Genomic DNA, 57,671 nt, shown 5'->3' on the forward strand with positions numbered 1-57,671 from the left:
CATTTCACCCATTGGGTGACTCCTGTCTTTAGTCCGAAAACCTTGACACTACTACGTTTGAGCTAATTTTTGTAGATCTAACTGAGGAAAATAGGTTTAATCGGATGAGGATCTTGCCTTTCGTGACAGCCCGGCAGTAATGGCAAAAAACAGCGGCACGAAAAAAATAGCCAGAAACGTGGCTGCCAGCATGCCGCCGAATACGCCGGTTCCAATAGAATGGCGGCTGGCTGCGCCTGCGCCGGATGCCGTAACTAATGGCAATACGCCAAGAATGAATGCCATTGATGTCATGATGATCGGGCGGAAACGTAATCGTGCGGCTTCAAGTGCGGCCTGGGTGAGCGACAGTCCTTCCGTATATCGTTGACTGGCGAATTCTACAATTAGAATTGCGTTTTTTGCGGCCAAGCCGATTAAAGTAATCAACCCGATCTGAAAATAAATATCGTTGCTTAAATCTCGCATCCAGATTGCAAAAAGTGCGCCGAGGATACCGAACGGTACAATCAAAATAACAGCAAACGGTGTGGACCAGCTTTCATATTGCGCGGCCAGAACGAGAAAAACCATGAGCAAGGCAAATGCTAAAATCATGAATGTCTGACCACCTGCCTTGCTTTCCTGAAATGATATTCCGTCCCATTCCATAGTATAACCTTCCGGCTTGAGCATTTCCTCGGCCAATTGTTCCAATGCTTCCATAGCCTGACCGGAGCTATAACCGGGAGCAGGCGCACCCAGCACAAGTGCAGAGTTAAATCCATTAAAGTGTGTTACAGGATTGGGGCCGCTGTTAAAGTCGGTTGAAACGATTGTATCGAGCGGAATCATCGTCTGTTCCGAATCGTTTTGCACGCGAACGAATATTTTGCTGATATCTTCCGGACTGGATCGATATTCCGGCGGCGCTTCTGTTTGAACGCGGTAGACGCGGCCAAATTTGACAAAGTCGTTAATGTAAAGATTACCGAAATAAGCCTGCATCGTATCGAACACATCCGAAATTGGCACACCCAGGGATTTGGCGCGCTCACGATCTATATGTGCAAACAATCTCGGCGTATTGATTCTGAAATTGGTATTGGCGGCGGCAATTGCTGGATGCTCAGTTGCTCTGGCGGCGAACGACTGTGCTTTATCGGCAAATTCGGCAAAATCCCGGCCAGTTGGGTCCTGAAGTTGTAAAGAAAACCCTCCGGTGGCTCCAAGTCCGGATATGGCGGGCGCATTAAACGCCAGAATTAAAGCATCAGGAATCGTTGCGAATTCTTCAAATGCATCGGCAATAAGTGATTGCGCTTGTTGGCCGGGTTCTTTACGCTCATTCCAGAGTTGAAGCGGCACAAACATGGTTGCCTGATTGGTGCCGCGTGTATTGAAAACGAAATTTTGACCTACCAGCGCATCGGTTGAATGAACAGCGGGCTGCGCCTGAAAATATGCTTCAATTTTTGATACGACTTCCGTTGTTCTGGATTTTGAAGCGCCTTCCGGTAATTGAAAGATTGTAATGAAGTAGCCTTGATCCTCGTCGGGAAGAAAGCTTTTTGGAATTATTTTGAACATACCGATCATACTGATAATCAGTGCGACAAAAATTCCTAGTGCTATGAATTTTCTTTTCAAAATCCAGTCCACTGTATTTACATAGCGTAGTTGCGTCCAACCGAACGCGCTATTAAAAAGTTTCCAGAAACCTTTCGGTTCACCATGTTTGGATTTGAGCACCAAAGCGCAGAGCGCAGGACTCAGCGTCAGTGCAGTAAAACCCGAGATTGCAACGGAAACAGCTATAGTGATAGCGAACTGCTTGTACATTTGACCGGTAATGCCTTCAAGAAAAGCGACGGGGACGAACACCGCGGCAAGAACCAGTACCGATGCAATAATCGCACCCGTCACTTCGCCCAAAGCCTTAATTGCAGCGTCTTTAGGCGATAATCCGTTTTCCGTCATATTACGTTCAACGTTTTCTACCACAATAATTGCATCGTCCACGACAATGCCGATGGCAAGCACCATGCCAAACAATGTAAGTGTATTGATCGAAAAGCCGAGCGCATACATACCCGCCATCGTGCCGATCAACGATATAGGAATAGTTATCGCAGGTATCAATGTTGTGCGCCAACTTTGTAAAAACAGAAAAACGACCAGAATAACCAGAATCGCGGCTTCGATCAGTGTATGGAAAACTTCTTCAATGGAAACTTCAATAAATTGAGTTGTATCGTAGGGAACGTCAAATGACATGCCTGCCGGAAAGCTGTCCGACAATTTATCCATTTCAGCACGTACGCTTCTAACGGTGTTCAGTGCGTTTGCGCCTGGCGAGAGAAAAGTCAGTAAAAATGTGTTTGGCTTGCTGTTCCACCGGCCTTCAAGATCGTAAGACTGGGCGCCCAATTCGACTTTAGCAACATCGCGCATGCGAACCATTGAGCCGTCAGGGTATGCGCGAACAATCATGTTCTCAAACTCTTTCACATCACTCATACGGCCGCTGGTGATGACAGGAATTGTAAGCTCTGTTTTCTTTGTTGTCGGATCGCGCCCGATTCTGCCGGCAGGGAAATCCCGGTTTTGTTCGCGTACTACATTAGCGATTTCTGTAGGCGTGATATTAAGTTGAGCCATACGAACCGGATCAAGTATCAATCGCATGGCGTAATCTTGAGCGCCGTAAACGATTGCGTCACCCACACCGGGTAATCGTTTGATATTGTCAAGTACCTGGATCAGCGCATAGTTGGAGATATAAACCGGATCATGCCGGGGGTCGGTAGAGCTTAATGCAATCACAGCAAGCATATTGGGCGACATCTTTTTTACGGTTACACCTCGTCTGAGTACTTCTTCAGGCAGTTGCGGTTCCGCCAGCTTCTGACGGTTCTGCGTTTGCACCTGCGCGATATCGATATCCGTGCCGATCTCGAACGTCAAGCGCATCGTCATATGCCCGTCATTTGTGCTTGTAGAATCGTAATATAATAGATTGTCGATGCCGGGCAGTTGAATTTCAATCGGACGCGCCACAGACTCGGCAACTGTTTCTGCATTTGCACCCGGATAATCTGCTTCAATTTGTATCATTGGCGGGACAATATCGGGAAACTGTGCCACAGGGAGATTCAAAAAAGACACCAGACCGACAACGACGATGAGGATAGACAGAACGGATGCAAAAATGGGGCGATCTATAAAAAACCGTAAGTTCATGGCGTTCCTGGATTATCTCTATTGTTCTCAGATGCGTTTTTTGAAACGGGCGTCACTTCGATGCCAGGCTGAACCCGATGAAATCCGGCCACTATAACCTTTTCGCCTGACTCAAGTCCTCTTTCAATCAACCAGTCATTGTCGTGCCATGTAGTTGCATGCACTTGGCGTAATTCCACTTTATTTTTATCATCAACTATGTAGACAAATGAACCGTTCGCGCTGTGTTGCACCGCGCGTTGAGGAATCAGTATGGCATTGAGCCGGTGGTATCCCTTTAACCTGATAGTGACGAATTGCCCGGGAAGGAAATTTGACTGCCCCGGAGAGAAGTTCCCGGATGGATTGGGAAAAGTAAACCGGCCCTGGAGCGTACCGGTTTCGGCCCGGATCGTTACTGCCGTAAAGTCCAGTATGCCTTCTTCAGGATATACACTGCCGTCGGCAAAGGTCATGACACCGCGCAGCTGATATAAATCCGGTCTTTCAACCTTTTTCTCCGCAAGTTCTCTTCGTCTACGCAAGATGTAACTTTCCGGCACGTTAACGCTGACATACATTGGATCGAGCTGGTCGATAGTATTTAATAAAGTAGTCTGGGCGGAGATGAGCTGGCCTTCATAAAAATTGCTTCTTCCGATCCGTCCGCTTACCGTAGCGACAACGACGGTATTGTCCAGATCAAATTTTGCCTTGACTACGTCGTTTTGCGCAGCTTCGAGCGCAGCTTCAGCACTTAAAACGTCGGCAACAGCATCATCGACATCTTTCTGGCTTACCGCTTGCTCTTCCAATAGCGGCTTTACGCGGGCAAGATTCTGTTTAGTCTGTACTAAGCGTGCTTTGTGCAGTGCAACCTTGGCTTTCATGGCCTGATAGATTGCGTTAAAAGGAACCGGGTCGATCAAATACAGTTTGTCTCCTTTTTTGACATTCCGGCCTTCAGTGTAATATATCTTTTCTATTACACCGGAAACCTGGGCGCGTATTTCCACGGGGCGGAAAGCTTCCGCTCTGCCGATAAACACTGGCTCGTCCGGTATTGTCCGGCTGGAGACCGTGACAGTTTCCACCTCAGGAGGCGGCGGTGCAGAATCGGGAGGGGTATCCGGCGCGCAACCGGCAGACAGGGTTAAGGCAATTGCCACGGTTGCTACCCTGATCAGCGATTTCACGGCAGCATCTTGCAATCGTAATGGCTTCAGTAACTTTCGAGTGTTCATTATTATCAATTAATTTTTAAGAATAGCTTTGATATATCCGGTGAATTTCAAAGTTCAACTTTTATGATTACCCTTCTTCCATATCTTTGTATTGATATTCACGCTCCCATCCACCGCCCAGCGCTCTGTATAGTCTTACGATGGAAATCAGATGCAGGCGATGCGCTTCCGTATGTGAGAATTTTGCTTGGTACAAATTGCGTTTGGCAAGCAATACATCGACATAGCTGGTGATACCGCCTCTATAACGCAGATTGGCAACATGCAATGCCGATTGGAGTGCATCTACCTGCTGTTGCCTGGCTTTTCGTTGTTCGCTGGCCTTGCGGATTGCAACCAGCGCGTCTTCAACTTCCTTGAACGCGACCAAAATTGTCTGACGGTAATTTGCTATTGCCTGATTGGCCTGCGCTTCGGCTACGCGTTGTTCAAACCCGAGTATCGTCGCGTTAAACAGAGGAGCTGCAAGTCCAATGCCGCTTGCGCCATATTTGGTATCGGAGAAAGTTAACAGGTTGGAAAGCGATGGACTTGCAACACCGAGAAGCCCGGTAATTGAAAAACGCGGAAAACGCATTGCCTTTGTCATGCCTATTCGTGCTGTTGCTGCTGTTAACACTTGCTCTGCCTGTACAATATCGGGGCGGCGCTGTAAAAGCTCGGAAGGCAGTCCGGCAGGTATCTCGGGCGGGATATGTTGCTGAGCCAACGTGCGAAACCTAAGTATGGGAGAAGGGTTTTTACCCAGTAATACGTTCAGTTCATTTTCGGTTTGTACGATAAGACGCTCAAAATCGGCAACCAATGCAGCTGCGTTGGCGCGTTCAGCCTCGAATTGGTCGAGATCGATTCGGGGTATTAGGCCTGCTTTCAATTGTGCTCTCGATATGGCGACAGATTCTTCCCATGAAGCTAATGCCTGGAGAGCAATGCTGCGTTGTGTGTCGTATTGCAGCAGGTCAAAATATGCTTGCGCCACCGCGCTGACTAACATGATCAAGATCGCCCGGCGGTTTTCTTCCTGCGCGAATACTTCCGCACGCGCCGCTTCCGTGGATCTTCGAATTCTGCCCCAGACATCGATTTCCCAGCTCATTACGGCATTGCCGAAATAATTAAATGGCGTTGGAAAACCTGGGCGCGGGAATCCGCCAAGCTTGCCGAAAAAAGGCGCGTTACTTTCAACGTCTATCCTGGGTAGAAAATCCATACGGGCAATATGAACTCGCGCCTGATATTCCTCTATCATTGCAACAGCGCGTTTGAGATCTTGATTGTTGATTATTGCTTCGGTAATAAGCTGCTGCAGCGTTTCATCTTTGAGAAATTCCCACCAGGACTGTGACGCAACTGATTCACCGATGTCCTGATTCATTCTGAATTGGCTGCTTACCTCAATGGATGGACGTTTATAGTCCGGACCCATTGCACAGGCGGTCAATAATACATAGGAAAGTAAGGCGATTGCTCGTGCCCGGTATCGTTGGATAAAAAAATTCATGAACAAAAAATCATGTAATATTTGAAGTAAATAAGTAACCTTGTTAATTTAGAGTCAATACATGCTGGTTAACGCAATAGTTGCTCATGTTTGTTTTAATTCTATTCGAACTCTTATTGAAATTCGGTCGCGCGCACACCGCAATCAAGTCATTTACTATAGAATGAACAGCATGGCTCTATTGAGTTTGTCAAAAAAATACTGTGTGTATGTGCTCATAATTATACAGTTATGCATTTCATGTTATAGCAGATATTTTGTTACTGTGATATGCGTCCTGTTGTTAAATGGCTGCGCCAATCTGGGCTATTATGCGCAGGCGGTTAACGGCCATATGGATGTCATGCGGCGCGCCCAGCCGATCAGCGGCTTGATCGACAATCCCGGTGTCGACCCTGATTTGAAACGCATTCTCAGTCAGGCTGCGGCCATGCGAAAATTCGCCAGCGAGGCGCTTGAACTTCCAGATAACCAAAGCTATACCCGTTATGCGGATTTGAAAAGACCCTACGCAGTCTGGAATGTTGTCGCGGCGCCGGAATTTTCCATCCGGTTGAAACGATGGTGTTTTGTCAAAGCCGGCTGCGTAAGCTACCGCGGTTTTTTTTCCCAGGCCAGGGCCGAGCGCTATGCTGACCGGCTTCGAGCCAAAGGCTACGATGTACACGTTGGCGGCGTACCTGCATATTCCACGCTGGGATGGTTTAGCGACCCCGTATTGAATACGTTCATTCATTCCGAACTGGAGCTGGCGCGATTGATTTTTCATGAGCTGGCGCATCAGGTTGTTTATGTGCCGGGCGATACGGTTTTTAATGAGTCGTTCGCCACGCTGGTTGAACAAGAAGGTATCCGGCGCTGGCTGACGCATAAAGGCAAATCAGAACAGTATGCCGCGTACCACGCCCGGCGCGAAATGCAAACGACTTTCAATACCCTTGTCCTCGCTCACCGCAAGCGCCTGAAAGCATTGTTCGAAACGGATATCAGCGACGCCGGGAAACGTGCAGCCAAAGCATATGTATTCAATGATCTGCACGCGCAGTTTACGCTGTTGGCAAGCGCCCGGCCGGAATTCGGCCGTTATGAACGGTGGTTTGCAAAACCGCTCAACAACGCACGCCTGGCAACTGTATCGGTTTATACACAGTTGCTGCCGGCGTTTCGGGCGCTGCTTGCATTGCAGGATGGTGATATGGCGCGCTTCTATGCTGCTGTCCGGGTAATTGGCGAACTGCCCAGCGCCGCCGAACGTGCCGATGCCCTGCAAATGGCGCTTGATAAAAGCCGGCACAATGCGCTTGCAGGCATGATTACACAACAGCCGCAATGACCGGACCGGCAGATGCCCGAAACAAGCTTAGGAGTCGTTCATAAATAACTGTAGCACCTGGATCGCGTCTGGCGGGCACACTGCGGCGTTGTTCGTCGTCGCCATAGCCTGTGTGCTATGACTCATCCTCCCGCCTTGCATTGCATCCCGCCAGACGCGCCCAATTGTCACACTTATTTATTCGCTGCTCCTTAGCGTTGCCGCCGGTCTACGCTGTAAGTGCCGGCGCCATAAACGGCGAGCAGGATCAAACCGCCGGCAATTGCAATATTTTTCTGGAACATAATGAGCTGCATTTGATCGTCGAAGTTGTTGTGGAAAAGTATCGCGGTTGCGATGGCAAAAAGCGCCAGGATAAGCGATACCCATTGGGTTTTCCAGCCGGCGATCAGCGCCAGACCGCCGCCAAGTTCCAGTATGATGACCAGCGGCAGCAGTTCACCGGGAACGCCCATCGCATTCATATATCCCTGCGTGCCTTCATAGCCGCCGATTTTGTTGTAGCCGGCCAGAAAAAATATCTGGGCTAACAGGATACGTGCAATTAATTCACTGATTTGTTTCATTTGAAGCTCCTTTAAACCTGGAAATCGAACATTGGTGATGCAGAATATTATTACTGTAATATAATCCGGAATAAACAGGCGTTATTGCAAATTACTGTTCCTTATCTGACAACAATTGAATTCGTATGAACCGGTTTGAAAATATGCAAACATTTGTCCGGGTCGTTGATGCCGGCAGCATCAGCGGCGCAGCCGAGCGGCTGGGCGTGGCAAAGTCAGTGGTAAGCCGCCGCTTGAAGGAACTGGAAATGCATCTGGGCGCCGCGCTGTTTCATCGAACCACCCGGAAGATGAATTTAACCGAAACCGGCCGTACTTTTTTTCAGCAGACGGTGCGCATTCTCGACGATTTGCAGGAGGCTGAACTGACGGCCTCGCAAGCGCATGGTATGCTCAAAGGCAGTCTGCGCGTTGCGTTGCCGTTGAGCTTTGGTCTGATGCATATGGGACCGGCGATTGATGCGTTTTTGCAGGCGCATCCGCAGATTGAATTCGATCTCGATTTTAATGACCGTCAGGTTGATCTGGTGACTGAAGGGTTCGATCTGGCTATCCGTATCGCCAATCTTGCTGATTCCAGTCTGATGGCGCGCCGTCTTGCCGGCATTCGGGCAGTGATGTGCGCCAGTCCGGACTACCTGAAACGCAACGGGATTCCGCAGGCGGTGAGCGATCTGGCGCACCATCAGTGCCTGGCTTACAACCTGCTGCGCGACTTTAATCACTGGCATGTGCATGATACAAACGGCAACCCTGTCAGGGTTCGCATTCGGCCTTATTTAAAAGCGGGCAACGGCGAATTTCTCCGCGATGCTGCTGTCAGCGGGCTGGGCATTGCCTTGCTGCCGACTTTTATTGTATACCGGGAAGTTGAGCAAGGCGCCCTGGTGCCGGTTCTGACGGATTATCATTGTCCGCAGATAGCGGCTTATACCGTGTATCCGCAAACCCGCCACCTTTCACGTAGAGTCAGGGCATTTGTCGATTTTCTGGCCGAACGCTTTAACAAAACCCCGTACTGGGATAAGTGTTTACAGCAGGAAATATCTGAATGTTAGGAGGATGTTAACAATTCTTGTCGATTGGAAGACCTGTTATTCAAAACTTTCCAGCCGGAATTGAAATTGAGCCGGGTCGGTCAACGACAGTACCACGTTATTCAATAACGCGTTCTCATTGATAATAACCGATGGAATCACCAGCGTGCGGTTCTGGCCCGAAAATGCCGCCATATTTGCAGGCCCGGCTTCAAGCGGCGTCACACTGGCAGTATCCAGTTCGAACACGATATCCGGTTCCACTGCGATCAGCAGCAGGCGTACATCGTACATCTCGCCGTTACCGGTATCGACCGCAAACGTTAATGCATTCCCGTCAAACACTGCGGTTACATCATGCAAAGTCACAGAATTGACCAGCACGAAATTTTCCACTTGAACAGGTTCTGACACATCAAAATTAACCGTCGGCGTGCTCGACAGTGCGCCGCCGAAATTGACGCGTTGCAAGCCTGCTATCGTGTCGAAAAGAATCATGCCGTCATACAGAATTTTTGCAAACACCGTAAAGCCTCCATTCTGGGTATCCAAAAATGCCGGAGGGCCGGTATTGTCGTCAAGATTGATGAACCACTGGCTGGTGGCGCTGTTCGGATCGCTGCCCAGCTTGGCCATGGCGACCGTACCGCGTACATTGGAAAGGCCAAATTCGTTTACTACGGGATCGAACGTATTAACTTGTGTTACACCCGCACCGTTGCTGCCGCTGGTGACTTTGAATCCGCCACCCTGAATGACGAAGCCCGGCTCGCTGCGGTGAAAAATGCTTTGATCATAAGCGCCGCTGTCAATATAGCGGATAAAATTGGCCACCGTCAGGGGTGCCTGCCGTTCAAGCAGCTCCATGCAAAAGCCGCCTAGATTTGTGTTAAAACATGCGACAGGATTGGCTTGCGTTGCAGTCGAACATAACAGCAAGCCCAAGGCAACGATACTTTTTGGAAAATTTCGAATTGAGGCCATGACAGGTCGATGAATGATTAATGAATTGAAAACAATATTATACGGAACAGCTGTCATTTAGGTGAAAATACTGAACGCATGCGGTAAACGTGGTGCCGCCAGTCAGGATTGACTTGTATTTTTGGCAAGAATGCCGTCAAAGATGTTTATCCGTATATCGTATCCGCACCGGATCAAGCGAATCCGGCTGTGTAAATGCTTGTTGTACCTGCCATAGACGCATCGGCGAATACGTATGTATGGTATGTTTCAATAGCAACAGGCGTTAATCATAACGATGGCTGCGGCAAGTCTCCAACGGAGACTGTCAGTGGTCAGCGGCCGCCCAAATCCGCAAACACAGACGGAAAAAAATGACTGAGTTTAACCGCTACGCCGTCAATCAGTCGCGCTATCCAATATTCGTTCGCAAGACTCAGCCCCTTCCAGCAAGTCATCAACCACGCCCGGTTTTCGAACAATCGATCATTTATTCATAGCGTTGGTTTTTTTGTCACGCGCAATGAAAAACAAGCCGGTTCTATGAAGCGGGATGACAATTTTGTTTGCGCCAGCCGTTGATTCGAACCGAATCGAACCGTTTTGCGATGTCAGTCGTATAACCGATAAAGCCGGAACGTAATTGCGTGCTCCGCATGAGCAGACCGGTTTTTTCCGGCCGGATTGATTTCAGTCCCACGGGATTCAATACTATTAGTAAGGAGATTATGATGTCTACTATTGGCGATAATGCACGGTTGCTTTCAAACGACGTTCAGGCGAAATGGCTGATTGAAGATTTTCCGTTTCGTATTCAACTGGCCAGCGTTTTCCCTTTTTATCCGGTTGCCGGGGATGCGTTGCGTTACACCACAACGCCGGTGTTGCAGCCCGGCGTGACGATTGGATTTGAAGAGGGGATAGTCGAGGACACCAAAATGCCCAATGACGCATCCCGCGTCTTTTCATTCGCCGAGATTGCCACGCAGTTCCGGGTTTCATATAAAGCGCAGGATATTTTTTCATCGAATGTCAACGACCAGGTATCCGTACAAATGGCGCTGGCCATCCGGGAGCTGCTCTACAAGTTCTGGACGTTGTTCGAATCGGGCGATTCTGTCAATGCCGGAGAATTCGACGGTTTGCATAAACTGGCCGATCCGTCGCGGGTGCTGGATCTCGGTTTTCAACCGCTCACGCTGGAAGTACTGGAACAGGGCAAGGAGCTGGTACGCACCAACGATGGCCGCGGCACAGTGCTGTTTACCAACAGCACCGGTAAGCGCGCGATTCATGCGGCGCACTGGACGCGTGGACTGACCCCACAGTATACCGACATGATTTTTCCATGTCCGCGCAATGAAAATCAGGCGGAACAGGTTTTAACCTTTGACGGCGCACCGGTTTATGTCAACGACCTGAATCAGAATCTGGGCGGCAGCCCGGACGCGCCGGACGGTGAACCCGTACCGGAAAATCCCCTGGCGCCTGACAGCGCAGGAACAGGCACCAACATCTGGTTTTTTTCCATGGGCGAAAACAACCTGCACGGCATGACGCCCGCGGCGCTGGATACGGGACTGTTCGTGACACGTTCTACAATGCTGCCGGATGGGTCCACCCTGGTCTACCATGTGACAATGCCTGCCAGCATTGCGCTTGGCAGCGCCAGCAGCCTGGCCGTGATCAAGAACGCCGTAATTCCGGCACAGCGTAGCCCATTGATTGACTTTGATATCCGGGGAGCATAGCCATGGCCGAAAAATTTTTCACCGAAGCCGTTTCCGGTACCAGCGCACAGGATGCACCCGCGCCGGAACAACGGAAGCCAGCATTACAAACCAATCCGGACGCAGTCAGAACGCAGCTTCAGAGTGCGCCTGTACCGGTAAAATTCAAGCAGTCGGTGCAAGGCGTTATGCCCGCTGCGCGGTTGCCATTGGCTGAACCTGTGCATTCATGCACCGCCGATGGTTTCTGTTCGCACACACTGGGAACAATGGAGCGGGAATCCGCCGGTTTGTCCGCAGCATCAGGGAATACGAATATAATGCAGCCGTTTTATCTGACCGATGCGATGGTCAACCTGACCCAGCTTGAACACGCCGCCGCAGGACTACACTGGTTCGATGCGCGTCCGCTGTCGGCGCTGATCACCAACTCGTATTTTCTCGAGACCTGTTTTTTTCCGCCTGTCTATTGGTGTCTTTGTCCTTCAGATCCGTCTAAAAAGATTAGCAAAGAATGTAACGACCTGTGGCTTAAAGCGGTAAAAACGTTTAAAGACAAGGGCCATCTCACAGCAACCGAATACACCGAACTGTTGAAAAAATGTCCTGAATTTATGAAACTTTTTTATAAAGATACAAAGAATGAGAGTGATACAGTCTATCCAGTATTCAAATTAAAAACCACAGTTTTAGCTAACCTTGACGCTTTCGAGGAATGGAAGAAGAAAGCGGATGAAGAAGCCAAAAAGAAACAGAAGAAAATTGAAGATGCAGAAAAAAAAGAACAGGAAGCGTACGATAAAAGTCATGGAGGAAAGGGCCATTCTCCTTGCGAATGCTGGGAATTGGTTGGCTACGCTGCGTATACAAACGGAAATAGAATTCCGATAACAAGTAAGTTTTCTGACAAACCGACTAAAATACCTAAGGAAAACGTATGCTTAGTGTCAGGTCAGGGTAAAGAAGTAAAAGGAATGCATGAATTTAAGTCTATTTCCGGCCGCCCGAATTGTTGCACGTTTGAGTACTTATCAAAATATGTTCAAGTGGCGCATTCCTTACCGAAGGGGGGTAACATAAAACCGAAATATACTGGCATTGAGCATGGAAAGTATAAAAGTTACAATCAATATGCTGAATACGAATATTGGCTTACCTTGACTTCAACCCCGAATCACTATGGTTGGGAGTATATGAACATTATCAACAATTTCAAAGTCGGAAAAAAAAGACAAGCGGAAGTGACAGAATCAATAGAATCAAATCAGTTAAATAAAGGACTCGGAAAAATTGAAATGAATATTGACGGCGTAAACTGCCCTGCCAAAACGCTTTGGTATTTAGCTGAATAAATGCAAGCTGCTATCAGCTTTGAATCCTAAAAAGCGGCCCGGGTGATAGTATTCGGGCTGCTTTTTAGTTTTACTCTGCAATAAATTCCAACCCTTCAATTAACACCGCGGCGAAAACAAGCGGTTCTTTTCCAACAGATTGCAGCGCATGCACCGAGCCTGTGGGCCGGTGTATGCAATCGCCGGGGTGATAGACTGCGCCATTGACTTCTTTCATCTGACCTTGAAGCACGAACGACCATTCGTCGCCCAGATGCCGGTGAGCGGCGATCATTTTGCCGGGTTCGACGTAGACCAGCCCGCAATCGGCGTTTTCGGCAATCTGCGGCCCACCCTCAAAATGGTACAAATGTGTGCCGGGAAAAGCGTTGAATTGCCATGTTTCCGCTGACACATGATTCAGACTGGATAAATGTTTTTCGATGGCCGCCCGCTTCAAATCAAAAAAACCGCAAAGCCGTTCTACAAAACCGGCAAAGCGTGTTTCGTGCCGGACGGAATGCAGGATGCGCTCCCGCAGGTTTTGCGGCGGGGCCAGTGGCTGTTCCGCTTCGGCCAGTAACGTCAATGCACGCTCGATATCCCGCAATGCTGCCTTGTCCTGAGCGGATGAGTCGATTTCAGCCTGCAGCGTTTTTGCGGTTTTTTCATCGAGAATGCCTAATGCATACTCGATCAGTTTATTATCGCGGTCGGGCATGTGTTTTTTCTCCACTCGATTCCAATGCGCCGCGCAAATGCCGGATTGCGGCCGACAATCTGGATTTCACTGTACCGACCGGTATCTGGCATCGCTCGGCGATTTCCGAACATGTTAAACCTTCATAGTAACTCAGCACAATGACGGTGTACTGTGACTCGGGCAGTTGTTCGACAGCGGAACGCGCATACTGCCATTCGGCCAGTTGATCCGGTGCCGGTTCGGTTGTCTGAACCGCACCGGATTCATCATATGCATCTGCCGAAAAAATTTTTTGCGTACGCGCAAGTTGACGCAACCGATCAACCGCGCGGCTACGCACCCGCATCAGAATCCAGGTGCGCGCCGAACTGCGCGAGGCATCAAAATCCGCGGCTTTGTTCCAGATTTCCAGAAACACATCATGAATCAGATCCTCGGCGTCTTTTCGTGATTTCAAAATCCTGGTTGCAACAGCGAACATGTGCATCACATGACGCTCGTACAATTGTGCCAGCGCATGGTGCTGCTGCTGTGCGATCTGCCGTATTAATTGCGTATCGATATCCACAATGCTTCCCGCTATCGTGTGAATGTGGCGTGTTAGGAGCCGTTCATAAATAACTGTAACACCTGGATCGCATCTGGCGGGCACACTGCGGCGTTGTTCGTCGCCGCCATAACCTTGTGCTACGACTCATCCTCCCGCATTGCATTGCATCCCGCCAGACGCGCCCAATTGTCACACTTATTTATTCGCGGCTCCTTAGTGTTTTATCCACTTCATTTTACAACCGATTTGCGGAACACGGCGAAGTTTTTGCCAATACCCCGAAACAGCAGCTTTTGCCGCCTTTAACGATGCATGTTTTATGCGTAATATCCGCATTCAGCAAGGAAGTCAGCAAGCTTAAATCCAATGCGCAAACCTTGTGGCATTGTTCGGCTATCCGATGATAAACACAGTTGTTGGCCGTGATTTCAGCATAAAATTCAGAATTGCGTGTTACATCAGTGTCATAACCGAGTTCCCGCAGTATGGCCGCCACTTCATTTACTTTGTCGGTTTGTGCCTGATGCCTGTCGACCCGGCCTGTAAATTCCAGAGCGAATTGTCTGCCCAGTTCTGTCAGGCAGGACTCCAGTTCTTTCTCTCCCAGGTTTTTTTTGAGCCAGGCAAGCAACGTGCTGGCCAGCAATGCATAGTGCCTTGGAAAAAGTTCCAGTCCATTGGGTGTCAATGTATAAACTTTGCCGGGCCTGCCGCCGGTACTGTGCAACAATGCGCTTTGGATAAAACCGCTGGCGCTCAGACTGGATAGGTGTTGATTAATCGCGTTACGGGAAATTTCGAGCAGGCCGGCCAGTTCATCGATCGTCAGTCCGTTGCGGTGATGCAGCAGAACTGTCAGCAGCGCTTGCTGGCGTTGCCCTAGATGCAAAATTGCAGACATAAGATACTGTCACTATATTGAATAGTTAATCAATTATTAATTTAATGTAAGGCCACCCGGCTTATAACATATAAATATTGTAAAAGTAATAATAGTTGCAGTATAGTACACATTTTTAATTTTTTGAGTGGGAGGAAGGAAAGAATGTTGACTTATGCGATTGTTATTTTTGCCATCGCGGCTATCGGCGGTGTTTTTATGGCTACCAAGGTATTTTCGGGGCAGTTGGCTCCCTGGCCGTTATCGATCGTACACGCGTTACTGGGTGCAACCGGCTTGATTATGCTGATTATAATGGTACTTGAGGGTTCTGCAGCGGGTGCGGTTACCGCGGCGCTTGGGTTGCTTGTGGTAGCAGCACTGGGCGGTTTTTATCTTGCTTCCTTGCATATGAAACAGGTTGTCGCCCCTAAAAATGTGGTTATTATCCATGCCGGCGTCGCAGTTGTCGGTTTTCTTATTCTGTTAAGTGTATTTTTGGGGCTATAAACAAACAGGAATAATGCCATGACACATCCCTTGCACCCTATATTGGTTCATTTTCCAATTGCCGCATGGTTTTTTGCGACAGCGGGCGATATCGCCAGCTTGTTTCTCGGAATGCAGGCAGGCTGGGCTGCCGGGGTGCTGCTGGTCATTGGCGTTGTCACGGCAATATTTGCCATGGTTGCGGGATTGCTGGAACTGGCAAAGATTGACCAGCAGAGCGACGCCATGAAAATTGCCAATCAGCATATGATGCTGGCTATGGTCAGCTGGTCGCTCTATTCAGTCAGCCTTTTTTTGCGCCTGGATGGAGCGGCGCTGGTACAGCCCAGCGGTGCCGCAATTCTTTTCTCAGTACTGGGATTTATATCCTTATGTGCTACAGGGTGGTATGGCGGCAGACTCGTTTTTGAACATGGAATAGGTGTCCGGAAAAAGCAGAGTGATTGACAAGGTTCTAAATTGGCCAGGGGGTGTCGTCAGCGGCATGCTGCCTACGGCTCATTCACTTACCAGCAATCCCACCGAAAAATTGTTAAATACCTCGGCTGCGTTCAGGCAGGGCTGGCCATCGATGCGCGTGCGGCTGATACGTTCACCGGTGAGAATGTTGCGATAGACTTGTGCCGGTGACGGCAGGGTGCCGGGTATTTCGATAAAGGTGTCTTGCCAGACAGATTTACCGATCGGCAGGCCGTTTTCTTCGGTTATCAGCGGCACGAATTCACGGGCTGCTGCTGCGATGATGGTTTGGCCCTCAAGACAGCGCGCGAATGCGCAGATATGATCGGCCTGCGGACCATGCGTAGCCAGACCGGTATAGCTGCCGTGCTGGAACAGTTGCGGATTCTGCCGGCGCAGCATGAGTGTTTTCCAGGTCAGGTAGAGCTTGGCGCGGCCGTTGTCAAGGTGTTTGAGGAGTTGCTGCGTAAAGCCGGGCAGATTTGCGCTGTTTTCAGATTCCCGGACAATCGTCTGCAGTATCTGGTTGCGTTGCCGGTAATCGACGGGACGGCGGTTGTCGGGATCGACCAGGCTGAACGCCCATAATTCATTACCCTGGTATATGTCAGGTATGCCTGGCACGGTCAGTTTCAGCAACGTTTGCGACAGGCTGTTAAACAGTCCGAAACGTGCGACGCGCTGTTGAAACGGCAGAAAGTCTGCAAGAAACGCATTGTGTTCGGGGTTTGCCGATAACAACGCGCCGACAAAATAGCGCACGGCCGTTTCATAATCTTCATTGGGATTGATCCAGGAGGTGTGCACTTTGGCTTCCTTGATCGCCTTGAGCGTATAAGCCTCGATACGCTGCCGCAGCGATTCCAGCGCGTCCCCGTCGTCAAACAGACTGTTGCCTTCCAGCGGCCATGCGCCGATCAGCGTCTGGTAAATCAGATATTCATCATTGCGCGAGGGTGCGCGCTCATGGTTAATCAACCGTTTTTTGTTGCGGTTCAGGCGGCTCCAGCGACCCAGATGCCGGTGCCATTCGTCCGGAATCTCGGATAATACGTTTATCCGCGCCCTGACATCTTCGCTGCGCTTGCTGTCGTGCGTCGAGGTGGCAACCATGGCATGCGGCCAGTGCGCCAGCCGCTGTTTGTTGGCTTGATGAAAGGCGGCAGCCGAGATACCGAATGCGCAGGGATTAAACCCGACATCGTTGAGCGAAGCCAGCCGGTTGTAAATATATAACGCAGTGTCTTCAAGCCCCTTGGCCATGACGGGCGCGGTATACTGCTGGAATTTCAGCACAAATTGTATAATGCTGCGCCGCACGCCCGCGCTGTATTCGTTCAGATGCGCCAGCGTCAGCAGCTGTCCGATAAAATCAAGAATCAGGATATCGGCTGCCGGACTGTGTTTCTTTGCCTGTGCGATCGCCCATTGCACATAGCGCAAATCCTCTTCACTGATCTGTAAGGCAGTGATATATGTGCGGTAAACCGGAAAGCAGGCGACTATCTCGCCCAGAGCGTCGCGTAACGCCTGATAAGTAAAGTCACGGGTACGGCGGTCGGTTTGCGCAATATGACTGAGCAGGTTAGCCAGCACCGACAGTTCGCTTGACAGCATCCGAAGCGTAATCAGTTTCTTACGGTCATGCAGCAACCCTTCAAAACCCAGACTCATACCGATGAAGCGGGTGTAGATGCGGTTGATATGACGCTCCGACTGTTGCCGGACAAAAACGCCGTTGAGTTGAAACGCCGCCTCATACCCTGTAGTACCGCTGACAGGCCAGTCAGACGGCAGGTGTTCGAAATTCGCCAGAATCTTTTCAATCCACAAGCCGAAATATTTACTGTTTGTGTCCGGTTCAAGTTGCGTTTCCTGGCGGATTAGCTGCTGCAAATGGTGGTAGTAGGCGCAGGGGTCGGACAAGCCGTCCGGGTGATCGATGCGCAGGCCGTTGATTTGACCGTCACGCATCATTTGCCGGATAAGCTGATGCGTGACATCGAACACTTCGTTGTTCTCCATCCGCAGAGCGGCCAGTTCGTTGATATCAAAAAAACGCCGGTAGTTGATTTCTTCGGTCGCCACCTTCCAGTATGACAACCGGTAGGCCTGTGCTTCAAGCAGGTGATGCAGCCGGTCAAAGCTGCCGGATTGCGCAACATCGCCGTTAAATTCAGCCAGATTAGCCTGTATGAAGCCGTGCGCCTGGGGATGTTTTGCATAAAGATCGGCCAAATGACGCTTGCATGCCTGCGCGCTTTGCCGGCGGTACTGACGCAGGCTGGCTGAGAGATCGCTACGGGCGGGCAGGGATTTGCAGGCTGCAATGACGACAGTGAGCGCTTCAAACAGTCTTTGATCTTTGTCGTCTTGTTGCGCCAACTGGTCAAGATGGAGGTTCAGAATGTGCGGGTAAGTGCGCGGATCGATAGGAAACAAATGTTCGTAATAACGCACATTAAACACACCGTTCTCACTGTCGAATTCAAGTTTCAGTTCGCCGCTTTCAAGCACCGAGCCGTAATGATCACCAAGAAAAGGCAGCAGAATTTTATTGTGCAGCGCCGGGTTAGCGGGGTGCCAGTCGATATCGAAATAAGCCGCGTAAACCGATGACTGGCCATTTTCCAGTACGTCCAGCCACCAGCTGTTGTCATCGCCGCCAACACCCATATGGTTTGGCACAATGTCAACAATCTGTCCCATGCCGTAATGGTGAAGCCGTTCAATATAGGCATTATATTCGGCTTCGGTACCGATTTCCGGATTCAGCGCGTTATGGTCGACGATATTATAACCATGCAGGCTGCCTGCGCGCGCTTTGAGGAATGGCGAAGCATATACATGGCTGATGCCCAGCGTATGCAAATACGCGATCATGTCCGCGGCATCGGCAAACGTGAATGCATGGTTAAACTGCAAACGGTAGGTAGCGCTTGGCATGCTGGATGGATTCATGGCTCGGACTCTTCGTTAAGGCACCATATTACAGACCAGGACGGCAGAGCGCCTGCATTGTTCTGCTCGCGATTATTGTGTTGCGTGGTGTACAAAATGGCATTTGCAGAAATATTGCAACCGTTAAATGCTTCATCGCCAAAATTCGCATAGACTGACAATCGCGTATCATCGGCCAGTACCCAGTATGCGTACAGTGTATGCGCGTTAAGTTGCTTGAACCCTGCCGACCGCCGCTCCATATCGCGCAAACGTGGAATAATTTCGCGGTGGCGCAAAGCAAGCAGCTCACGATACAGTTTCAGCCAGGATGCATGCGCGGGGCGGCCACAGTCCGTCCAGTTCAGCACGGCCTGAAGAAATGTGTTTTCATTCATTGGATCGGGTATACGCGCAAGTGCATCGGGGTTGCTGAATTCTGGAAAACGGGCGAATTCCTCGCGGCGGCCGTTGACCACCGCGTCAGCCAGGTCCGGGCCAAAATCGCAAAAGAACGGAAATGGCTGGCGGCAGCCCCATTCTTCGCCCATAAACAGCAGCGGTGGTGACGGTGCGAGCAGTAATAGCGCAGTTGCGGCATGGACCTGCGCCGGGGATGCGAGCGACTGGATGCGCTCACCAAAAGCACGGTTACCTACCTGGTCATGATTCTGCAGAAAGGACACGAAAGCTGTCGATGGCAAATGGCGGCTTGTTTCGCCGCGGGGTTCGCCGTCCCGGTAAGGGGAACTCTCGCCCTGATAGGCAAACCCTTCCGTCAAACAGCGTCCCAGCTGGAATATTGGGTTTTGCGCATAATCCATGTAATAGCCGCCGGTTTCACCGGTCAGCAATACATGCAGCGCATGGTGTATATCATCATTCCATTGTGCAGTATATGTGCGCGGCTTGTGAGCGGCGTCACGCGCGAGATAACGCGCCGCGTTATGGTCGTTTTCCAGAATCAGATGAATATGACGCCTGCCGGAAAAAGCCGTCTGGATCCGTTGCGACAATTCGGTCAGGATATCCGGCTGCGAATCGTCCATAATGGCATGTACGGCGTCTAAACGTAAACCGTCAACATGGTATTCCTCCAGCCAGTATAGTGCGTTGTGGATAAAAAACTGCCGCACCCAGTGACTGTGTTCGTCGTCGAAATTAATTGCAGCGCCCCAGGGAGTACGGTGTTTTTCTGTGAAGAACTGCGGCGCGTATAGATGCAGATAATTTCCTTCCGGTCCGAAGTGGTTATATACCACGTCCAGAAACACCATCATATTGCGCGCATGCGCCGCATCAACCAGCGCTTTCAGATCGTCGGGCCTGCCGTACCGGCTGTCGGGTGCAAATAAATAGGTGCCGTCGTAACCCCAGTTGCGCTTGCCGGGAAAATCGGCGACGGGCATCAGTTCAACTGCGGTAATACCCAGATCCATCAGATAATCGAATTTTTCCAGCGCCCCGGCGAAATTGCCGTCAGGCGTAAAACTGCCGACATGCAACTCGTAAATAACGGTTTCTTCCCAGGGACGTCCCATCCAGTGCGCATCCTGCCAATGCCACCCGGCGGAATCAATGACTTCGCTCGGCCCGTGCACATCTTCCGGTTGAAAGCGCGAGGCCGGGTCCGGTATGCGTTTGTCGCCGTCAATACGAAAGCGGTAACAGGTGCCGGGCCGGGCTGAAGTTGTCGTGACTTCAAACCAGCCATCGGTTAGCGCGGTCATCGGCACGGTTTCTTCCGCAATGCTGTGTTTTAAACAAACATCGACCGACCGCGCAGCAGGCGCCCAGAGCCGGAAGCGCACCCCTTCTTCATCCTGCAGTTCAGCGCCAAACGGCATGTGATAAGGGGTATTGTCGGACATATGATATATTTATCAAAAATGACGGAATTCCTGATTCAGACTGGAACCGGACAGCTCGATGCGGTCTTGTGACTCATATAACAATGAGACCATCAATGCCAGATATTCACGCAGATGGCGGGTAATGAGAAAATTGTCGCGCACAAAAACCCTGGCTTTCTCGCCCATTTCATGAATTTTTTCAGTCTGGTACAACAGATACCGGATACGCAGGGCGACACCTTCAGGCGTGTTCGCCAGAAAACCGGTATGATGATCGATCACCTGTAATCGTATCCCGCCCACATCGCCGCCGATTACCGGCTTGCCTTTCCACATCGCTTCAGTGACAGTCAGGCCGAAACCTTCACGAACCGACTTCTGCAACACGATATCCGCTGCACGCTGCAGCGCATTTATTTCCAGATGCGCATCAGACGGCAACAACAGAATATGAATGTCGGACGCGCCTTTCGCGGCTTCCTTTACTTCACTGAGCACGGCGCTTCCTTCAGGATCGTCTGTCGCTTCACCGCCAGCCAGCACCAACTGAATTGACGGCAGATATTTTTTGGCAAGTTTGTAGGCCTCAATTACTCCGACCGGATCCTTAAAACGGTCAAAACGGGACACCTGCAGTACCAGCGGACGTTCGGGATCCAGTTTGTATTTTTCATAAACCTGCTGAACCGCGCCGTGCTTCAATTCAATATTTTTATCGCTGAGCGGATCGATGCTGGGTGGTATCAGATAAATCGGGTTTGGCAGTTCATGGGCGAACGCAGCCAAAGAAAAAATGCTGGCGTCATACGGCGAAATGAACTTACGCAGGTATTTCCAGACAGGCCGGTAAGGATGGCTGGCGTCAATATGGCAACGCCAGATCCATTTGCCTTTGCGATTTGGAAAATGCTGTAATAACGCAGCCGGCTGCGGATCGTGAATAAAAACAAAATCCGCTTCCGTGAGCAATTCCCGCAGTGATTCGGCATTCTCGGCATTGGTTCTTTCATAAACCGCCAGCAACTGATCGCTCAGGTGAATCTGATTACCCTGTAATGTATTATGCATGCCTTTGGTGCATTCAAAAAACTGACTCTCTCCGGTAATCACTTCCCAGCGCGCATCAATACCGAGTTCCTGCATCAGCGGTATCATTTTGGTCAGAATCTCAGCGACGCCGCCGCCAACACGTGTCGAATTGACATGCACGACTTTCGCGCCGGAAAAAGGCGCTGCAAGCTGGCGCAAATGCTCAATTACATCGTGACCGGTGATTTGTGCATAATCATCGAGAAAGCTCATGAGTCCCTCTTTAGGAAATGTGTCTTAAATAAATGCGCAAGTTGTGCGCGTAATTCGGTAAGACTGCCAAAATAGGGATCAATGCCCGCAATATGCTCTCTCAATGTATTAAAATCCGCACCAAATCCGGCCAGCCAGTCACTGAAATCATCACAGCGGTGCAGCGTGCGCCGGCGCGCATCGATAAAGTGATAAAAAATACTGCTGGTTGAGAATTGTTCAATGGCCGACGCCAGCTCAGATGGTTGCTGTAAACACCAGGCGGTATCGAACACAATGATTTGCGACCGGATAAATTCAAATTGCTGTGTGGCGCGCATCCAGAGCAGTCCCTCATATTCATCCAGACGCATGTCGATCAACTCAATGATTTCATGGCGTAACGACTCAAGATCCAAAAAATCAGTCGGGTCCAGCGCGGCAAGCCGCTCTGCCAGAATTGCGTCGTGGATACCATGCCGGACCCAGCCGGCAAAATCGTTGTTATATTCGCGCTCTTCAAAGCGCGCCTGCAAAAGACCGCCCCAGTAATGATGATAAATGCTGGATTCATCGATTTGCGTAATTTCATTTCTGAACTCCTGCAGCATGCGTGCCCGTCTGCCGGTCGCCAGCGCAACCAGTGCGCAATCTTTAATAAAAAAAGGACCGGGACGGTTTATGGAATCTGAAGCTGTGTTTGCAGAAGCAGCGTCAGGCGTTGTCATAGGATTCCCCTTTTTGTTATCGCATTACACCGGATCGGGCACATGGCGATGACGCAGGTGCCGCAATGTTTTTAAGGAGCCGCGAATAAATAAGTGTTACAGTTATTTATGAACGACTCCTAAGCATAATGCAAATACGCCGCTTGTCAAACCCGCGGTTCAAATTCAGGCGGCTCACACAGCGTTTTGTCCGGCTGCCGGTCAAACGGTTACTGTTACAGCTTACAGCCAGACCGTCATGCCCATCTCCAGTGGATGGGTCAATAAACTATGATATGGATATGTACGAATAAAATATTCCTGTTTGCCGCACAGTTCAGGAGACAGTTTGAGCTCGAAGATATGTTCGTTTTGTTCCTGAATACCGGAATATTCAAAGCTAAAATGACTGAAATTTCTGAGCCGTGTTTTTTTATACTGCCGGCAAATCATCAGCTCCACGATCACATCCTCAGGTTTTAATCCATTCAGTCTGGCAGCGATTTTGAAATGCAGGGTTTCATTGAAGCAGGCCCGTGCACGGGGTATGTCAAGGCGGCGGATTTCAACGCCGTGCCATGCATTCCTGATACGGGTTTTCCATGCGGCGATTTCCCGCGCGCCAGAAAAATGATGCGCTGTATAGCGTTCATTCTGCCGGCTTGCCGGATGATAGAAATTTCTCAAATATTGTTCTACCATACGCGCCGCACTGAAACATGGCAGCAGTGATGCCATTGAATGTTTGGCCATTTTTACCCATTCAGGCGAATAACCGAACTTGCTGCGGTTGTAGTACAGCGGCACCACCTGGTCCTGCAGTATTTCGTACAATGCCTGGCTTTCTTCCCGGTCGCGCAGTGCAGCTTCCATATTTTCCGGTCCCGGTTTGATGGCCCAGCCATTATGACCATCGTACCCTTCTCCCCACCAGCCATCGAGGATACTCATGTTGATCGAACCATTGATACCGGCTTTGATGCCTGATGTGCCGCTGGCTTCCAGCGGATAAATCGGATTGTTGAGCCAGACATCCACGCCGGCGACCAGCCGCCTGGCAAGACGCAGATCGTAGCCTTCCACCAGCAGAAGCCTGCCCTGAAACTCCGGCATGTGCGCTATCTGGCTGATGCGCCGGATAAGATCCTGTCCCGGTTCATCGGCCGGATGCGCCTTTCCTGCAATAATCAGCAGCACCGGACGCTCTTCGTCAAGCATTATCTTGCGTAACCAGTCCAAATTCTCAAATAGTAATGCAGCGCGCTTGTAAGTTGCAAAACGGCGTGCAAAACCGATGGTTAATACATTGGGATTAACAGGATCGGTGAATTTCAGCAAGCGGTCGAGGTGTGCATCGGAACCGTGATTACGTGTATTTTGTTCGGTCAGTCGGTCCCGGATACCAAAAAGCATTTGTGATTTCAAGGATTGCCGGATGCTCCAGAACATGTGATCGGGAATATCATGAACCTGCTCCCAGAACGCCGAATCGCACATTTTATTGCGCCAGTTATACCCCAGAAAACGATCAAACAGATCGGACCATTCCTGTGCCAGAAAAGTCGGCACATGAACGCCGTTCGTGATATGGGTCATGGGATTTTCTTCCGGCTCGACCTGCGGCCATAAATCCTGGCAGATATTCGCTGATACACTGCCGTGTATTTTACTGACGCCGTTATGTGTGCGTGAGCCGCGTATAGCGAGCGCCGTCATGTTGAAATCCTTGTTGCCGGCGGTCTGGCCAAGCGCCATAAACGATTCGTGGGTAATATTCAGGTCGCGGTAAAAAGATTCGAAATAGTGCTGAATCATTTCTTCGCTGAAGTGGTCGTGTCCGGCGGGCACTGCCGTATGCGTGGTAAAGATCGTACTGGCTGCAACCGCCTCCAGCGCGCTGGCGAAATCGAGATCCTGGCGCATCAGAATACGAATGCGTTCAGGCATCATAAATGCGGCGTGGCCCTCATTGATGTGCCATATGGTCGGCCTGATTCCCATTTCGTGCAAGGCGCGCACACCGCCCATTCCCAGGATAATTTCCTGTTCTATACGCATGGTCTTGTCGCCGCCGTACAGTTTATGGGTGATGTTGCGGTCCTGCTGCGAATTTTCCGGCAGATCGGTATCCAGCAAATAAAGCGTGACGCGGCCGATTTTGACCGTCCATATCTTTACCGTGACCTGCCGGCCCGGCAATGCGGCTTTGATGCGTATTTCAGAGCCGTCGTCATGCAAGGCCGGCGACACCGGCAGATCATCAAATTCCGAATCGGTATAAATGGCGCGTTGATTTCCCTGATTATCGATTGTCTGATGAAAATAACCCTGGCGATAAAGCAGGCCTACAGCCACAAACGGCAGATGCAGATCGCTTGCCGCTTTGCAGTGATCGCCGGCAAGAATACCGAGGCCACCGGAGTATATGGGCAGGCTTTCATGAAAACCGAATTCAAAACAGAAGTAAGCGATTTGGTCTTTCGGTCGCAAACCGTTGGTCTTCTCCTGTTGCGACGGCTCGTATAAGTAGGAATCAAACGTCGATAAAATGCTGTCGTAGGTCGTCAGAAAAGTGGGATCTTCCGCCGCTTTCAGCAGTACAGATTCATCCGCGCGTTTGAGAAAAGCTTTTGGATTATGTCCAACAGCGCCCCAGAGGATAGGGTCCAGCCTGGAGAAAAGCATGCGCGTGGCGCGGTCCCAGCTGTACCAGAGATTATTGGCCAGTTCTTCCAGCCGCTCCAGCCGGGGTGGTATTTTAGGGTTGACGGTAATGGTATACGTGGTTTTAGAAAACATAAATCAATTTCCCAGATTAAGCAATGTCTCTAAACGAGAATCCGTAACATGTCATATTATTCTGATATATTCATAATTAAAATCGAAGGCGTGCGGTTTTCCCGCCTGCTCAAGAGACGTTTTTCGGATCCGCGTACAATCTCCGGGCGGCGTTTCCGGCACCCAGCAAGCTGATATCGGGATTGGTAATCACCTGTACCGGAATAGTCTTCATCAGGCTGGCAAACCGCCCTTTATCGCGAAATGCCTGCATAAAACCGCCGGTCCGGAGCGTATCGATGATTTTTGGCGCAATTCCTCCGGCAATATATACGCCATTTTTGCATAATCCTGCAAGTGCCAGATTGCCTGCGTAAGCACCGTAAATCTCGGCAAATAATTCCAGAGATTTGATTGCGGCCGGATGCTTCTGTTCGCTTGCAAGCGCTGTGACGGCCGCGCCACTGTCTTCATTCAGCTGAAACTGTGAAAAATCCGAATATTCCGCCTGGTTTTCCAGCAAAAAACTAAATATCTGCGTCAACCCGGCTCCGGACAACAAACGCTCAATTGATACGCGGTGAAACTTTTTTTGCATTCTCTCGAGCAATCGAATCTGTAACGCATTTGTCGGTGCAAAATCGATGTGACCGGCTTCCGTCGACAACGGTTGATAACCGTTATCCCGCCATGCGAGCCACGCCACGCCCATACCGGTACCCGCGCCGAGTATCACACGCATTGCTTCAGGCTGTGCGTTACCCGGTTGCAGCACCACCAGATCATCGGGCGTCAAACTATCGACCGCCATGGCAGCTGCTTCGAAATCATTTAACAGTTTAACACGGGAGATTGAAAACGCCCGTGCAATCTGCGCTGCATTCATTTGCCAGGGCAGGTTGGTCAGTTGCGCGCACTGGTCAACAACAGGTCCCGCCACTGCAAAACACGCAGCCGTCACGCTGCCTGTTTTGTCAGCACCGTTTTCATTCAGAAAATCGCAAAGCATGTCAGAAAATGCGCGATAATCACTGCTGTGGTACCGCCGTACTACACTGTGCCCGCAAGTGTCCGCATCAACACATTCGGCCATTTGCAACAGGGTTTTGGTGCCGCCTATATCGCCATATATAACGTATTTTTGCATTTGTTTATATTCGCCCGCCGCTCAGATAAATTCAATAACGGGACAGCAGTGAATCATGCCGCACAGCATACCACAGCGCGCACTGCGAAATCATCAGACCGGCATATTAAACAATACCCTCTAATTCGAAAAATATTTATTTCAAAATCAATTGGATGAATCTTTTATGCAATTCGATTTTCAGAAAAAACGAAATCATCCGGCTGACGACGGTTTTTAAACTGGCTGCTAGTGCTCTTTCAACTTGATATTGCCATGTACAGCGTTACCGTGGTGCTTTGCAACAAGGCGCAGTGCGCAGGAAAGGGCTATTCCCTTTTCAAGCTGGACTGCCTGTGCGGCAGCGAACCGTTGAGTTTTCTCAGATAGTTCGAGTCTGTCTTTCTAAGCTGCCTGTGCGGCAGCGAACATAAAATCCGTGATATTTCCGTGAAACATTGCTTTCTAAGCTGCCTGTGCGGCAGCGAACTCGTTGAAGACAACCCCTTGCTGGTTGTCGGCTTTCTAAGCTGCCTGTGCGGCAGCGAACAACCCGCCAGTAAACCTGGACTACGAGAGCCCTTTCTAAGCTGCCTGTGCGGCAGCGAACAAACAACACGTCCCCAGCGACTATTTACCGCTTTTCTAAGCTGCCTGTGCGGCAGCGAACTCTCGTATCGATCTCACCGCCAACTTTGCAACTTTCTAAGCTGCCTGTGCGGCAGCGAACAAAAGCAGCTAATCCTTGCCCACGAAGTATTTTTTCTAAGCTGCCTGTGCGGCAGCGAACGGGGACAGGGTTATTGGGGATGATCCACACTCTTTCTAAGCTGCCTGTGCGGCAGCGAACAAAGTTGTACACCAGTCCCGTCCAAAACTATATTTCTAAGCTGCCTGTGCGGCAGCGAACTGAATCTGATCGAACGATCGTACTCACGCGCCTTTCTAAGCTGCCTGTGCGGCAGCGAACGGCGACAGCGATCGGTACGAACAGCTGTCAATTTTCTAAGCTGCCTGTGCGGCAGCGAACAATGACGTGTAAACTATCTTGTCTGTTGCTACTTTCTAAGCTGCCTGTGCGGCAGCGAACTTCTAAATGACTAATCATCCCAACCGCAGACGTTTCTAAGCTGCCTGTGCGGCAGCGAACCCTGTGTTGTCACTGATTAAATCTATTCCAGTTTTCTAAGCTGCCTGTGCGGCAGCGAACCGACATGTCTGTGTCTCCAGTCGTTGCAGCCTTTTCTAAGCTGCCTGTGCGGCAGCGAACTGATGCAGACAGACCCGGAAATAAACTATTCCTTTCTAAGCTGCCTGTGCGGCAGCGAACGACTTGTCCCCAGAGTGTCCAAAACATCTCGGTTTCTAAGCTGCCTGTGCGGCAGCGAACTCAGCAATGAAAGCCGTGCATGACTCGATGCATTTCTAAGCTGCCTGTGCGGCAGCGAACTGTCCGCGCGATGACTGCACCGGGTGCAGATTTTTCTAAGCTGCCTGTGCGGCAGCGAACTCTAATTTTCCAGGTGCGCCACGGAATATAGCTTTCTAAGCTGCCTGTGCGGCAGCGAACATATATGTCTTGTTTTATTTGTATCTATCACATTTCTAAGCTGCCTGTGCGGCAGCGAACCAGACAATTGACCAGGTTTCGTTTGTCGTCCTTTTCTAAGCTGCCTGTGCGGCAGCGAACAAATCCTGAATGTCCGGTCGTCGGTTGTGACCTTTCTAAGCTGCCTGTGCGGCAGCGAACCTGTACGTTTACCGGTTTTGAAGTTGGCAAACTTTCTAAGCTGCCTGTGCGGCAGCGAACCGCGTCTTTGATTTACGCGAATATCAGAAGCTTTTCTAAGCTGCCTGTGCGGCAGCGAACGCCCGCCGGGGAAACTGTTGCGAAATTAACGCTTTCTAAGCTGCCTGTGCGGCAGCGAACGGGTGGTGGATACGTATTCACAACGGCGGTTCTTTCTAAGCTGCCTGTGCGGCAGCGAACTTGTAAAATCTGGCACTTTACCCTTTAGATAATTTCTAAGCTGCCTGTGCGGCAGCGAACTATTCTCGCCCGGTACAATGAATTTACCCTTGTTTCTAAGCTGCCTGTGCGGCAGCGAACGACAACGCGACGCACGGCACTAACGGCTAAGCTTTCTAAGCTGCCTGTGCGGCAGCGAACCCTTATACGTTTGTGTGCCAGCTTGGTATCTCTTTCTAAGCTGCCTGTGCGGCAGCGAACATCCCCGAATTGACTTGGACGGATTCGTTTGCTTTCTAAGCTGCCTGTGCGGCAGCGAACTAGTAAGTTGTTTTTAATTTTAAAATGTTTTATTTCTAAGCTGCCTGTGCGGCAGCGAACCTTTACCTTGTCGCGTAGCTGCTTACGTATATTTTCTAAGCTGCCTGTGCGGCAGCGAACAATCCTCAATCCTTGGGCGGTATCTCTATTGATTTCTAAGCTGCCTGTGCGGCAGCGAACCATGTACAGACGACAGCGATCCGTTGTTCGACTTTCTAAGCTGCCTGTGCGGCAGCGAACTAAAAACGGCTGTCGAGGGTGTTATTTCCACTGTTTCTAAGCTGCCTGTGCGGCAGCGAACCCGTGAGTCAGCTCTTCTGTAATACCACGTTCTTTCTAAGCTGCCTGTGCGGCAGCGAACATCCGCATCTTCATGCCATTCTTTGAAAGATTTTTCTAAGCTGCCTGTGCGGCAGCGAACACCAGCTTTTTTATGAGCAGATCAGACAGAACTTTCTAAGCTGCCTGTGCGGCAGCGAACCAGACAAGTCTAGCATGGGCAATCTGTCGAACTTTCTAAGCTGCCTGTGCGGCAGCGAACAGTAGAATCAGAATCGATCAACAAGAGGGTATTTTCTAAGCTGCCTGTGCGGCAGCGAACGTACTTGTTGCATATGGCCGCAATATATCCAATTTCTAAGCTGCCTGTGCGGCAGCGAACGGAAAATTATCTTTGTTAATTAACAATTCTTCTTTCTAAGCTGCCTGTGCGGCAGCGAACATGAAGATGAATGGGTTGACGGATTGACAATCTTTCTAAGCTGCCTGTGCGGCAGCGAACATATGGACGGCTCATCATTGATGACGGAGAAATTTCTAAGCTGCCTGTGCGGCAGCGAACTCGGTCTTCGCGGGTTCTGCGGCTTTCTTTTCTTTCTAAGCTGCCTGTGCGGCAGCGAACTGCCCGGCACAATCACCGGCGCGTCCATCAGTTTTCTAAGCTGCCTGTGCGGCAGCGAACCTGACGTATCATCTATGCCAGTAGTGCCGACCTTTCTAAGCTGCCTGTGCGGCAGCGAACAATTTTTCGAGCCTCGCAATTTCATCGTCATCTTTCTAAGCTGCCTGTGCGGCAGCGAACATATTTTTCCGCTGATAGTCGTGGCAATTACCTTTCTAAGCTGCCTGTGCGGCAGCGAACAAGAAGAAACTAACCCGCAAGTCAAAATGAAATTTCTAAGCTGCCTGTGCGGCAGCGAACCAGAATAACATGTTCGGTTCTGGCTACGGTCCTTTCTAAGCTGCCTGTGCGGCAGCGAACATTTTACTGGAATTGGTGCCCTTTCTTCTTTCTTTCTAAGCTGCCTGTGCGGCAGCGAACCGGGCGTGGCTTACAAAATAAATGTATAAGTCTTTCTAAGCTGCCTGTGCGGCAGCGAACCTGATCGTTTGACAAATTGTCTGCAATTAAACTTTCTAAGCTGCCTGTGCGGCAGCGAACGTTTCCCCAGGGAACATAATAAAACTTGTGCGTTTCTAAGCTGCCTGTGCGGCAGCGAACTCAGCAAATTCCGGTTGGGTTTTTTGTACCACTTTCTAAGCTGCCTGTGCGGCAGCGAACGCTTCAAGTATTTTGACAGCTGAATATAAGATATTTCTAAGCTGCCTGTGCGGCAGCGAACTTTTGTGTGCGGGGTTGTGCCATAGATGAACTTTTCTAAGCTGCCTGTGCGGCAGCGAACTTTTCATCGTTGTGTTTTGCTACGCGTGCCATTTTCTAAGCTGCCTGTGCGGCAGCGAACGCTACGATCACTCACCAACTACTTTTAAATGTTTTCTAAGCTGCCTGTGCGGCAGCGAACTATTTCGCCGCCGAGTTTTTGCGCATTGCCTTTTTCTAAGCTGCCTGTGCGGCAGCGAACGTGACTCCGGAAGTTTGGGTTTGTCTTCGCATTTTCTAAGCTGCCTGTGCGGCAGCGAACTTGTGAGAAGCAGCATGGTAAAATATCTGTGTTTTCTAAGCTGCCTGTGCGGCAGCGAACTCGCATATTTGTCCGAGCTGGTAAGGCCAAGATTTCTAAGCTGCCTGTGCGGCAGCGAACCGTGTTATGCGCGCGCCGGGGTTTTATCACAATTTCTAAGCTGCCTGTGCGGCAGCGAACTACCTGTAAAGGTCCGTGTTCATGCTGCTGCATTTTCTAAGCTGCCTGTGCGGCAGCGAACCCACCGGAGACGGGCGGACAGTCGGCGGCTATTTTCTAAGCTGCCTGTGCGGCAGCGAACTCTCAGGGCAGATTGAAACAATATATTGATCTTTTCTAAGCTGCCTGTGCGGCAGCGAACTAGCTAGTTCCCCACCTTCCGCGTAAATATTCTTTCTAAGCTGCCTGTGCGGCAGCGAACAGCACGCGTTTTTTGGTGGCCGGATAGAAATATTTCTAAGCTGCCTGTGCGGCAGCGAACCTTGAAATTGACAAGGCTGGACGGCGCGGGCGTTTCTAAGCTGCCTGTGCGGCAGCGAACTTTTGTAATTTTATACGAGTAGTCTTGCCTTCTTTCTAAGCTGCCTGTGCGGCAGCGAACTTGAAATTGACAAGGCTGGACGGCGCGGGCGCTTTCTAAGCTGCCTGTGCGGCAGCGAACATTTTTTAGCCGTCTACGATAAATACGGGAAATTTCTAAGCTGCCTGTGCGGCAGCGAACAAAATGATCATAGGAATAATGCCGCGATACGTTTTCTAAGCTGCCTGTGCGGCAGCGAACTTCATCGGGTTACTTATTGTGTCGCTGATGGCTTTCTAAGCTGCCTGTGCGGCAGCGAACTGATCCATTCTTTAATCGTGCCAATTTCATTATTTCTAAGCTGCCTGTGCGGCAGCGAACGGGACGGCTGTTATTAATGTGATGCTCATTTTTTTCTAAGCTGCCTGTGCGGCAGCGAACAGCAGCTAATGATGCAACGGCGATGGCTTTCATTTCTAAGCTGCCTGTGCGGCAGCGAACGTAACACTACGTCATAACCGGCGGCTTCGAGCTTTCTAAGCTGCCTGTGCGGCAGCGAACCCATAAATTGTAGATGATCACAAACACCCCTGTTTCTAAGCTGCCTGTGCGGCAGCGAACGTGAATTCAATAAGTTGCCCGGCTCCATCACTTTTCTAAGCTGCCTGTGCGGCAGCGAACTTGACAATCGTCTTGACTATCGGCGGGTCAACTTTCTAAGCTGCCTGTGCGGCAGCGAACGATATTCTATAGTGTACGTTGGAAAAGTCGCTTTTCTAAGCTGCCTGTGCGGCAGCGAACTATTGAATTCACAGCCGAATATATATGCCGAATTTCTAAGCTGCCTGTGCGGCAGCGAACGGCACGTTCCCGCTTTATGACGCTCCAGTGATTTTCTAAGCTGCCTGTGCGGCAGCGAACTTTGCAATTGTTTTAAGTATGCTGGTTTTTTGTTTCTAAGCTGCCTGTGCGGCAGCGAACATCCAAGCTTGATGACTTTTTCTTGCCCATTTTTTCTAAGCTGCCTGTGCGGCAGCGAACTTTCATCTTGCTCATAATAGCCTTCATCACCCTTTCTAAGCTGCCTGTGCGGCAGCGAACCAACATCATTCTCATTCGTGCCCGGCATGCTTTTTCTAAGCTGCCTGTGCGGCAGCGAACGATTAACAAGTTTTATAAACCTAAACTAGAGGTTTCTAAGCTGCCTGTGCGGCAGCGAACTGAGCCGCTGCTCGTTTTTCCAATTCTGAATCTTTCTAAGCTGCCTGTGCGGCAGCGAACTTATCCTCATTCCTTCCGCTGTGGAGCCATAATTTCTAAGCTGCCTGTGCGGCAGCGAACTTGCCGGCAATAAAGAAATCGGAGGCGTGAACTTTCTAAGCTGCCTGTGCGGCAGCGAACGGTTGATTCTAGCGGATACAAAGACTGTACTTTTTCTAAGCTGCCTGTGCGGCAGCGAACAATCCAGTATTATCGCTGGAAAAAATTTAATGTTTCTAAGCTGCCTGTGCGGCAGCGAACAGAAACGAGCTGCTGGCACGGAATCTGCTGTCTTTCTAAGCTGCCTGTGCGGCAGCGAACTGACCAAAACCGGGCTGCTGAATAATCTGATCTTTCTAAGCTGCCTGTGCGGCAGCGAACATGACGGAGTGTATAACTCTGACGGCACTAACTTTCTAAGCTGCCTGTGCGGCAGCGAACGGACGGCACATATACACAATGATAGTCGCTTTTTTCTAAGCTGCCTGTGCGGCAGCGAACGAAACCCCGCAACACTTTGATTTTTCTGTGGCTTTCTAAGCTGCCTGTGCGGCAGCGAACTGGAGAACGAACATCTCCGTCTGATTTGAGACTTTCTAAGCTGCCTGTGCGGCAGCGAACCGCGTGCAACGCGACCAGGACAGACACTATTGTTTCTAAGCTGCCTGTGCGGCAGCGAACTCCGTGTATGGATTCCTAGGTGAATCGTATTCTTTCTAAGCTGCCTGTGCGGCAGCGAACGTTGTAGCAGCCGAAACCCGCATCAGCTTAGCTTTCTAAGCTGCCTGTGCGGCAGCGAACAAAGCTGACTGTCTGGAAGCACAACAAAAAAATTTCTAAGCTGCCTGTGCGGCAGCGAACTTTATTCCGGTCCTTGCGCGGCACGTGCAAAGTTTCTAAGCTGCCTGTGCGGCAGCGAACCTTCGCACGGCGTGTTCACTATGCGCGTTGTTTTTCTAAGCTGCCTGTGCGGCAGCGAACAAGCTGGTTACCCTCGCAATGAAAATGGATTCTTTCTAAGCTGCCTGTGCGGCAGCGAACATCCAGGTACCATGACATATCTTGTGGGCATCTTTCTAAGCTGCCTGTGCGGCAGCGAACTTATTGCTGCCGTTGCCGACCTCGCGTTGAAATTTCTAAGCTGCCTGTGCGGCAGCGAACGAAATCAATCACCCTACCAATTCCATCAAGCTTTTCTAAGCTGCCTGTGCGGCAGCGAACGAGTTATTGGTGATGACCCGCATTCCGTAAAATTTCTAAGCTGCCTGTGCGGCAGCGAACCTGAAGTATAACACTCAGAAAATGATAAACAACAATCGCTTAACATGAAATCAGCGGAAATACCTAAAATTTTTCCGTCATCAATAAGCATCTGATTTCATATACATTGTTAAAGAGCGAGAAAAAATAGGTATAAAATCACGAATAATCCGACAACAGTTCCCGGCACCATCCCGGAATAGATACTTGATTTAACTCAAGACATCCGTTGCGTATCGCGCCTATTTGCTGAAACGGACTATCCGCACGAGAGTTATCCAGTATGGACACATGATCACATAACGGTAAAACCTGTTTGACCAATTGCAATACCCTGGGAATCCGTGCTTTAACTTTATCATCCGGTACAGTGTGACCGCCTTCGCTCATGCGTTGCGCAATACGCGCAAAATTGAGTTGCAGTTGTCCAAGATGAATAAAAACCAGCGCAATTTCATACTCCATTGCTTTTGCATTGGCAACAAAATCGATTTTGGAAGGATGAGAAAAAACGGTTTCAAAGCAGAATGTGCGCCCGTCTTGTAAAAGGTGCAAGCGAATGGTTTCAGTGATTTTAGCCGCTTCATAGCTGTGCTGCTCGGGTTGGTCGGGATGCAATTGCTTTGCCAGAATATCCGCATTCACAAACGGTATGCCGAACGATTCAAGCTGCAACCGGTAAAACGTGGTTTTCCCCGCGCCATTCCCGCCCGCAAGCAGCCAGAGCTGTTTTTCTTTTTTCAAGCGGTTTTTTCATTCAAGGGGATAAACTGACCTTTTTGAAACCGGCCTGTTGTGGTGTTACCTTCTCGATCAATACGATCCAGATAGCCCGGATGCTCTGATGAAGCCTGATAGCGGTGTGCGGCGGCTGTGACACGATTGGACAACGTTCCGTTTTTCCGCTTATTTTCCAGTGACTCAAAAACCGCATCCGGATCGACCGGTACGCCATAAACGGGTTCCACTTTTATTCTTGAAAGCCCCGACTTGACGGATAACATCACATCGGGATCAAGCGTATCCGCCACAGAGCGCCCAAGCTCCGCCCAGAACTCTATCTGTTCGGCAGTGCTTCGATGATGACGACTAGCTGCCAGCCCCGCCGCCTTCATCAATTCTTCTTGCAACCGAATGGGGGATGCGGATTTTGCCATTGTGCACCTCATTTAGTAAGATAAACAAATCAATTGTAGCAATCTGCTACAATTGTTCCGAATGATTTTCGTATCTATCCTTCAAAAAAGAGGCACGGGGCAATCATTGCTCAAGCCATAAGAACTGAATGCAGCCGTACCGGGCGCTACGTTAGTTTCTTTCATTGCGATGAATAATGGATAACGATTGCCATTGGTTTGACTGTTCAGGTAAATAAATGGGACTTTGCTATGTTGTACCTTCTTTTCGGCAAAAAATGCGAGTGCCTGTTCATAAGGAACACCCATTTTGCAGGCTCTTCGTCTGGCCAGGCGTTCGTGATTACTTTTGACTTGCTCCCGTTTGAAAAAGGCATAGCCAGTGATTTTATCGGCAGGTACCTCTTTAATGCTGGTTCGATGAATATAATCGTTCAGTCGATCGAAATACTTATCCATATTCAAAGCTTCCAGGTCAGGCTTTTCCAAAGCCAACAAACGCAGTTTGTTGCACAAACTCCTGCCTTCCTTACTGTATTTCGGGAAAGAAACACCGACTTTAGATTTGCCATTTTCCAATCGTTCTACCAAAACCAGGTGAAGTTGCTGGTAAAGTTTTTCCCAGAGAAAGTAGAGAGAAATTTCTTCACTGGGTATTAAAGTGATGTCTTGATAGTAGTTCATCCTTCTGAATCTCCACCAAATACGCCACCACGAATCAGATTAGCTACAACAAATTTCTGTTGATCTTCTTCAATATTTTTATCATTAATCCAATCTATCATCTGTGAATAAAAATCAATATCAGTGTGTCTGTAAGCGCGTCCATGTTGGGTAACCGAACCATAAGGTTCAATCGCAATCGGATTTTTATTCCCTGATTCAATATTTACAATTTCAGTTTTGTCCTTGCCTTCCGCCTTAATCAGCATTTTATTGCCATACCAAGTATCAATGGTCCGTATTGCATTGCCGATTTTGACATTATGCATGGCTGCACATTTATTTAACTGGAACAGCTTTTTCTTTTTCTCGCCCATGTTCATTTCCTGCGATGGATAGACATGTTGCCCCTTACCCAATTTGACATAGGCATTTACTTCTATAAGCACGAAAGTTTTGTCTCCGCCAAGCAAGCCTTTTTTGATTAAGCCTGCCAGTTTTTGTAACGATGGATTGTCTCTATTTTTATCAAAATCATTTAAAGAAAAATCATAGGCATTAATTTTGAAAAATTCTCCATCTTCTGCATGTGAAACATGAATTTCAACCTGTTCTGCGCAAACTCGGTTGCGCCATAAAAAACGGCCATTGGCAATGTTGCAGGCATAACGAAAAGCGAGCTCTTCTATGCCTATTGAATTTTTAAATGCCGTTACTTTTTCTTCAATTGCGCCCGCAAAATCTGGTTTGTTACAGGCAAATGGTTTGCCCAGGTTACCAACAATTCTTAGGGAGAAACTTACTTTTAGCGAATCTTTATCCATTGGTAAATTGGCATCATCATTATCTGACGAAACAGGGTTTGGTTTGGTTTTATCTACGTGTTTAATCCCAAACGCGCTTTGCGTTGAACGATTCTGCCTCGGTATTACCGGAATTGATTGCCAGTTATTTTCTTGTTCTTTTTCATCCCAATTTCCGGAAAACATCAACCCGTCAGAACATTCCAGCTTACGTTCAAAAGATAACATGCTGGGTAATGGTATTTTTTTATCGCTCATTTGTTTCTCCTTAGTGGATTAAATCATTTGATCAGGAATAATCATCATTTAAGGGGACATCAATAGCTTCAGGATTGCCAGATAATTCACAGGCTGTTTTCTGTCTGCATAAATACCAGTTTGTTTCGTAATGATAGTCCCACAGCGCTTGTCTTAAGTGATTAACATCTTTTATTCGGTGAACACCTTGCCATTCGCCTATACTATGGACAGCTTCCACAAAACAAACATCGGCTTCATTGTCTCGAGTGCTGGCGACTTCATGATTCTTATAAACAGGGGATATCGCTTTGTATCCGGTCATTATCGGCACCAGAAAGCCAGGTTCCGGTTTGTTTACATATTCCCAAACCGCATCGGTATTCTCATTTGGTTCACAGTAGGAGCGCCATTGTTCTAGAAGTTTTTTATTGACCTTATTTTCGTCAATAGTAGAGAAATAGTTTGCCAGTTCAACCGGTATTTTATTCTGATCATACGGCTCATCTAAATGTTGTTGCCACACATTAAATAATTGTTGAATATCATCATTTTTTGGCTGTTTATCTAGCAATTGAGTTAAGTGACGATTGATCGAGTCATATATAGGTCTTGCTTTTTGCTTTAACGCTATAAAATCCATCCAGGCATCGAATAATTCTGCTTCGGGATTTATTGCTTGCAGCGTTTGAAAGTGTTTCTCCAAATACGCCGACCTATCCAACAAGACAAAACCCGGGAGTAATTGACGCGTCATGGCGCGTAAGTTACCGCCATTTTTCTCATTATCGATGGTAAAAAAATCGATTGAGCTTATTTCTAAAATTGTTCCCCCTGCCAGGCGTTGTAATTGACAATTCGTTTTAAGCCATTCGATAAACTCCTCTTTACGATCTCCGCCAATATCGCCTTCACAAGCGATAATCAGAGAGACATTCATATCCATTTTGCCTTCCTCAATGACCGGTGGCGTTCCTACTTTATATTTGGATTGTTCTTTATATTGAAATGCTGTCGTTCGATGTTGGACAAACTGATTGAAAGCATAGGTATGCACCTGATGCGAATGAGCGATAACTGCACAACCTGACAAAATCAAATGGTCAAACTCTTCTGTTACAGCATTTTTGACTCTTTTTTCTAATCGTTCTTTTCTAGCTTTTGCAAGTTTATAGGTCAGGTGATGAGTAAAACCTAAAAAATGAGTGATTGCGGGAAAACCCCAGGTAAAACCGGCAACAGCATTTGCTCCTTGCACCTGAATATGGTTGATCAATAAATACTGGTTCATACGGTTTCCCTCAATGACTGTTTAATGCGTTGCTCAATAGGCTCCATGTATTCACGCAACGGTTGCTCCAGCATTATTTTCCATAATCGGTCATGTTCTGCTTGTGGGGTAAACTGTTTATCTCGACCTCTAAGTTGATTATTCAGCCATCGAGCAAAGTCTATGCAGATAATCGCCTGCCAATCTTCCTTTTGGCGTTTAGCCTGAAATGTTTCATCCAAGCGATAAGGATCCAGTAGGTATAGGTGTGATTTCTTGAGTTTGGCGTCCGCGTTACTCGACCAATTGGGCGGCAAATTCTGGATTGTTCCGACATAGAACAAAAATTCATCAATAATATTGTTTACCCAGCGATCAAGATGACGTTTTCGTTTAGGTTCTTTAATACTTAAATCCAGTTTCTTGAACCGTATCAGGAAGTCACGTAAATAACCGACTTCAACTTTAATTGTTGAATTGTGTAAATCGCTGAACAGCGATTTTCTAAGCAAAGGAGGTTTTATTTGGGATTGCCATATTGATGGCCGATTTGAAAAAAGATGTAACTTACCTCCTCGTTTTGCATTTAGTTGAGAAGCATTACTGTGGTTACTCGCTGTTACACCCAGTTGTGACCGATTGATATACTTAGGACTAATTTCAGAAGAATATTTGTTTTTTTCTAACAGTTTTTGAGTTGATTTTTCTCTTTCGTTAAATATCTTTTCGTGTATGGTATGGGCCATTGAAGAAGAAATGACATTACATAAAATATGATAGCTCCGCTCCATTAATTCCAGATTATACTCCGTAGGAAAATAAATTTGTTTAGCTAATACATGTGAACTTGGTTTTCCTGTATCCAGAGCGCCTCTAAATCCATTTATCCATGTATCAGCTGCTGCTCTATCTTTTTCATCATCTATGAAACAGTCAAATAGCTGCTCATCTAATGCCAATTGCTCGACAAGTGTTACACCATTTAATTCAAGTTCAAGAAATTGAAAAATTGGTGCAAATTGGTTTCCTTTAACCGCTCCGTCAACGATTTTGTTTTTTAAAACTGATGTCGTAATAACTGTATTTTTTTGTTCGGAAATAGAATCATAAAATGATGATGCATTAATGCTGGAATGTGTTAACTTTATGACATGTGTTGCGAAATTTACGCTGGAAGCATTTTCACAATTTTTCGATAACCAATTTATTGGCTCATATTTTTTTCTAAATGATGTTATCGTTTTTTTATATAATCTTAATTGTTTAAAGATATTCAATCCTTCTGGCTTGTCTTTGGCTTTTAACAAAGTAATTGCTCTACGATGCTGAAAGTCTAAGGATGATTCATCCTTTTCTTTCTTATTTTTTTGGGAATTAAACACTAATTCTATTTCTTCATCGTTAAAAAAACTCTCTTTTTCATATATGGTTTCTACTGATTTAATAATATTTTTTAAGTAATTTTCTTCATCTGCTTCACGTTTTCTTCTGAAAAAATCGATGATCACATCTTCCCAAATAGCAAATTGTTTTCCTGATTCACTCATTCATTACTCCCAATATCCTGATAAACGCCTAAATAAGGATGAAAGCTATATTCTGCGGTTTCAGCCTTTTCATATTCAATCAATCTCACTTCACCGAAACGGCTGCTGATTTCTTTTAACGTCCAGCCAAAATCACTGGCTAACTGTTGATAAATCGTCAGTGCATCTTGTTCAAACCAGAAATCATTGCCTTTTTCACGGTAATCTAATTCATCCATTATTATTTCGATTGGCGGTTCGCCAAATTCAGGCGGAGACACATGGTCATTCTTCCAGCGCCATTTAGGACTAGAAAATTCATTTTCCAGCCACAGGTAATAAGCTTCATCCTGCTTGGAATCACGAAAGCACTGCTGGCGTTGCACCTCACCGCACCAGTGTGGTTGACTTTTCCACCATAACTTGACAGGACTTTCGCCATCAAATAATTGTCTGGCTAAGGCCCTTTGTTCAAATAGCGCCAGATTTTTTAAATGCTTGTTATTTTCGCGATAGTCTTTAGACAGATGGATACGGTATATTGCCGTGATGTGTTGGTATTGTTCTTCACTCAAAATGTCATTCAGATCATGTTCTTCCATGATTAAACCGCTGGATTCAAAACCAGGCCGTTCAAAACAGATTTTCTTTTTACACAGCGCTTTATAATTTTTATTGAGTAATAGGGCATTCGGCTTTTCAGGCGTTTTGTTTCGATGCCTCAACAGTCTCCCCGCCAGTTGGATAATCGATCGCATGGAGCTCGGTTCAACTATGGCCCAGTCATAATCATGGTTGCGTCCTACTTCAGCTACTGGCGATGCCAACACAATAAAAATATGGTGCTTTGCCTCGGAATGCTTTTGTGTGGCCTGCAGAATTTCAGGTTGTCGCCAAATAGCCTGCTCGTCTTTTCGATACAGCAACCTGTCGAGTTTTTGTTCGATAGCGGCTCGTATCGCCAAAGGGTAACGACTATGATAGACACAATAGTGAATGCAGGTATCGGTAGAAGGGGCTTTGCCCAGCAAGGTTTTGGCTATAGCAACCAACGGATTGATATTCGCCATACGTATCAGACCAATCGAGAGCGTTTTATCACCGTTGGTCAAACAATGATCTTGATGTAGGCGGAGCGCACCCGCATGAATGATATCAGCCATATTATCGATAATGGTTCTATCATTGTTTTCTGGTATATCAACGATGTCAGCGATTCGTTTCGGCGGCAGTGCCTGTAAATAGTTTATGCGTTTGCCTATCAGTTTTTCATGTTTTGCCTGAAAATCACCGAATTCCTTGATTTTCTCATCGTGACAAATATCTTTTTCATCAAACCAGGCGCAAAGTATTTCGCCTGACCAGTTTTCTAGATTGGCTTTGGCATATTCAGACCAGCCGGCTTGATACGCCTGAAACAGCGCATAAACCAAGGCCGGCGGCAGGGTTGCGCTGGAAAATAGAATCCGGCTGCCTAACAAACCTGCCCAATGAACCAGACGGCATAGCGCAGGCAAATCATTCAAGCCGAAATCATCCGGTTCATCCAGCACCAGATCAGAAGTTAGCAAGCGCAACATGGCAGGAATGTGTTTACCGCCTTTTGTTCCTTCAGTCGCCGGAACCAAATGATCTATCGTACTAACCAAAATCGGCGCTGAAATCAATGCATCCAGCCCTTTTTGCTTTTTGGTCCACTGACTCAAACTGTGTTCATTCTCTATACCTGAATAATGTATCTTCAAATCCGCATCGACCAATTCCTCTTGCGATGCACTGCCACTTTCCTCTGCGGTTTGTGTCCCATCAGTTTCTTTTTCATAACGTGCCTGTTGCTGTTCGAAGAGTAATTTAACGGCAATGCCGCCAACAGCTATCGCCAGTTCTTTTTCCGTTAAATCAAGCTCATTCTGAAATTCCTTGCCAGTTTGCAAGGTTAGCACCCGCAACCCCATAGCGACACTAAAGCGAATTCGCCCGGTTTGTTGTCCAAGCGCCGTCATAATCCTGGCATTAGCTCGTGTTTTTCCCTTACCGGTCGATGCCAGATTGATACCAAAAAAACCCATATTTATTGCGTCTTTCCCGACTTTAGAAACTAAGCTATAGGCATCGTCCTGCCAACCGAAATCATCTCGATATATTTTAGAAACATTATCGGTGAGCGCATCATTAGGTTCCAATGAATCCAGCGAGCGCGTTAGCCTTTTTAAATCTTTTACAATTTTTTCTGCAAAATGTGCCACTGCGATCAAGTGTTCATCCAATTGCTGCTTGTAGTGTTTCTTCCCATCAATCCACTCTGTATTGGCGTAGACCTGATAATTGGGGTTGCGCCATTTTTCCACCTTCATTTCTTGTAGCTCTTTAAAAGAGAGCGAAGAATAGTAATGATCAGCCAGAACCAGAGATAAACGAGATAAATGGCTAGTAAACAGTTGTTCATGCAGCCAGTCTGTTTTATTACTCAACCAGAGTCTAAGGTCAGCCAAAGCTTCAGACGCCAGTGAGCAGGCTTTTGATCGCCACTGCATACTTTGAGAAGGTAAATCACAAAATTGCCAATTCTCTTCGATACGCTCTTTTTGATCGGCATCTTTGCAGTTGTGTGAATTCCACAAGGCAGTGAAATGTTCATCAATCCATTGATCGATATATTTCAGATCAGGTTGATCTTTTTCTTTCCATCCAGGATAGACAGGTAGTTTGTGATGAGTAACGATCAACCACGCAACCAATTTTGCAAACACAGGCAGATCGGACAATATAGGCTTTTTTGCTTTATCGAGCCCATCTTTGTAACAGTTAGCAAAATCGTTTCGACCAACATCGCTTAAAGAAATAAGCCATTCTTTATCGGTTTTCTTACCTACAAACGTCTGAAACAAACGAAATGAAATCCACTCGTGCCGATAAGGTTCAAAGTTTGAAGTTTTTTCGTCCGGGTTTATTTTCTTTTGAAATAGACTGGTTGCTTTGCCGAAATCATGAAATAAACCCGCTATTGCTGCCGCAAATCTGATCACGTCTATTGTTTGCCACTGATATTTATCAATAAACTGTTCTATTTCAGCTTCCGTCAAATTCACCGGCACAATCCCTTCCCGATTAAATTTCTTCCGGTTCCCCACTACCCACACTAACTCACTGCGACTCCGGCTGCGTATCCAATGACAGGAAACGGCGGTGTTCTTGGTGGCGGTTTTTCTGAGTAATTTTTTGACGGCGGTCAGCCCTTCTTCGGTAATGACGGTTTGCCAGGTGTTGTCGCCGATGCGGTTGGCGAAAGCATCCAATACCCGCCGGGTGCGATTGAGTGCTTTTTTCTGGCATTGGCTGACGAAAGTGACCATCATGATTGATGCTTCTCACCCCGGCCCTCTCCCAACGGGAGAGGGGGATTGTTTTGCAGAGCCTGCTGCTTGACTTGCTCAAACATAAAATCCATCGCTTTATGCTCGGTGAATTTCTGCAGGATTTGCTGACGGAATTCCTGTTCGGTCATTTTTTCCTTGGCGCAGATAAACGCCCAGGGCAGAACGATGGCGTCTTTGATCAAATCAGCCACGTCGAATACCAATGCACCGCGGCGGGTTTTGCCATGCATCACGGCAAAGCCATGCGGTATCCCCAGCACCCATAGCGTGCTTGCGGCCAGACCGTAGGCCAGGTAATTGCCGTGATTCAGAAAGGCATTGGCGCTGTCGGTACTGTCGTAATCGCGCACGAAATCTTTTTGCTCGGTACGGCTGACAGCGGTTTTGTAAAGGTTTTTGGTGAGTTGCGCTTCGATCAATAACAGTTCGGTAACGTTTTTCGCTTGCTCTACTTTGCCTGAATAGCCTGAAAAGGCTTGCTGGATATCAAGGTTGTCAACAAAGAAACGCTCATTTTTCAGATCCCTGTCTTTGCTCCATACTTTTTGCAGATATTCGATGCGGGAAAGCTGGAAATGCCTGGCAACCTTTAAGCGCTGCGTTTCATCGAACCAGAACGACAGCCATCCCTGAACATATTCAGTGGGCCGGTACTCGCTTTGCGGCGTGAACCATTCGATTTCCGTGCCTGCCAGTAACGGTGTGCCGCCGCCTCCGCTGAAACCGATCAGAACGCCCGCCGAAGCAAGCATGCGTACCGCTGCCTGTGTGATTGACGTGCCGGTGCCAAGTAAAATGACTGTAGTGTTGGCGATCGGGATGTTCCAGTAGCGGTTTTCTTCTTTGTCTTCTGTCAAATAAAGAACCCGCCCATCCTTTTGCATGACACGGCATTTTTCCAGGTAATAGATGTTTGCACGTTTTGAGTGCAGTATTGCCTTCAAATCTGTTAGCTGATCCATACGCAAACCTTTTCAACTCAGAGAATGTATTCCGCTGCGAAACCTGCAAAACTATAATTGATTCGCTCCGGTTTTTCCGAAAGCTTTCCAGTGCTCTATCAATATGATATTGCCGGGACTGGTTATTAACGGCTGCGCTGCAAAAGCCCGGGCGGTGCGGGTCGCCGGGTTAATAGAATGTCGGCAATGACATCCCCATCCACAGCAACACCAGAATGATCATGGTGATGCCGACACCAATGGTGCCGATGATCATGCCGATAAGTATGGTGATGCCGTCCTTGCTCAGCAGCCCCAAAGACATAATGAGAATACCCCAGCCTGGCGGAAAGTTGGTCAGCGGTATGGGTAGCGATATTGATAACGCGAACACAAACGTAAAAATACCGATGATCCGTTCCCAGGTATGCACGCTAATATAGGTCAGGCGCGGCTGCAACCGTCTTTCAATTTTTTTAAGCCAGGGATTGGCTTTGGCAACCAGTTTTTCGAGGCTGGCGCGCCGAATTCTTTTTTTCGAGATCCACAGGGGCAGCCAGGGCGATTGCATGCCGATGATCATTTGGGATGAGAAAATAAATAATGGAATGGAAAAAAAAGTGGTGTAACCGGGCGGCACCGGTACCGGCAGGCAGAGTGGCAGCGCGGCGATTGCCAGCAAAATGCCGAAGCCACGTTCGTGCAGAGAGTTTTTGATCTCGCCGATCGTCAGCGTATCGCTTCGATAAACGACAACAACCGTTTCCAGCAGCTCCGAAGTGGAGCGCTCCCTGGCGCTATTGTTTTTTGCAGATGAATTGTTATCGTTATTGTCGGGGTTCGTACTCATCGGTGTTACCTGCACTGTCGGCTGTATCTTTCCAGATAAACGGCGGCTGGTAAAGTCGTAATGAATGGTTTTTGCCGTTTTTGATGAAATATCGGTAATTTTCTGTATGGGTTTCGATTACACTATTCATACCGGAGCGCATCGACGGGTTTGAGCGAGGCGGCCTTGCGGGCGGGATAAAAACCGAAAAAAATCCCTACCGCGGAGGCGAACAGAAAAGACAGCAAGACCATGCTCAGGGTAATAACAACCAGCATATCAACCACTTGACTGATAATCCATGCACCGCCAATGCCCAGAATCACACCAATCATGCCGCCCATAAAGCAGATCATAATGGCTTCCAGCAAGAATTGAATGAGAATAGCGCGCCGATTGGCGCCGATAGCCATGCGAATGCCGATCTCGCGCGTGCGCTCGGTGACGGAAACCAGCATGATATTCATGATGCCGATACCGCCGACCAGTAATGAAATTGAGGCGATCGCACCCAAAACAATGGACAGGATTTTTGCCGTATCGGTAGCGACGTCGGCAATGGCGGTCAGGTTTCGTACTGTAAAATCATTCTCCATACCATCGGATATGCGGTGACGCTGGCGCAGGAGCTGCGTGATTTCGATCTCTGCCTCATCCATCATTTCAGGAGATTTCGCCTGAACAAGCATGTAGCGTATCGACCCGGGAAACTGATTGCCGGTAATCTGGCGTTCGCTTGTTGTTATGGGAATAAAAACATTATCGTCCTGATCGCGCCCGCTCAGGCTCTGACCTTTGGCCGCAAGCACACCGACAATCTGAAAGGGGCGGTTGGTAATGCGGATCGTTTTGCCGACCGGGTTGACCGTGTCGAACAGGTTTTCAGCCGTGACCGATCCGAGCACCGCGACACGCGCCGCCGACCGGACATCAGACTCGGAAAAAATCGTGCCGTCTTCGATGGTCCAGTTTCCCACCATAAAATAATCCGGCGTGGTTCCGGTAATCGACGTACTCCAGTTTTTTGCGCCGAAATTCAGTTGCGCCGTACCGCTGATTACCGGTCCTGTTGCATTAATTGAGGGTAGTTCGGCGATTGCTCCGGCGTCACTGACAGTCAGTGTCTTTACGCTGCCGCTGCCAAAACTCAGACCGCCCGATGAAGTTGCGCCCGGCAGCACAATAAACAGATTGCTGCCCATCGTTTCGATGGATTGGTTGATTTTTGTCTGTGCGCCTTGTCCTATGGATAGCATCAGAACGACAGCGGCCACGCCTATAATCATACCGAGCATGGTCAGCCCGGTGCGCAGACGGTTCATGCGCAGAGCGCGCATCGCTTCTCCGACGATGGTGACGAAATTCATAGTGTTGCAGAAGACATAAACGGTTCAGTCATATAGTTATTAGGAGTCATTCATAAATAACAGTAACACCTGGATCGCATCTGGCGGGCACACTGCGGCGTTGTTCGTCGTCGCCATAGCTTGTGCTATGGCTCATCCTCCCGCCTTGCATTGCATCCCGCCAGACGCGTCCAATTGTCACACTTATTTATTCGCGGCTCCTTAGCGTACAGGAGTCAAATCATACAACCGGATTATGGGTGCTCTCAAGCGCATGACCGCCATCATAGACGATACTGCCGTCTTTGATCTGAATTAACCGCCTGGCGTAAGCCGCAATGTCATTTTCATGTGTTACCAGAACGATTGTAATGCTTCGCTCCCGGTTTAGCTGTTCAAATAGCGTCATAATCTCTTTGCTGGTTTGAGAGTCGAGATTGCCTGTCGGTTCATCAGCGAGTATCAGTGGTGGTTGATTGATCAGCGCCCGGCTGATGGCTACGCGTTGTTGCTGGCCGCCGGACAATTGATTGGGATGGTGCATGGCGAATTTTTCCAGTCCGGTGCGGCGCAGCTGCTCCAGCGCTTTTTTGCGGCTGTTTGCGCGGTTTTCTCCGGCATACAGCAGCGGCGCAGCGACATTATCCAGGGCGGTCATGCGTTTTAACAAATTGAAACCCTGGAATACAAAACCGATATAACGGTTGCGAAGTTTGGCGAGCGCGTCATTCGACAGCATGGCGACGTTTTGATCTTCCAGCCAATAGCCGCCGTTTGTCGGGGTATCAAGGCAACCCAGTATATTCATCAGTGTCGATTTGCCCGAGCCGGAGTGGCCCATAATGGCGACAAACTCACCTTGCGCAATGTTCAAGTTGATGTTCTGTAATACCGGGTTTTCAATCGTTTTGCCATTGGCATCAACAAGCCTGTAACTTTTGTGCAGTTGTGCAATGCGGATTAAAGCGGACGCTGGAGGGCTTGTCTGGTTTACCGGCATGCGCGAGTCAATCAAAACATTCTGAATCTGAATTTGGACTTGGCGTCTTTTTTGTCAATTTTTTCCCGGATAATCACGGCATCCCCTGCACGAACGGCGCCGCCGGCAATTTCGGTAAAATGACCGTCCGTAATACCGGTGGTAACATAGGCCGCGACAGGCCGGCCGTCAGTCAGCCGGTAGATCACGGATTGCCCGGGTTGTCCGGCAGGCGGCTGGCTTTCGCCCGCGGCTGATTCAGAATCTTTGGGTTGATAGCGCAGCGCTGCATTGGGGACGCGCAACACATTGTTTCGTTGATCAACCACAAAATGAATATTGGCGGTCATACCCGGCAAAAGAGAGCCGTCAACATTATTGACCATTGCCACAACATTATAGGTTACAACGTTTTCCTGTATCGTTGGATTCAAGCGGACCTGCTTGACCCTGCCGGTGTATGCGCCGTTCGGATAGGCGTCGACGGTAAAGTTGATCGGTTGACCGATACGCAGCAAACCGATATCGGCTTCTGCAACACTGATGTTGATCTGCATTTCACGTAAATCCTTGGCGATCTGAAACAATACAGGCGTCTGGAAATTTGCCGCAACGGTTTGGCCGACATCGACATCGCGCGCAATAACGACACCGGATATCGGTGACTTGATAATGCTGTAATTCAGATTGGCGCCGTCTCTTTCAACCTGCGCTTTACTGACCGCCAGCTGCGCGTTTGCCGCATCGAGTTCCTGCCTGACGATGTCGAGTGCTTCAATCGAGATAAACCCTTGCGCATACAGCTCACGGTGGCGTCCCAGTTTGCGTTGCGCGATGCTTTGTTGTGTTTGCGCACTGAGCAGGCTGGCTCTGGATTGTTCCAGTTGCGCCCGCAGCAGTGCAGGATCGAGTTCCGCGAGAATCTGGCCGGTTTCAACCTGGTCGTTGAAATCGGCATGCAGCTTGGCAACCGTGCCTGAAACCTGGGTGCCGACATTAACGAGAACAACGGGTGTCAGCGTGCCGTTTGCGGATATGGTCTGGACGATATCTCCATACGCTGCTAAACGCGTAAGATAAGAATCGGCCTGGGGTTTATCGTCATTTTTTGTATACCAGTATACCGCTGCCGCACTCAGGAGCAGCAGCGCTATGATTATGAATCGGGTGGTGCGAATACGCATGGCTTGTTAAAAGGGATATTTTGCAGGCAGGGTGAAGAAAGCATGATCGTGCGTTAGCGCTGGCATTGTAATCAGATTTGAAGATTATTGTTAAAGTTATAATGACCGGTCATGGCGATCAGCATGACATTGAGACATGTTGCACCAGCCCAGGTTCAACGCACGCCTCGATACAATAAGCGCTGCTGCGTTTTTTCATGCATACGGAACGACAGATAAGCTAAATAAAATTGACTGAATACTATCTGGTTTATAGTAAACTTTCCAATCACTTGTTAAAATTAAGGCTTTAATGGCTGCAAGGCGGCTGCAAGAAACATTTAACTTTACAATAATATTAGGATTGTTCATGACTACCGAAGATTTTCGTTCCGAAAAAAATATTGCAACATTTTATCCGCCACAACGTATTTTAATGGGCCCCGGTCCATCCGATACGCATCACCGTGTGTTATCGGCGATGGCACGGCCGACGCTGGGCCATCTTGATCCGGTTTTTGCCGACATGATGGAAGAAATCAAGGATCTGTTACGCTATGCGTTTCAGACCAGAAACAAAATGACGTTTTCAGTTTCCGGCCCCGGCTCGGTGGGAATGGAGATGTGTTTCGTCAACATGATTGAACCGGGGGATAAAGTGGTTGTATGCCGTAATGGCGTTTTCGGTTCGCGTATGATTGAAAATGTCGAGCGTCATGGCGGTGTTGCGGTTGCCGTGGATGACAAATGGGGCGAACACGTTGATCCGCAAAAAGTCGAGGATGCTCTCAAACAAAACCCTGATGCCAAAATTCTGGCGTTTGTTCATGCTGAAACTTCTACCGGCGTATTGTCGGATGCGCAAACATTGTGCGACATTGCCCGCCGTCACGACTGCTTGACGATCGTCGATACGGTAACGTCGCTGGGAGGGTCGCCAATCAAGGTCGACGAATGGGGTATTGATGCAATTTATTCGGGCAGTCAGAAGTGTCTTTCATGCCCGCCAGGATTGTCGCCAGTCAGTTTTTCCGATCGTGTGACCGATCTGGTCAAAAACCGCAAGACCAAGGTACATAGCTGGTTTATGGATATCGGCCTGCTGCTGGGCTACTGGGGATCGTCGACACGTACATATCATCATACGGCGCCGACCAATTCACTGTATGGTTTGCACGAATCGCTGGTGATTCTGTATGAGGAAGGTCTTGAACATTCATGGGCGCGTCATCAACGCAACCATGAAGCACTGAAAGCGGGGTTTGAAACCATGGGTATCCATTATGTGGTCGACGAAAAATACCGCTTGCCGCAACTGAATTCTGTTTATATACCGGACGGCGTTGACGATAAAGCCGTCCGTGGCAAACTGCTTGATGACTACAGTCTGGAAATCGGAGCCGGTCTCGGTGATTTTGCCGGAAAAGTCTGGCGTTTTGGCCTGATGGGCACATCCAGCCGCGTCGAAAATGTAGTGATGTGTCTGAATGCATTGGAAACAGTGTTGTCGGATATGGGGATGAATCTCAAACGCGGCGCCGCGGAATCTGCAGCGCATCAGAGTTATGCTGCAAACCCGTTGCCTTGAAAACGTTGTATCTTGAGACTGTAGCGAGATAATTTTACGTTATACCGGGAACGCTTCTGGTTTATATGCCTAAGACCGTTTTTCCGCTGCCGATTTAAAGATTGTATAGTGGAAAAACGGTGCTTAAAAATCAATTTGGGATGATCCGGTCACTATGTTCGTGGATTCTCCTCTATCTGTTGCTGCTGCATTGCTGATAGCGTTTTTTGCATCATATTGTTCAATTAAATGGTTGATACAGTGGAAGGCATCCGCGTTTCTTGATTACCCGAATTCAAGATCGCTGCATACTCAGCCAGTGCCGCGTATCGGCGGTATCGGTTTGTTATTTGGCGCAATGTCGGCCTGGTTGATTTTTTCAGTACCGCTTCCCGTTTCTGTCTGGTCAGGTATCGGTGTATTGGCGGGTATATCGATTGCTGACGACATCAGGAACATACCAGCCGGTTATCGTTTGTGTGTGCATTTGCTGGTAGCGCTGGTATGCAGCTTTTCTCTATTGTCCGATTCGCATGGGTGGCTGCTGGTAACAGGCGTTACGCTGGCAGTGATATGGATGTCCAATCTGTTTAATTTTATGGATGGGTCTGACGGGCTGGCAGGTGGCATGGCATTAATTGGATTTGGTTTTTACGGATTGATGGCTTATTTATCCGGCGATATCGGTTTTGCTGTTGCCAATTTATCAGTTGCCGCGGCGTCATTTGGGTTTTTACTGCATAATTTTCATCCCGCGCGTATTTTTCTCGGTGATGCGGGCGCGGTTCCGTTAGGTTATCTGGCAGCCGTTATGGGGTTGCTTGGATGGATGAATGGATTATGGTCACCGTGGATGCCGTTATTGATCTTTTCGCCATTTATCGTGGATGCCACAGTGACTTTAATCAAGCGGCTGGCTCGCGGTGAAAAGATCTGGCAGGCACACCGTCAACATTACTACCAGCGCATGGTACAAAGCGGTTTCGGACATAAAAATACAGCATTGTTCGGATATGGTCTTATGCTGATGGCAGGTGCCAGTGCGGTTTGGGTGAATGGTCAGGCTACGATCGCGCAGTTGATCGTTGCCGTCATCTGGGGAGCGATTTATTTGGGGTTAATGCTGATGGCAGATCTGGGTAAAAAACCATACGCGGGTGAACGCTAGTGCTCTATCAATATGATATTGCCTGGTGCAGCGTTACCGTGGTGTTATGCAACAAGGCGCAGCACGCAGGAAAGGGTTACTCCCTTTTCAAGTACTGTAACACAGCAGTTGCAGAACACCACGGTAACGCCCCGTGGGTGAGCTTGTCAGCGTCCATGGTCTGCGTTGCGCCTTTTGACAATAGAACGGCTATTGCCTGCAAGGCACGCCTTGCCATGGTCACTGACAAACTCACTGAACCCGGCAATATCATATTGATAGAGTACTAGGATGCTGGGAAACAAATTCGGTATACGTTCAGTTATTGCGTTTTCTCACGATCTGTTCGCGGTTGCAATTGCCTGGTTACTCGCTTTTCTGTTTTACGCCGATTTTAGAATTTCTGTTGTACCGTTCGCACTGTTTTTTGATCTGATGCCATGGATACTGCCCGTACAGGCAGTTATTTTTTTGTGGCTCGGTTTGTACAGGGGGTTGTGGCGCTACGCCAGTCTTCCGGATTTGAAACGGATTACAGTCGCGGTTTTGCTGAGTGCGGTTCTGGTAACAATTGTGTTCTGGCAGCTCGGGCTTCTGGCGGTGGTATCGTTCTCGATCAACGTATTGGCACCGGTATTGCTGTTGATGATCATGGGCGGCAGCCGGTTGATCTACCGGGCATGGAAAGAACGCCGCTTATACAGCCTTAAAAATTATGACGGCAAGCTGGCGCTGATTTTAGGTGCCGGCAGTACGGCAGTCAATCTTGTCAAAGACCTGGCAGGCAGTCATGACTGGCATGTTGTCGGCTTACTGGATGATGACCCCAGAAAACTGGGCACCCGCCTGCATGGTGTGCGCGTGCTGGGCGTGATCGATAAATTGCCGCACTGGGTGCAGAAACTGAACGTGGGACATGTCGTCATCGCTATGCCTTCACTGTCACACCGGCTGCGCCGGCATATACTGGAAATGTGTTCGGAAATGGGTGTCAAGGCGATGATTGTGCCCTCTTACCAGGATCTTATTAATGGTAAAACAACCGTTTCGCAAATTCGTGAAATTCAACTGGATGATTTGCTGGGCCGGGCGCCAGTCGTGCTTGATGATGAAGGGCTGCATGGATTTCTGACAGGTAAAACCGTTATGGTCACGGGTGCGGGCGGCTCGATTGGCGCCGAGTTATGCCGGCAGATTATCGCATTTCAACCCGAATATCTGGTTTTGCTTGAACGCAATGAATTTGCGTTGTACTGCGTTCAGGAAGAGTTTACGCAACAATTTTCGGATACGAAAATGTCATTTGTGATTGGGGACGTCAAGGACGGTGCGCGCGTGGATCAATTATTTCGGCAGTTCCGGCCATCGGTCGTTTTTCATGCCGCTGCGTATAAGCACGTGCCATTAATGGAGCATGAAAATGCCTGGCAGGCGGTATTAAACAATGTGATGGGTACTTATGTTCTGGCCAGTACGGCGATCCGTTACCAGGTGAAAAAGTTTGTGCTGGTTTCAACCGATAAAGCAGTCAATCCGGTGAATATCATGGGAGCCAGCAAGCGTCTGGCGGAAATGGTTTGTCAGGCAATGCAGCAATCGATAAGAAATCACAAGCAGATTACCTGTTTCGTGATGGTGCGCTTTGGCAATGTATTGGGCAGTGCGGGCAGCGTCATCCCCAAATTCCGTAAACAAATAGCGAACGGCGGACCAATTACAGTAACGCATGCGGAAATGACGCGCTACTTCATGTCTATTCCTGAAGCTGCGCAACTGGTTTTACAGGCCGGCTTGATGGGCGGTTCAAAAGGTGGCGGCGAGATTTTTGTGATGGATATGGGCGATCCCGTAAAAATCAAGGATCTTGCCAGTGACATGATTCGTTTGTCCGGTTTGGGCGAAGACGATATCCGCATCATTTATACGGGATTGCGTCCCGGTGAAAAACTGCACGAAGAGTTGTTGTCGGCAAATGAAAATACGGTGCCGACGCCGCATGCAAAATTACGTATTGCACAAGCGCCTGAGGTCAATGAACAGTGGCTGGTGGCATTTGTCGCCCGGTTTGAAAAAATCAAATCATTGAACGACGCAGAAGCGCGGATCGAACTGGCGCGCTGGGTGCCAGAATATACGCCGAATGGCGAAATTGTGCACTGACTATTTTTCAGCGACAATACTGTTTTTCAGTATGAAAATCCGGTCAAAGAGGCTGTCTGCCACCGGGAGCGCCTGCAGGAGGACGATGGTGGTACGGTTTTGCATTAATGTCATCAGTGCTTCATTCAGCAACGATTGTTTCGGTTGCAGCCACAAATTGTCACAGATCAGGATGGGAGCGTTCTTAAGCAGCGCGCGCGCGATTGCAATTTTCTGCCACTGTTGGCGGGTCATGCCTGCACCGTTTTCGTCAACCCGGGTTTGCAGTCCGCAGGGCATTTCCCGAACGAATTCCGAGGCCCGGGAACTCTGGGCCGCGGCGGTAATACTGGCTTCATGGGCGCATTCTGTCAATCCGTACGCAATATTGCCGGCAACTTTGTCGTTCAGGATGACGGGCTCGTCTGACACGACGGCGAAATGCGCGAGCAGATCGGCATGTTCGATTGCATCATACGGTGTGCCGCCGATCAGCAACCGTCCCGTCAACGGCTGATGAAATTTGAGTAGTACATCAATCAGCATTAATCGTTCCTGTCTGCACTGACACACAAAAGCTACGGTCTCGCCGGATTTGATGCTCAGGTCGAGCCGGTACCGTGCAGTTTTTTCTGATGCCGGGTCGAAAAAGCTGACTGAATCGAATGACAAATTACCCTGCACTTCTGAAAATGTCCGGTTGTCTTGACCGGAAGCGGTGTGCTGATCGAGTAATATGAAAACCTGCTCCAGATCTTTTTGCACGTTTTGCGATGCGCGCGGTATGGCAGCCAGCCGGCATGCGGGCGCAAACATTAACAGAGTGGCTGCGGCAAAAGCTCCCAATTGATCAATCGAAAATTGGTTTCTGACGCCCTGTTGCATCATCAGGTACGATATGGCCACAAAGATCATCGAAAGAACAAGCCGACACAATGCCGCGATAAACGCGCCATAGTTGCTCTGATGCGTGTTGTTTTGCTGCAATGATTGCGCCGCTTTTTTTAAAAGCCGGCATTCCTGTTGCTGACCGCCGTACAGCCGTATATGCCGGAAATTTTCAATCGAGCGCTGCAAATGACTGGCCAGTGCGGCTAACAGCGGCGTATCCGCATGAAAGTAAGCGTTATCCTGTCCCTGCGTGACTTGCAGCATGATGACGGCAAACGGAATCAGTAATGCAATAAACAGCGCGAAATCCCGGTCGAGCCAGAACATGGATGCGACTAAACCAATGATAATCAGCGTATCGCGCACGAGTACAGTGATCATTTGAATTGAGGACAGGGAAATTTCTTTGATGCGGGTTAATGCTGCTGTTGTTGACTGGTATTTGTCCAGTTTTTGATAACGGTCCGTGCTCAGGTTGAGCAGTGTGTCGAATAAATCCGCAGTCAGTTGCGTGCAGAGACAGTTGCTCGCTTTTCTCGCCAGGTACCGGCTGCAGTAGTCGGCGATACTGCGAATGATCAGCAATATCATTACAGCCAGAAATCCGGTTTGTATGGCGTTCACATTTTTTTCAATAAATACGGCATGCAGTATTTCCAGAATAAAAAGCGGTAACGTTGACAGGGCGAATGCAACGATCAGCAGCATCGGGAATACCCAGATGAGCACTTTCCGGCAAGCTGTCATTTTTTTTGCAAGGCGTTTGTAGTAGTGTGTGTGAATCATGATTGTATGTAGTCGGTTGTGCGCAAGCTGTAAGGCGATAAATGAAAGCGATTCGATCTGCTGGCTAATAATGTTAGTCAATATTTTAAGCCAGAAGCGCCAATTTGGGTTTTATGTGATAGGTATGACTATTGTAAATCAGCGGGCAGCGGGGCTTGCGTATCAACTGCGTTGTCCAGCCAAGCCGCGCAATACGGGATCGAATGGTACGGCGGCCGGCTTGTGTTTATTATGGTCGTCAGGCTGCTGATTTTTCCAACAGCATGCGTCCATCCCGGTGTGACGAACTGGAAATTACCGGTGCTAACCGGATATACTTGCAACAGGCGGTGCAGCTTGCCGATAACGGCAATGGACGTTAGCTGCTGCAGGTGCCGGATTTCAAAATTTGAATCTTTACTGATGATTGCAACGCAACTGACAATTCCCGAAGTTTTTTTGATAGAGCCGAAAGTGTTTGGCGATGCGCGCGGATTTTTTTTCGAAAGTTTCAACCTGCGCGAGTTTGAGCAGGCAATCGGTGAGCAGGTGTCCTTTGTGCAGGCAAACCACTCCCGTTCCGCCAGACGGGTACTGCGCGGACTGCATTACCAGATCAGGCAGCCGCAGGGCAAGCTGGTTCGTGTGGTTGCAGGAGAGGTTTTCGACGTGGCAGTGGATTTGCGCCGTTCGTCCTCGACTTTCGGACAGTGGGCTGGTGAAATACTGAATGCTGAAAACAAAAAACAGCTTTGGGTGCCTGCAGGGTTCGCACATGGTTTTGTCGTGCTGTCGGAATATGCGGATTTTTTGTATCAGACAACCGATTACTGGGCGCCGCAATACGAGCGCTGTATTATCTGGAACGACCCGGCATTAAAGATTGACTGGCCTATCGATGAAGAACCGGTTCTGTCGGAAAAAGACAGGCAGGGATTGCCGCTCAAATTGGCGGAAGTCTATGAGGCGGTGTAAAAACCAGATGGCGCATGGCTAAGCAGAAATCGGTTTATGTCTGTACGGAATGCGGCGGACAAACGTTGAAATGGCAAGGACAATGTCTGCACTGTCAGTCATGGAATACGCTTGTTGAAACTGCAGCCGAAAAGCGCGTAACACGATTTAGCCCGGTATCGGAAATCGATCGGGTGCAAAACCTGAGCGATGTCGAGGTGCAGGAAGAACCGCGCTGTCCGACCGGAATTTCTGAACTTGACCGGGTACTGGGTGGCGGTTTGGTGCGGGGAGGCGTTGTGCTGCTGGGCGGCGATCCCGGAATCGGTAAATCTACCTTATTGCTGCAGGCTTTGGCGCATTTATCGACCGGGCGGCAGGTACTGTATATCAGTGGCGAGGAATCAGCGCAGCAGGTTGCGCTACGCGCCAGGCGTCTGGCGTTGAATGTGCAGGCTGTGTCACTTTTCGCAGAAATCCAGCTGGAAAGAATTCAGGCGGTATTGCGTGAAAATAAACCCGATATAGCGGTTATCGATTCTATCCAGACGATTTATTCCGAAGCGCTGCAATCCGCGCCGGGTTCGGTTGCGCAAGTACGGGAATGCGCCGCGCAGCTAACCCGGTTGGCCAAAGCCAGCGGCACCGCACTTATTCTGATTGGCCATGTTACCAAGGAAGGCGCACTGGCCGGTCCGCGCGTACTGGAGCATATGGTCGATACAGTTTTGTATTTTGAAGGTGATTTGCATTCCAGTTTCCGTCTGGTACGAGCGTTCAAAAACCGTTTCGGTGCAGTGAACGAGCTGGGCGTCTTTGCCATGAGTGAAAAGGGGTTGCGCGAAGTCAGAAATCCCTCGGCTTTATTTTTGTCGCATCATGACGGACAGGTGGCGGGCTCCTGTATCATGGTGACGCAGGAAGGTACGCGACCGTTACTGGTTGAAATACAGGCGCTGGTCGATGACGCGCGCGCGCCGCATCCCAAACGGTTAAGCGTTGGCCTGGAACAGAACCGGCTGGCGATGTTGCTGGCCGTTTTGCACCGCCATGCCGGGATACCGTGTTTTGATCAGGACGTGTTTGTAAATGCGGTCGGGGGTGTAAAAATATCCGAACCTGGTGCAGATCTTGCGGTTTTACTGGCCATTGTGTCGTCGTTAAAAAACAAGCCGCTGGCGGAAAAAATGGTGGTGATTGGTGAAATCGGCCTGGCCGGAGAAGTGCGTCCGGTGCAACGCGGACAGGAACGCCTGAAAGAAGCGGCCAAGCTCGGCTTTACGCGTGCAATTATTCCGTTGGCCAACAAAACCAGACAACCCGTTTCCGGTATTGACGTTACGGCTGTGGGCAGGATAGGCGAGGCGGTAGCGCAGATGTATGGATAACCGTGAAATGCTGCAATGATGCATCCCGGCACCGTTGATCAGGCCACGCGCAGGCGGCTGATATTGCTACTGGTGTTTTCAGTGGCTGTTGTGCTGCTGGCCGTAACAATGCCGCCAACTTCACAACCGCATGCCTACCATGCATTTGCCGACCAACGCACCTTGTTCGGTATTCCGAATTTCATGAATGTGGTATCCAATCTTGCAATTCTGTTCAGCGGAATAGCCGGGTTATCGCTGCTCTGGCGTACATACAGGATACAGAACCGGACCGAGCTGCGGCGTTTCAGGTCAACTGCCGAGTACTGGCCCTATCTGATCCTGTTTACAAGCGTGGTCCTGGTGGCGCCGGGCTCCGCTTATTATCACTGGGAGCCGGACAATGCCGGTTTGGTCTGGGACAGGCTGCCGATTGCTGTGGGCGTCAGTGCCCTGCTGGCTGGCGTGTTATCCGATCGGGTTTGCCCGGCACTCGGGTTATGGGCTTTACCTGTACTCGTTTTTATGGGGGCAGGTAGCGTGATTTACTGGTATCTGGGTGAGCTGCGCGGTATCGGCAATCTGAATCTTTATATTGTGATTCAGTTTTACTCGTTATTACTGGT

Annotated in this window: 41 protein-coding genes and 1 CRISPR repeat array (1 of these 42 running past the window's edge); of the genes, 13 read left to right on the plus strand and 28 right to left on the minus strand. The window is 48.9% G+C overall.

What is annotated here, in order from left to right; genetic code table 11:
- Positions 1–96: 96 nt before the first annotated feature.
- From BMY60_RS05795 to BMY60_RS05805, 3 genes are all read right to left on the minus strand, one after another.
- Positions 97–3,222, minus strand: a complete 3,126-nt coding sequence (locus BMY60_RS05795) for an efflux RND transporter permease subunit (RefSeq protein WP_090332086.1) — start codon at positions 3,220–3,222, stop codon at positions 97–99.
- Entirely contained in the window at positions 3,219–4,445 is a 1,227-nt protein-coding gene (locus tag BMY60_RS05800; protein ID WP_090332087.1) for an efflux RND transporter periplasmic adaptor subunit, read from the minus strand. The genes BMY60_RS05795 and BMY60_RS05800 overlap by 4 nt, the downstream gene beginning before the upstream one ends.
- Positions 4,446–4,512: 67 nt before the next feature.
- The gene (locus BMY60_RS05805; protein ID WP_090332089.1) at positions 4,513–5,946 is read right to left on the minus strand and encodes an efflux transporter outer membrane subunit; all 1,434 of its coding nucleotides are present in this window, start codon (positions 5,944–5,946) and stop codon (positions 4,513–4,515) included.
- A 280-nt stretch (positions 5,947–6,226) separates the two neighbouring features.
- Between BMY60_RS05805 and BMY60_RS05810 the strand changes: the two genes are divergently transcribed.
- Entirely contained in the window at positions 6,227–7,279 is a 1,053-nt protein-coding gene (locus tag BMY60_RS05810) for an aminopeptidase (protein ID WP_256250710.1), read from the plus strand.
- Positions 7,280–7,470: 191 nt separating this feature from the next.
- On the opposite strand, the gene BMY60_RS05815 is transcribed toward BMY60_RS05810, so the two are convergent.
- The gene (locus BMY60_RS05815) at positions 7,471–7,845 is read right to left on the minus strand and encodes a DoxX family protein (protein WP_090332090.1); all 375 of its coding nucleotides are present in this window, start codon (positions 7,843–7,845) and stop codon (positions 7,471–7,473) included.
- A gap of 143 nt (positions 7,846–7,988) precedes the next feature.
- Here BMY60_RS05815 and BMY60_RS05820 point away from each other — a divergent pair, with 143 nt between their 5' ends.
- Entirely contained in the window at positions 7,989–8,903 is a 915-nt protein-coding gene (locus BMY60_RS05820; RefSeq protein ID WP_256250711.1) for a LysR family transcriptional regulator, read from the plus strand.
- Positions 8,904–8,939: 36 nt separating this feature from the next.
- Here the strand turns inward: BMY60_RS05820 and BMY60_RS05825 are convergent, their stop codons facing one another.
- Together BMY60_RS05825 and BMY60_RS15985 are read right to left on the minus strand one after the other, a co-directional pair.
- The gene (locus tag BMY60_RS05825; RefSeq protein WP_090332093.1) at positions 8,940–9,923 is read right to left on the minus strand and encodes a peptidylprolyl isomerase; all 984 of its coding nucleotides are present in this window, start codon (positions 9,921–9,923) and stop codon (positions 8,940–8,942) included.
- Positions 9,924–10,386: 463 nt separating this feature from the next.
- Complete coding sequence (locus tag BMY60_RS15985; protein WP_218141641.1) at positions 10,387–10,545, minus strand: hypothetical protein; 159 nt, start codon at positions 10,543–10,545, stop codon at positions 10,387–10,389.
- A gap of 28 nt (positions 10,546–10,573) precedes the next feature.
- Between BMY60_RS15985 and BMY60_RS05830 the strand changes: the two genes are divergently transcribed.
- Both BMY60_RS05830 and BMY60_RS05835 read left to right on the plus strand, forming a co-directional pair.
- Positions 10,574–11,596, plus strand: a complete 1,023-nt coding sequence (locus BMY60_RS05830) for a hypothetical protein (RefSeq protein WP_143057368.1) — start codon at positions 10,574–10,576, stop codon at positions 11,594–11,596.
- A 167-nt stretch (positions 11,597–11,763) separates the two neighbouring features.
- A complete protein-coding gene (locus BMY60_RS05835) occupies positions 11,764–12,927 on the plus strand; it encodes a hypothetical protein (RefSeq protein WP_218141642.1) in 1,164 nt (387 codons plus the stop codon).
- 70 nt (positions 12,928–12,997) lie between these two features.
- On the opposite strand, the gene BMY60_RS05840 is transcribed toward BMY60_RS05835, so the two are convergent.
- The 3 genes from BMY60_RS05840 to BMY60_RS05850 form a co-directional block, all read right to left on the minus strand.
- Positions 12,998–13,627 carry a cupin domain-containing protein gene (locus BMY60_RS05840; protein ID WP_090332098.1) on the minus strand — a complete coding sequence of 210 codons (630 nt, stop codon included), beginning with the start codon at positions 13,625–13,627 and terminating at the stop codon, positions 12,998–13,000.
- The gene (locus tag BMY60_RS05845; protein WP_090332099.1) at positions 13,611–14,177 is read right to left on the minus strand and encodes an RNA polymerase sigma factor; all 567 of its coding nucleotides are present in this window, start codon (positions 14,175–14,177) and stop codon (positions 13,611–13,613) included. Before BMY60_RS05845 ends, BMY60_RS05840 begins: the two co-directional genes overlap by 17 nt.
- Positions 14,178–14,394: 217 nt before the next feature.
- The gene (locus tag BMY60_RS05850; protein ID WP_090332100.1) at positions 14,395–15,060 is read right to left on the minus strand and encodes a helix-turn-helix transcriptional regulator; all 666 of its coding nucleotides are present in this window, start codon (positions 15,058–15,060) and stop codon (positions 14,395–14,397) included.
- Between the two features lie 144 nt (positions 15,061–15,204).
- Here BMY60_RS05850 and BMY60_RS05855 point away from each other — a divergent pair, with 144 nt between their 5' ends.
- Positions 15,205–15,549 (plus strand): hypothetical protein, encoded by a 345-nt coding sequence (locus tag BMY60_RS05855; protein ID WP_090332102.1) that lies wholly within the window; start codon positions 15,205–15,207, stop codon positions 15,547–15,549.
- 18 nt (positions 15,550–15,567) lie between these two features.
- Positions 15,568–15,996 carry a DUF2231 domain-containing protein gene (locus BMY60_RS05860; protein WP_090332103.1) on the plus strand — a complete coding sequence of 143 codons (429 nt, stop codon included), beginning with the start codon at positions 15,568–15,570 and terminating at the stop codon, positions 15,994–15,996.
- A gap of 51 nt (positions 15,997–16,047) precedes the next feature.
- Here the strand turns inward: BMY60_RS05860 and treY are convergent, their stop codons facing one another.
- The 18 genes from treY to BMY60_RS05950 all read right to left on the minus strand — a co-directional run bounded on the left by treY (position 16,048) and on the right by BMY60_RS05950 (position 48,236).
- Positions 16,048–18,969: a malto-oligosyltrehalose synthase gene (treY, locus tag BMY60_RS05865; protein ID WP_218141643.1), complete on the minus strand. Its 2,922-nt coding sequence runs from the start codon at positions 18,967–18,969 to the stop codon at positions 16,048–16,050.
- The gene (treZ, locus tag BMY60_RS05870; RefSeq protein ID WP_090332105.1) at positions 18,966–20,819 is read right to left on the minus strand and encodes a malto-oligosyltrehalose trehalohydrolase; all 1,854 of its coding nucleotides are present in this window, start codon (positions 20,817–20,819) and stop codon (positions 18,966–18,968) included. The genes treY and treZ overlap by 4 nt, the downstream gene beginning before the upstream one ends.
- A gap of 12 nt (positions 20,820–20,831) precedes the next feature.
- The gene (locus BMY60_RS05875; RefSeq protein WP_090332106.1) at positions 20,832–22,103 is read right to left on the minus strand and encodes a glycosyltransferase; all 1,272 of its coding nucleotides are present in this window, start codon (positions 22,101–22,103) and stop codon (positions 20,832–20,834) included.
- Positions 22,100–22,810, minus strand: a complete 711-nt coding sequence (locus BMY60_RS05880; protein ID WP_090332108.1) for a DUF5752 family protein — start codon at positions 22,808–22,810, stop codon at positions 22,100–22,102. The genes BMY60_RS05875 and BMY60_RS05880 overlap by 4 nt, the downstream gene beginning before the upstream one ends.
- Before the next feature lie 222 nt (positions 22,811–23,032).
- Positions 23,033–25,588: an alpha-glucan family phosphorylase gene (gene glgP, locus BMY60_RS05885; protein WP_090332110.1), complete on the minus strand. Its 2,556-nt coding sequence runs from the start codon at positions 25,586–25,588 to the stop codon at positions 23,033–23,035.
- Between the two features lie 109 nt (positions 25,589–25,697).
- Positions 25,698–26,714, minus strand: a complete 1,017-nt coding sequence (gene glk, locus BMY60_RS05890) for a glucokinase (RefSeq protein ID WP_090332111.1) — start codon at positions 26,712–26,714, stop codon at positions 25,698–25,700.
- Between the two features lie 321 nt (positions 26,715–27,035).
- A CRISPR array of direct repeats spans positions 27,036–33,966; the repeat unit is 28 nt; unit sequence TTTCTAAGCTGCCTGTGCGGCAGCGAAC.
- Positions 33,967–34,104: 138 nt separating this feature from the next.
- Positions 34,105–34,689, minus strand: a complete 585-nt coding sequence (locus BMY60_RS05895) for an ATPase (RefSeq protein ID WP_090332113.1) — start codon at positions 34,687–34,689, stop codon at positions 34,105–34,107.
- Complete coding sequence (locus tag BMY60_RS05900) at positions 34,686–35,102, minus strand: TA system antitoxin ParD family protein (RefSeq protein WP_090332114.1); 417 nt, start codon at positions 35,100–35,102, stop codon at positions 34,686–34,688. Before BMY60_RS05900 ends, BMY60_RS05895 begins: the two co-directional genes overlap by 4 nt.
- Positions 35,103–35,183: 81 nt before the next feature.
- Positions 35,184–35,765 (minus strand): type I-F CRISPR-associated endoribonuclease Cas6/Csy4, encoded by a 582-nt coding sequence (gene cas6f, locus BMY60_RS05905; protein ID WP_090332116.1) that lies wholly within the window; start codon positions 35,763–35,765, stop codon positions 35,184–35,186.
- Entirely contained in the window at positions 35,762–36,805 is a 1,044-nt protein-coding gene (gene csy3 / locus BMY60_RS05910) for a type I-F CRISPR-associated protein Csy3 (RefSeq protein ID WP_090332117.1), read from the minus strand. The genes cas6f and csy3 overlap by 4 nt, the downstream gene beginning before the upstream one ends.
- A 31-nt stretch (positions 36,806–36,836) precedes the next feature.
- Positions 36,837–38,075 carry a type I-F CRISPR-associated protein Csy2 gene (csy2, locus tag BMY60_RS05915; protein ID WP_090332119.1) on the minus strand — a complete coding sequence of 413 codons (1,239 nt, stop codon included), beginning with the start codon at positions 38,073–38,075 and terminating at the stop codon, positions 36,837–36,839.
- Entirely contained in the window at positions 38,072–39,601 is a 1,530-nt protein-coding gene (gene csy1 / locus BMY60_RS05920; RefSeq protein ID WP_090332120.1) for a type I-F CRISPR-associated protein Csy1, read from the minus strand. The genes csy2 and csy1 overlap by 4 nt, the downstream gene beginning before the upstream one ends.
- Entirely contained in the window at positions 39,598–42,876 is a 3,279-nt protein-coding gene (cas3f, locus tag BMY60_RS05925) for a type I-F CRISPR-associated helicase Cas3f (RefSeq protein ID WP_256250712.1), read from the minus strand. The genes csy1 and cas3f overlap by 4 nt, the downstream gene beginning before the upstream one ends.
- Before the next feature lie 56 nt (positions 42,877–42,932).
- Positions 42,933–43,919, minus strand: coding sequence for a type I-F CRISPR-associated endonuclease Cas1f (gene cas1f, locus BMY60_RS05930; protein ID WP_090332124.1), 987 nt, complete (start codon positions 43,917–43,919; stop codon positions 42,933–42,935).
- A 169-nt stretch (positions 43,920–44,088) separates the two neighbouring features.
- The gene (locus tag BMY60_RS05935; protein WP_090332126.1) at positions 44,089–44,748 is read right to left on the minus strand and encodes an exopolysaccharide biosynthesis protein; all 660 of its coding nucleotides are present in this window, start codon (positions 44,746–44,748) and stop codon (positions 44,089–44,091) included.
- A 122-nt stretch (positions 44,749–44,870) separates the two neighbouring features.
- A complete protein-coding gene (locus BMY60_RS05940) occupies positions 44,871–46,094 on the minus strand; it encodes an ABC transporter permease (protein ID WP_090332127.1) in 1,224 nt (407 codons plus the stop codon).
- Positions 46,095–46,314: 220 nt separating this feature from the next.
- A complete protein-coding gene (locus tag BMY60_RS05945; protein ID WP_090332162.1) occupies positions 46,315–47,073 on the minus strand; it encodes an ABC transporter ATP-binding protein in 759 nt (252 codons plus the stop codon).
- 11 nt (positions 47,074–47,084) lie between these two features.
- A complete protein-coding gene (locus BMY60_RS05950; RefSeq protein WP_090332130.1) occupies positions 47,085–48,236 on the minus strand; it encodes an efflux RND transporter periplasmic adaptor subunit in 1,152 nt (383 codons plus the stop codon).
- Between the two features lie 349 nt (positions 48,237–48,585).
- Between BMY60_RS05950 and BMY60_RS05955 the strand changes: the two genes are divergently transcribed.
- The 3 genes from BMY60_RS05955 to BMY60_RS05970 all read left to right on the plus strand — a co-directional run bounded on the left by BMY60_RS05955 (position 48,586) and on the right by BMY60_RS05970 (position 53,089).
- Positions 48,586–49,803: a pyridoxal-phosphate-dependent aminotransferase family protein gene (locus tag BMY60_RS05955; protein ID WP_090332164.1), complete on the plus strand. Its 1,218-nt coding sequence runs from the start codon at positions 48,586–48,588 to the stop codon at positions 49,801–49,803.
- A 154-nt stretch (positions 49,804–49,957) separates the two neighbouring features.
- Positions 49,958–50,950, plus strand: coding sequence for an MraY family glycosyltransferase (locus BMY60_RS05960; RefSeq protein WP_090332132.1), 993 nt, complete (start codon positions 49,958–49,960; stop codon positions 50,948–50,950).
- 270 nt (positions 50,951–51,220) lie between these two features.
- Entirely contained in the window at positions 51,221–53,089 is a 1,869-nt protein-coding gene (locus BMY60_RS05970; RefSeq protein WP_090332136.1) for a polysaccharide biosynthesis protein, read from the plus strand.
- Here BMY60_RS05970 and BMY60_RS05975 read toward each other — a convergent pair whose 3' ends face one another.
- Positions 53,090–54,826 carry an ABC transporter transmembrane domain-containing protein gene (locus tag BMY60_RS05975; protein ID WP_090332138.1) on the minus strand — a complete coding sequence of 579 codons (1,737 nt, stop codon included), beginning with the start codon at positions 54,824–54,826 and terminating at the stop codon, positions 53,090–53,092. It lies immediately after the preceding gene.
- Positions 54,827–54,900: 74 nt separating this feature from the next.
- Here BMY60_RS05975 and BMY60_RS15250 point away from each other — a divergent pair, with 74 nt between their 5' ends.
- The 4 genes in view from BMY60_RS15250 to BMY60_RS05990 are tightly spaced (at most 40 nt apart) and all read left to right on the plus strand, a layout consistent with a single transcriptional unit that may run on beyond the window.
- Positions 54,901–55,107, plus strand: a complete 207-nt coding sequence (locus BMY60_RS15250) for a hypothetical protein (RefSeq protein WP_143057371.1) — start codon at positions 54,901–54,903, stop codon at positions 55,105–55,107.
- A 40-nt stretch (positions 55,108–55,147) separates the two neighbouring features.
- Positions 55,148–55,699, plus strand: coding sequence for a dTDP-4-dehydrorhamnose 3,5-epimerase (gene rfbC / locus BMY60_RS05980; RefSeq protein WP_090332165.1), 552 nt, complete (start codon positions 55,148–55,150; stop codon positions 55,697–55,699).
- Positions 55,700–55,713: 14 nt separating this feature from the next.
- Positions 55,714–57,066 (plus strand): DNA repair protein RadA, encoded by a 1,353-nt coding sequence (gene radA / locus BMY60_RS05985; protein WP_090332139.1) that lies wholly within the window; start codon positions 55,714–55,716, stop codon positions 57,064–57,066.
- 15 nt (positions 57,067–57,081) lie between these two features.
- Positions 57,082–57,671 carry the 5' portion of an alkaline phytoceramidase gene (locus BMY60_RS05990; protein ID WP_256250713.1) on the plus strand. Its footprint extends 238 nt past the window's final position, so only the first 590 of its 828 coding nucleotides appear in the window; the start codon lies at positions 57,082–57,084; its stop codon lies beyond the right edge, outside the window.

This window comes from Nitrosomonas sp. Nm51 (genome assembly GCF_900111165.1).
Classification (GTDB): domain Bacteria; phylum Pseudomonadota; class Gammaproteobacteria; order Burkholderiales; family Nitrosomonadaceae; genus Nitrosomonas.

Coding starts and splice junctions, on each gene's coding strand:
- BMY60_RS05795 (WP_090332086.1), bottom strand. CDS start 3,222: ATGAACTTACGGTTTTTTATAGATCGCCCCATTTTTGCATCCGTTCTG.
- BMY60_RS05800 (WP_090332087.1), bottom strand. CDS start 4,445: ATGAACACTCGAAAGTTACTGAAGCCATTACGATTGCAAGATGCTGCC.
- BMY60_RS05805 (WP_090332089.1), bottom strand. CDS start 5,946: ATGAATTTTTTTATCCAACGATACCGGGCACGAGCAATCGCCTTACTT.
- BMY60_RS05815 (WP_090332090.1), bottom strand. CDS start 7,845: ATGAAACAAATCAGTGAATTAATTGCACGTATCCTGTTAGCCCAGATA.
- BMY60_RS05820 (WP_256250711.1), top strand. CDS start 7,989: ATGCAAACATTTGTCCGGGTCGTTGATGCCGGCAGCATCAGCGGCGCA.
- BMY60_RS05825 (WP_090332093.1), bottom strand. CDS start 9,923: ATGACAGCTGTTCCGTATAATATTGTTTTCAATTCATTAATCATTCAT.
- BMY60_RS05830 (WP_143057368.1), top strand. CDS start 10,574: ATGATGTCTACTATTGGCGATAATGCACGGTTGCTTTCAAACGACGTT.
- BMY60_RS05835 (WP_218141642.1), top strand. CDS start 11,764: ATGCCCGCTGCGCGGTTGCCATTGGCTGAACCTGTGCATTCATGCACC.
- BMY60_RS05840 (WP_090332098.1), bottom strand. CDS start 13,627: ATGCCCGACCGCGATAATAAACTGATCGAGTATGCATTAGGCATTCTC.
- BMY60_RS05850 (WP_090332100.1), bottom strand. CDS start 15,060: ATGTCTGCAATTTTGCATCTAGGGCAACGCCAGCAAGCGCTGCTGACA.
- BMY60_RS05855 (WP_090332102.1), top strand. CDS start 15,205: ATGTTGACTTATGCGATTGTTATTTTTGCCATCGCGGCTATCGGCGGT.
- BMY60_RS05860 (WP_090332103.1), top strand. CDS start 15,568: ATGACACATCCCTTGCACCCTATATTGGTTCATTTTCCAATTGCCGCA.
- treY (WP_218141643.1), bottom strand. CDS start 18,969: ATGAATCCATCCAGCATGCCAAGCGCTACCTACCGTTTGCAGTTTAAC.
- treZ (WP_090332105.1), bottom strand. CDS start 20,819: ATGTCCGACAATACCCCTTATCACATGCCGTTTGGCGCTGAACTGCAG.
- BMY60_RS05875 (WP_090332106.1), bottom strand. CDS start 22,103: ATGAGCTTTCTCGATGATTATGCACAAATCACCGGTCACGATGTAATT.
- BMY60_RS05880 (WP_090332108.1), bottom strand. CDS start 22,810: ATGACAACGCCTGACGCTGCTTCTGCAAACACAGCTTCAGATTCCATA.
- glgP (WP_090332110.1), bottom strand. CDS start 25,588: ATGTTTTCTAAAACCACGTATACCATTACCGTCAACCCTAAAATACCA.
- glk (WP_090332111.1), bottom strand. CDS start 26,714: ATGCAAAAATACGTTATATATGGCGATATAGGCGGCACCAAAACCCTG.
- BMY60_RS05900 (WP_090332114.1), bottom strand. CDS start 35,102: ATGGCAAAATCCGCATCCCCCATTCGGTTGCAAGAAGAATTGATGAAG.
- cas6f (WP_090332116.1), bottom strand. CDS start 35,765: ATGAACTACTATCAAGACATCACTTTAATACCCAGTGAAGAAATTTCT.
- csy3 (WP_090332117.1), bottom strand. CDS start 36,805: ATGAGCGATAAAAAAATACCATTACCCAGCATGTTATCTTTTGAACGT.
- csy2 (WP_090332119.1), bottom strand. CDS start 38,075: ATGAACCAGTATTTATTGATCAACCATATTCAGGTGCAAGGAGCAAAT.
- csy1 (WP_090332120.1), bottom strand. CDS start 39,601: ATGAGTGAATCAGGAAAACAATTTGCTATTTGGGAAGATGTGATCATC.
- cas1f (WP_090332124.1), bottom strand. CDS start 43,919: ATGGATCAGCTAACAGATTTGAAGGCAATACTGCACTCAAAACGTGCA.
- BMY60_RS05935 (WP_090332126.1), bottom strand. CDS start 44,748: ATGAGTACGAACCCCGACAATAACGATAACAATTCATCTGCAAAAAAC.
- BMY60_RS05940 (WP_090332127.1), bottom strand. CDS start 46,094: ATGAATTTCGTCACCATCGTCGGAGAAGCGATGCGCGCTCTGCGCATG.
- BMY60_RS05945 (WP_090332162.1), bottom strand. CDS start 47,073: ATGCCGGTAAACCAGACAAGCCCTCCAGCGTCCGCTTTAATCCGCATT.
- BMY60_RS05950 (WP_090332130.1), bottom strand. CDS start 48,236: ATGCGTATTCGCACCACCCGATTCATAATCATAGCGCTGCTGCTCCTG.
- BMY60_RS05955 (WP_090332164.1), top strand. CDS start 48,586: ATGACTACCGAAGATTTTCGTTCCGAAAAAAATATTGCAACATTTTAT.
- BMY60_RS05960 (WP_090332132.1), top strand. CDS start 49,958: ATGTTCGTGGATTCTCCTCTATCTGTTGCTGCTGCATTGCTGATAGCG.
- BMY60_RS05970 (WP_090332136.1), top strand. CDS start 51,221: ATGCTGGGAAACAAATTCGGTATACGTTCAGTTATTGCGTTTTCTCAC.
- rfbC (WP_090332165.1), top strand. CDS start 55,148: ATGATTGCAACGCAACTGACAATTCCCGAAGTTTTTTTGATAGAGCCG.
- radA (WP_090332139.1), top strand. CDS start 55,714: ATGGCTAAGCAGAAATCGGTTTATGTCTGTACGGAATGCGGCGGACAA.